The 42,365-nt window shown below is 62.9% G+C and carries 43 protein-coding genes (1 of these 43 cut by a window edge); 28 read left to right on the plus strand and 15 right to left on the minus strand.

The window, feature by feature from the left end:
- On the plus strand, positions 1 to 458 hold the end of the coding sequence (locus MUO32_RS25075; protein ID WP_257951095.1) for a methyl-accepting chemotaxis protein. 1,051 nt of this gene lie to the left of the window's left edge; 458 of the gene's 1,509 nt are visible here — the last part of the coding sequence; the start codon falls outside the window, past its left edge; it ends in the stop codon at positions 456 to 458.
- Here the strand turns inward: MUO32_RS25075 and MUO32_RS25080 are convergent.
- Complete coding sequence (locus tag MUO32_RS25080; RefSeq protein WP_257951096.1) at positions 455 to 1,486, minus strand: LacI family DNA-binding transcriptional regulator; 1,032 nt, start codon at positions 1,484 to 1,486, stop codon at positions 455 to 457. The two genes, MUO32_RS25075 and MUO32_RS25080, sit on opposite strands and share 4 nt — an antisense overlap.
- Positions 1,487 to 1,694: 208 nt before the next feature.
- Between MUO32_RS25080 and MUO32_RS25085 the strand changes: the two genes are divergently transcribed.
- From MUO32_RS25085 to MUO32_RS25105, 5 genes are all read left to right on the plus strand, one after another.
- The gene (locus MUO32_RS25085; RefSeq protein ID WP_257951097.1) at positions 1,695 to 3,221 is read left to right on the plus strand and encodes a sugar ABC transporter ATP-binding protein; all 1,527 of its coding nucleotides are present in this window, start codon (positions 1,695 to 1,697) and stop codon (positions 3,219 to 3,221) included.
- A 45-nt stretch (positions 3,222 to 3,266) separates the two neighbouring features.
- Entirely contained in the window at positions 3,267 to 4,277 is a 1,011-nt protein-coding gene (locus MUO32_RS25090) for an ABC transporter permease (protein WP_257951098.1), read from the plus strand.
- Between the two features lie 104 nt (positions 4,278 to 4,381).
- Positions 4,382 to 5,332 carry a substrate-binding domain-containing protein gene (locus tag MUO32_RS25095; protein ID WP_257951099.1) on the plus strand — a complete coding sequence of 317 codons (951 nt, stop codon included), beginning with the start codon at positions 4,382 to 4,384 and terminating at the stop codon, positions 5,330 to 5,332.
- A gap of 194 nt (positions 5,333 to 5,526) precedes the next feature.
- Positions 5,527 to 6,579 carry a sugar phosphate isomerase/epimerase gene (locus tag MUO32_RS25100; protein ID WP_257951100.1) on the plus strand — a complete coding sequence of 351 codons (1,053 nt, stop codon included), beginning with the start codon at positions 5,527 to 5,529 and terminating at the stop codon, positions 6,577 to 6,579.
- A gap of 13 nt (positions 6,580 to 6,592) precedes the next feature.
- Complete coding sequence (locus tag MUO32_RS25105) at positions 6,593 to 7,777, plus strand: Gfo/Idh/MocA family protein (protein WP_257951101.1); 1,185 nt, start codon at positions 6,593 to 6,595, stop codon at positions 7,775 to 7,777.
- Positions 7,778 to 7,822: 45 nt separating this feature from the next.
- On the opposite strand, the gene MUO32_RS25110 is transcribed toward MUO32_RS25105, so the two are convergent.
- Entirely contained in the window at positions 7,823 to 8,713 is an 891-nt protein-coding gene (locus MUO32_RS25110; protein ID WP_257951102.1) for an HD-GYP domain-containing protein, read from the minus strand.
- Between the two features lie 203 nt (positions 8,714 to 8,916).
- Between MUO32_RS25110 and MUO32_RS25115 the strand changes: the two genes are divergently transcribed.
- Positions 8,917 to 10,293 (plus strand): GH1 family beta-glucosidase, encoded by a 1,377-nt coding sequence (locus tag MUO32_RS25115; protein WP_257951103.1) that lies wholly within the window; start codon positions 8,917 to 8,919, stop codon positions 10,291 to 10,293.
- 92 nt (positions 10,294 to 10,385) lie between these two features.
- Positions 10,386 to 12,578, plus strand: a complete 2,193-nt coding sequence (locus MUO32_RS25120) for an EAL domain-containing protein (RefSeq protein WP_257951104.1) — start codon at positions 10,386 to 10,388, stop codon at positions 12,576 to 12,578.
- Here the strand turns inward: MUO32_RS25120 and MUO32_RS25125 are convergent, their stop codons facing one another.
- Both MUO32_RS25125 and MUO32_RS25130 read right to left on the minus strand, forming a co-directional pair.
- Entirely contained in the window at positions 12,579 to 13,526 is a 948-nt protein-coding gene (locus MUO32_RS25125; RefSeq protein WP_257951105.1) for a rhodanese-related sulfurtransferase, read from the minus strand.
- Positions 13,527 to 13,587: 61 nt separating this feature from the next.
- The gene (locus MUO32_RS25130; RefSeq protein ID WP_257951106.1) at positions 13,588 to 14,073 is read right to left on the minus strand and encodes a CYTH domain-containing protein; all 486 of its coding nucleotides are present in this window, start codon (positions 14,071 to 14,073) and stop codon (positions 13,588 to 13,590) included.
- Positions 14,074 to 14,229: 156 nt separating this feature from the next.
- Here MUO32_RS25130 and MUO32_RS25135 point away from each other — a divergent pair, with 156 nt between their 5' ends.
- The 4 genes from MUO32_RS25135 to MUO32_RS25150 all read left to right on the plus strand — a co-directional run bounded on the left by MUO32_RS25135 (position 14,230) and on the right by MUO32_RS25150 (position 16,697).
- Positions 14,230 to 14,868, plus strand: a complete 639-nt coding sequence (locus MUO32_RS25135) for a 2-dehydro-3-deoxy-phosphogluconate aldolase (protein WP_257951107.1) — start codon at positions 14,230 to 14,232, stop codon at positions 14,866 to 14,868.
- A 127-nt stretch (positions 14,869 to 14,995) separates the two neighbouring features.
- Positions 14,996 to 15,688, plus strand: coding sequence for a tellurite resistance TerB family protein (locus MUO32_RS25140; protein WP_257951108.1), 693 nt, complete (start codon positions 14,996 to 14,998; stop codon positions 15,686 to 15,688).
- 107 nt (positions 15,689 to 15,795) lie between these two features.
- Positions 15,796 to 16,488: a GNAT family N-acetyltransferase gene (locus tag MUO32_RS25145; RefSeq protein WP_257951109.1), complete on the plus strand. Its 693-nt coding sequence runs from the start codon at positions 15,796 to 15,798 to the stop codon at positions 16,486 to 16,488.
- Positions 16,485 to 16,697: a hypothetical protein gene (locus MUO32_RS25150; protein ID WP_257951110.1), complete on the plus strand. Its 213-nt coding sequence runs from the start codon at positions 16,485 to 16,487 to the stop codon at positions 16,695 to 16,697. The genes MUO32_RS25145 and MUO32_RS25150 overlap by 4 nt, the downstream gene beginning before the upstream one ends.
- Here MUO32_RS25150 and MUO32_RS25155 read toward each other — a convergent pair.
- The 3 genes from MUO32_RS25155 to MUO32_RS25165 form a co-directional block, all read right to left on the minus strand.
- Entirely contained in the window at positions 16,694 to 17,695 is a 1,002-nt protein-coding gene (locus MUO32_RS25155; RefSeq protein WP_257951111.1) for a nickel/cobalt transporter, read from the minus strand. The genes MUO32_RS25150 and MUO32_RS25155 overlap by 4 nt on opposite strands.
- Entirely contained in the window at positions 17,689 to 18,330 is a 642-nt protein-coding gene (locus tag MUO32_RS25160; RefSeq protein WP_257951112.1) for a DUF1007 family protein, read from the minus strand. Before MUO32_RS25160 ends, MUO32_RS25155 begins: the two co-directional genes overlap by 7 nt.
- Positions 18,331 to 18,453: 123 nt before the next feature.
- The gene (locus MUO32_RS25165) at positions 18,454 to 19,359 is read right to left on the minus strand and encodes a LysR family transcriptional regulator (RefSeq protein ID WP_257951113.1); all 906 of its coding nucleotides are present in this window, start codon (positions 19,357 to 19,359) and stop codon (positions 18,454 to 18,456) included.
- Positions 19,360 to 19,959: 600 nt separating this feature from the next.
- On the opposite strand from MUO32_RS25165, the gene odc2 reads away from it, so the two are divergent.
- The 3 genes from odc2 (at position 19,960) to MUO32_RS25180 (ending at position 22,651) form a co-directional block, all read left to right on the plus strand.
- Positions 19,960 to 21,093 carry an ornithine/lysine decarboxylase gene (gene odc2 / locus MUO32_RS25170; RefSeq protein WP_257951114.1) on the plus strand — a complete coding sequence of 378 codons (1,134 nt, stop codon included), beginning with the start codon at positions 19,960 to 19,962 and terminating at the stop codon, positions 21,091 to 21,093.
- A gap of 93 nt (positions 21,094 to 21,186) precedes the next feature.
- On the plus strand, positions 21,187 to 21,774 hold the full coding sequence (locus tag MUO32_RS25175) for a GNAT family N-acetyltransferase (RefSeq protein ID WP_257951115.1): 588 nt from the start codon (positions 21,187 to 21,189) through the stop codon (positions 21,772 to 21,774).
- Positions 21,775 to 21,964: 190 nt separating this feature from the next.
- Positions 21,965 to 22,651 (plus strand): OmpW family protein, encoded by a 687-nt coding sequence (locus tag MUO32_RS25180; protein ID WP_374708721.1) that lies wholly within the window; start codon positions 21,965 to 21,967, stop codon positions 22,649 to 22,651.
- Positions 22,652 to 22,685: 34 nt separating this feature from the next.
- On the opposite strand, the gene MUO32_RS25185 is transcribed toward MUO32_RS25180, so the two are convergent.
- On the minus strand, positions 22,686 to 23,318 hold the full coding sequence (locus tag MUO32_RS25185) for a LysE family translocator (RefSeq protein WP_257951116.1): 633 nt from the start codon (positions 23,316 to 23,318) through the stop codon (positions 22,686 to 22,688).
- Positions 23,319 to 23,553: 235 nt separating this feature from the next.
- Between MUO32_RS25185 and MUO32_RS25190 the strand changes: the two genes are divergently transcribed.
- Positions 23,554 to 24,000, plus strand: coding sequence for a glyoxalase superfamily protein (locus MUO32_RS25190; RefSeq protein ID WP_257951117.1), 447 nt, complete (start codon positions 23,554 to 23,556; stop codon positions 23,998 to 24,000).
- Between the two features lie 4 nt (positions 24,001 to 24,004).
- On the opposite strand, the gene MUO32_RS25195 is transcribed toward MUO32_RS25190, so the two are convergent.
- Positions 24,005 to 25,168, minus strand: coding sequence for a hypothetical protein (locus tag MUO32_RS25195; RefSeq protein ID WP_257951118.1), 1,164 nt, complete (start codon positions 25,166 to 25,168; stop codon positions 24,005 to 24,007).
- A 249-nt stretch (positions 25,169 to 25,417) separates the two neighbouring features.
- Between MUO32_RS25195 and MUO32_RS25200 the strand changes: the two genes are divergently transcribed.
- Positions 25,418 to 25,699: a hypothetical protein gene (locus MUO32_RS25200; RefSeq protein WP_257951119.1), complete on the plus strand. Its 282-nt coding sequence runs from the start codon at positions 25,418 to 25,420 to the stop codon at positions 25,697 to 25,699.
- A gap of 57 nt (positions 25,700 to 25,756) precedes the next feature.
- On the opposite strand, the gene MUO32_RS25205 is transcribed toward MUO32_RS25200, so the two are convergent.
- The 4 genes from MUO32_RS25205 to MUO32_RS25220 form a co-directional block, all read right to left on the minus strand.
- Positions 25,757 to 26,152 carry a VOC family protein gene (locus MUO32_RS25205; RefSeq protein WP_257951120.1) on the minus strand — a complete coding sequence of 132 codons (396 nt, stop codon included), beginning with the start codon at positions 26,150 to 26,152 and terminating at the stop codon, positions 25,757 to 25,759.
- Between the two features lie 25 nt (positions 26,153 to 26,177).
- Complete coding sequence (locus MUO32_RS25210; RefSeq protein WP_257951121.1) at positions 26,178 to 27,167, minus strand: WD40 repeat domain-containing protein; 990 nt, start codon at positions 27,165 to 27,167, stop codon at positions 26,178 to 26,180.
- 58 nt (positions 27,168 to 27,225) lie between these two features.
- A complete protein-coding gene (locus MUO32_RS25215) occupies positions 27,226 to 28,344 on the minus strand; it encodes a GTP-binding protein (protein ID WP_257951122.1) in 1,119 nt (372 codons plus the stop codon).
- Positions 28,345 to 28,435: 91 nt separating this feature from the next.
- A complete protein-coding gene (locus MUO32_RS25220; protein ID WP_257951123.1) occupies positions 28,436 to 29,251 on the minus strand; it encodes a creatininase family protein in 816 nt (271 codons plus the stop codon).
- 93 nt (positions 29,252 to 29,344) lie between these two features.
- Here MUO32_RS25220 and MUO32_RS25225 point away from each other — a divergent pair, with 93 nt between their 5' ends.
- The 4 genes from MUO32_RS25225 (at position 29,345) to MUO32_RS25240 (ending at position 32,440) form a co-directional block, all read left to right on the plus strand.
- Positions 29,345 to 29,881 (plus strand): MarR family winged helix-turn-helix transcriptional regulator, encoded by a 537-nt coding sequence (locus MUO32_RS25225; protein ID WP_257951124.1) that lies wholly within the window; start codon positions 29,345 to 29,347, stop codon positions 29,879 to 29,881.
- A 47-nt stretch (positions 29,882 to 29,928) separates the two neighbouring features.
- On the plus strand, positions 29,929 to 30,957 hold the full coding sequence (locus MUO32_RS25230) for a LacI family DNA-binding transcriptional regulator (RefSeq protein ID WP_257951125.1): 1,029 nt from the start codon (positions 29,929 to 29,931) through the stop codon (positions 30,955 to 30,957).
- Positions 30,958 to 30,983: 26 nt separating this feature from the next.
- Positions 30,984 to 31,952, plus strand: a complete 969-nt coding sequence (locus MUO32_RS25235; protein ID WP_257951126.1) for a 2-hydroxyacid dehydrogenase — start codon at positions 30,984 to 30,986, stop codon at positions 31,950 to 31,952.
- An 80-nt stretch (positions 31,953 to 32,032) separates the two neighbouring features.
- Positions 32,033 to 32,440, plus strand: coding sequence for a hypothetical protein (locus tag MUO32_RS25240; RefSeq protein ID WP_257951127.1), 408 nt, complete (start codon positions 32,033 to 32,035; stop codon positions 32,438 to 32,440).
- Here MUO32_RS25240 and MUO32_RS25245 read toward each other — a convergent pair.
- Positions 32,418 to 32,882 carry a helix-turn-helix domain-containing protein gene (locus MUO32_RS25245; RefSeq protein WP_257951128.1) on the minus strand — a complete coding sequence of 155 codons (465 nt, stop codon included), beginning with the start codon at positions 32,880 to 32,882 and terminating at the stop codon, positions 32,418 to 32,420. The two genes, MUO32_RS25240 and MUO32_RS25245, sit on opposite strands and share 23 nt — an antisense overlap.
- Positions 32,883 to 32,988: 106 nt before the next feature.
- Between MUO32_RS25245 and MUO32_RS25250 the strand changes: the two genes are divergently transcribed.
- Complete coding sequence (locus MUO32_RS25250) at positions 32,989 to 34,188, plus strand: MFS transporter (RefSeq protein WP_257951142.1); 1,200 nt, start codon at positions 32,989 to 32,991, stop codon at positions 34,186 to 34,188.
- Here the strand turns inward: MUO32_RS25250 and MUO32_RS25255 are convergent.
- Positions 34,175 to 34,984 carry a gamma-glutamyl-gamma-aminobutyrate hydrolase family protein gene (locus tag MUO32_RS25255; RefSeq protein ID WP_257951129.1) on the minus strand — a complete coding sequence of 270 codons (810 nt, stop codon included), beginning with the start codon at positions 34,982 to 34,984 and terminating at the stop codon, positions 34,175 to 34,177. The genes MUO32_RS25250 and MUO32_RS25255 overlap by 14 nt on opposite strands.
- Before the next feature lie 455 nt (positions 34,985 to 35,439).
- On the opposite strand from MUO32_RS25255, the gene MUO32_RS25260 reads away from it, so the two are divergent.
- From MUO32_RS25260 to MUO32_RS25285, 6 genes are all read left to right on the plus strand, one after another.
- Positions 35,440 to 37,749, plus strand: coding sequence for a putative bifunctional diguanylate cyclase/phosphodiesterase (locus MUO32_RS25260; protein WP_374708722.1), 2,310 nt, complete (start codon positions 35,440 to 35,442; stop codon positions 37,747 to 37,749).
- 184 nt (positions 37,750 to 37,933) lie between these two features.
- A complete protein-coding gene (locus MUO32_RS25265) occupies positions 37,934 to 38,707 on the plus strand; it encodes a hypothetical protein (RefSeq protein WP_257951130.1) in 774 nt (257 codons plus the stop codon).
- Positions 38,708 to 38,957: 250 nt separating this feature from the next.
- Positions 38,958 to 39,182 (plus strand): aa3-type cytochrome c oxidase subunit IV, encoded by a 225-nt coding sequence (locus MUO32_RS25270; protein WP_257951131.1) that lies wholly within the window; start codon positions 38,958 to 38,960, stop codon positions 39,180 to 39,182.
- Between the two features lie 89 nt (positions 39,183 to 39,271).
- Positions 39,272 to 40,426 carry a Re/Si-specific NAD(P)(+) transhydrogenase subunit alpha gene (locus MUO32_RS25275; RefSeq protein ID WP_257951132.1) on the plus strand — a complete coding sequence of 385 codons (1,155 nt, stop codon included), beginning with the start codon at positions 39,272 to 39,274 and terminating at the stop codon, positions 40,424 to 40,426.
- Positions 40,426 to 40,836, plus strand: coding sequence for an NAD(P) transhydrogenase subunit alpha (locus MUO32_RS25280; protein ID WP_257951133.1), 411 nt, complete (start codon positions 40,426 to 40,428; stop codon positions 40,834 to 40,836). Before MUO32_RS25275 ends, MUO32_RS25280 begins: the two co-directional genes overlap by 1 nt.
- A gap of 10 nt (positions 40,837 to 40,846) precedes the next feature.
- Positions 40,847 to 42,247: an NAD(P)(+) transhydrogenase (Re/Si-specific) subunit beta gene (locus MUO32_RS25285; RefSeq protein WP_257951134.1), complete on the plus strand. Its 1,401-nt coding sequence runs from the start codon at positions 40,847 to 40,849 to the stop codon at positions 42,245 to 42,247.
- The last annotated feature ends 118 nt before the right edge of the window (positions 42,248 to 42,365 follow it).

Here is a 42,365-nt window from a genome sequence, read left to right on the forward strand (position 1 = left end):
GCGTCGAGGCGGCGCGGGCCGGTGAGGCCGGCAAGGGCTTTGCGGTCGTGGCGCAGGAGGTTCGCGAACTGGCGCAGAAGTCCGCGGAAGCGGCGAAGGAGATCAAGACACTGATCGACAAATCCTTCGAGGACGTGCTGCTCGGTGTGTCGCTGGTCAACAAGACCGGCGAAGCGTTGCACCATATCGGCGAGCAGGTCGTGTTTATCAATGCGCATATCGATGCCATCACAAACTCCGCCCGCGAACAGTCGGCAGGTATTTCCGAGATCAACACGGCGGTCGGCAGCATGGACCAGATGACCCAGCAGAACGCTGCGATGGTGGAGGAAACCAATGCGGCGACGCATAATCTGATGCAGATCAGCACGACATTGAAGGGGCTGGTCGACCGGTTCACGGTCTCGGCGGCGCGCATTCAGCGCACGGAGAAACCAGCGCGGCGCCGCTACGGCTAACGGCGTACGAAGCGCCGCGCCGGCGCCGATACCGAATTGCGCACGATCAGGTCCGGCCGAAGCAGGATTTCCGTTTCGGCCGGCTCGTTGTTGGAAAGCAGTTCGAAGAGCAGCGCCATGGCGCTCCTGCCGATGGCGGTGCGCGGCTGGCGGATCGTCGTCAGCGAGGGCGTCATGAAGCTTGCCTGCGGCACATCGTCGAAGCCGGTCACGGAAAAATCGGTCGGGATATCGTAGCCGCGTGCGCCAAGCCCGATCATCACGCCGATAGCGGTCTGATCATTGACGCACATGAAGGCGGTCGGCAGCGTGTCGCGCATGAAGAGTTGTTCGAGCGCAAGGCGGCCGCTCTCGATCGTGCCGTCACCCTCCAGGATGATACGCTCACTGAGCGGCACGCCTGCCGCGTCCATTCCTGCGTCATAACCCTGCCGGCGGCGGCTATAGGCCAGACGGGTGCGCGAATCGCCGATGAAGGCGATCTTGCGGTGGCCTTCGGCGATCAGCAGGTCGACGGCCTTGCGCGCACCCTCGATGTCATCGACGCCGACATAGGGAATGCCGCCATTATAGACCGGCTCGAAGACGCCGACGCTGGGCGGTAGGCGCGCGGTCATGCTCTGGTGGCCGAAGGGCAGGATGCCGGTGAAAAGAATGAGCCCGGCGGCCTGGTTGGAGTTCAGGAACTTCAGATATTCCAGCCCGCGCTGCGGATCGTTCTGCGTATGGCCGATCAGGATGCCGTAGCCATGCGCGCGCGCCTCGTTTTCCAGGCCGACGAGGATGTTGGAAAAGTTCGGGTCACCGATATCGGGGGCCACCACGAGGATCATGTTCGACCGACCGAGGCGCAGGCTGCGCGCCATGGCATTGGTCGTATAGCCGGTGATGGCGATGGCCTGGTTGACCTTCAACCGCGTCGAATTCGCAACCTTCTCCGGTGTGTGGATCGCCCGCGATACGGTCGCGATCGAGACCTGCGCGATACGCGCGACATCCTCGATCGTGGCAGGGCTGGACATTGACAAACGGCTCTCACTCGGCGTTGCAATTCCAGCGTGAAGATATCCGGAACGGCGTGGATCAAACGAATTGCGGGGACACTACACAGACTGGACTGAGGGTCAAACGGCGCTTGATGAAAATTCCTGATATCCAATGATGTAAACCTTTACATACCCAGTGTAAAGGTTTACATCATGCTCAAGCGGTCGAGGAGCCGCAGGGAGGAAATCGATGAATCCGGACGCTGCCGACGGGGCTCCCGTCGTTCTTTCCGCGCGCCGTATCAGCAAGTCGTTCAGCGGCGTGCAGGTCCTGTTCAGCGTCAATTTCGAGCTTCGCGCCGGCGAGATCCATGCGCTCATGGGCGAGAATGGCGCCGGCAAATCGACGCTCGTCAAGATACTCTCGGGTTTCGAACAGCCGACCTCCGGCGAGATCCTGCTGGACGGGCAGCCGGTAAAGCTTCCACCAAACGGCCAGGCCGAGCATCTCGGCATCGTCATCATCCACCAGGAATTCAATCTCGCCGAACACCTGACCGTCACCGAGAGCCTTTTCCTCGGTCGCGAGGTCACGCGTTTAGGCGTGCTGGATCGCAAGTTCATGCGCGCCGAGACGCGCCGCGTGCTCGACCAGCTCGGCTCCCATGTCGACGAGAATGCATTCATCAGTTCGCTCTCCATCGCCGACAAGCAGATGGTCGAGATCGCCAAGGCGATCAGCCGCGATGCGCGCATCATCTTCATGGACGAGCCGACCGCCGTGCTCTCCCGCGAGGAGACCAATTATCTCTTCCGGCAGGTGCGCAAGCTGCGTGAAAAGGGTACCTCCTTCGTCTTCGTCTCGCACAAGCTGGACGAGGTCATGGAGCTGACCGATCGCGTGACGGTGCTGCGCGATGGTCAATGGGTGAAGACCGCCCCCACCAGCATTCTCGATGGCGAGGCCATTGCGCAGCTGATGGTCGGCCGCGAGCTTTCCAGCCTCTATCCCGGCAAGCAGGAGCCGAGCGTCGACGAGGAAGTAACCCTCGCCGTCTCGGGGCTGACGACGCATTATGTGCAGGACGCGAGCTTCGAGGTGCGCAAGGGCGAGATTCTCGGCTTTTCCGGCCTGATCGGTTCGGGTCGTACGGAACTGATGGAAGCGGTCGCGGGCCTGCGTGCGCGGCTTTCGGGTGAGGTGACGGTGCGTGGCGAAAGCGTGGCCGGAGGCGACGTGCATGCGGCCAACCGCGTCGGCATCGCCTACATGACCAAGGACCGCAAGCACAAGGGCCTGCTGCTCAACTCGCGCATGACGGCGAACCTGACGCTGCAATCGCTCGATCAGCATGGCAAATACGGTTATCTCAGCCCGAAGAGCGAGGCGGCAGCCCTTGAGCGCGCCCGCCGCCGCTTCGATATCCGCGTGCGCGACGGACGGGTCGTCGCCGGCCGCATGTCGGGCGGCAACCAGCAGAAACTGCTGCTCGCCAAGGTCATGGAGACCGAGCCCGACGTCATCATCATCGACGAGCCGACGCGCGGCATCGATGTCGGCACCAAGCAGCAGATTTACCATTTCATTTCCGCGCTCGCCCGCGACGGCAAGTCGATCATCGTCGTCTCCTCGGAGATGCCCGAGATCATCGGGCTCTGCACCCGCGTCGCCGTCATGCGCGAAGGGCGGATCGTCGGCATTCTCGAAGGCGAGGAAATCTCCGAACAGGAAATCATGCGCTATTCGGCAGGGTTGAAGAAAAGGACCGCCGCCTGAGGTTTTCCGGGCAGCGATAGAACAACATTTGGGTTGGGGACGAATATGACCGCAAGCGAAGATACGGTTGAAACGAAGACGCGCGGCCGAAGCTGGCGGGATGTCGATCTCAGGGCCGTCGCGCCCTTTGCGGCGCTGGCGCTGTTGCTGATCGTCGGTGCGCTGGTCAATCCGAATTTCATCGGCATCAACAACCTCGCGAACGTCGCGACGCGCAGCGCCTTCATCGCGATCATCGCGGTCGGCGCGACTTTCGTGATTTCATCCGGCGACCTCGACCTGTCGGTCGGCTCGATGGTCGCCTTCGTCGCCTCGATCATGATCATCTTCATGAATTCCGGGGCGATTGCGGATCCGGGCCTGATGCTGGCGGCCGCTATCGTCCTGACGATGGTCATCGGCGGAGCCTGCGGCCTCGCCAACGGCCTGATCACCACCGTCGGCAAGATCGAGCCCTTCATCGCCACGCTCGGCACCATGGGCATCTATCGCGGCCTCACCACCTGGTTGTCACAGGGTGGCGCGATCACGCTGCGCGAGCCGGAACTGCAGGCGCTCTATCGGCCTGCCTATTTCGGCTACATTCTCGGCGTGCCGGTGCCGATCGTCGTCATTCTGGTCGTGACCGCCATTGCGGCCTTCATCCTCTATCGCACGCGCTACGGCCGCCACGTCGTTGCCGTCGGCTCCAATGCGGACGTCGCGCGCTATTCCGGCATCCCGGTCAACCGCGTGCGCACCATCGCCTTCGTCATCCAGGGTCTCTGCGTCGCCATCGCCGTGCTGCTCTATGTGCCGCGCCTCGGCTCGACGTCGGCCACGACCGGCATCCTGTGGGAATTGCAGGCGATCACGGCCGTCGTCGTCGGCGGCACCGCGCTGAAAGGCGGGGCAGGGCGCGTCTGGGGCACGATCTGCGGCGCGTTCATTCTCGAACTGGTGGGCAACATCATGCTGCTCTCCAACTTCATCAGCGAATATCTGATCGGGGCCATCCAGGGCGCGATCATCATCATTGCGATGCTCGTCCAGCGTTCGCTGGTACGGAAATCGTGAGACCAGGCAGGGCCGGCACGCGCAAAGCGGCCGGGCCTGCGGGGACGTAGCCGGGTTCACAGGTCCCCGGTGAGGAACGAAGACCTGCTTTTGGGAGGAAACTCATGCGCAAGAAACTTTTGGGCCTGACCGTTGCGGCGATGGCGCTGATCGCCGGTGCCGTTCATGCGGAAGACAAGAAGGTGACGATCGGCGTCTCGATCCCGGCCGCCGACCACGGCTGGACGTCCGGCGTCGTCTACCACGCCGAGCGCGTCGCCAAGCTCCTCATGGAGCGCAATCCGGGCCTCAACGTCATCGTCAAGACCTCGCCGGATCCGGCAAGCCAGGCGAATGCCGTGCAGGATTTGGAAACGCAGGGCATCGACGCGCTCGTCATCCTGCCGACCGATCCGGATCCGCTGGTCAACGCGATCAAGGAAGTCAAGGGCAAGGGCACCTTCGTCGCGCTCGTCGACCGTGCGCCGAGCACCAACGACAATTCCGTGCGTGACCTCTACGTTGCCGGCAACAACTTCGCACTCGGCCAGACGGCCGGCGAATATATCAAGACCACGACGCCGGACGCTGAAGTCGTCGTTATCAGAGGCATGGCGATCCCGATCGACCAGCAGCGCCAGGACGGTTTCGACAAGGGTATCGAAGGCTCGAACGTCAAGGTTCTCGATCGCCAGTACGGCAACTGGAACCGCGACGATGCCTTCAAGGTCATGCAGGACTATCTGACCAAGTACCAGAAGATCGACGTCGTATGGTGCCAGGACGACGACATGGCTGTCGGCGTTCTCCAGGCCATCGAGCAGGCCGGCCGCAAGGACATCCAGTATGTCATCGCCGGCGCCGGCTCGAAGGACATGATCAAGAAGGTCATGGACGGCGACAAGATGATCCCGGTCGATGTGCTCTATCCGCCGGCAATGGTCGGAACCGCGCTCGAAATGACCGTTGCCAATTTCTACGGCCAGGTCCCGGTTCGCGGCGTCTACACGATCGACGCCACGCTGGTCACGAAGGACAACGCGAAGGACTTCTACTTCCCGGACTCCCCGTTCTGATCTGACAATACCAGAGCCGCCCGGGACATGATGGCCCGGGCGGTTTTTCTTTCCGCTTTTCTTGCGGCTTGTCCGCGATTCCGCATTGCCCGACCCGCCAAAGGCCGATAGCTTTCCACGCGCTGCGGTACGTACCGCAAAAATTTCTGAGACGGGTCGCGAGGATCGGCCCGGTCCATGGGAGGAAGCCGATTATGAAGACGATCAAGGGCCCGGCCCTGTTTCTTGCGCAGTTCGCCGGCGATGCCGCGCCGTTCAACTCCTGGGATTCCATTACCAAATGGGCCGCCGATATCGGCTACAAGGGTGTGCAGGTTCCGAGCTGGGACGCGCGCTTCATCGACCTGAAGAAGGCCGCCTCCTCCAAGACCTATTGCGATGAATTCGCCGGCAAGGCGCGCGAGAATGGCGTCGAGGTCACGGAGCTTTCCACCCACCTGCAGGGCCAGCTCGTAGCCGTGCATCCCGCCTATGACGAAGCCTTCGACGGCTTTGCGGCGCCGGAGGTGCGTGGCAATCCGAAGGCGCGGCAGGAATGGGCCGTCGACCAGGTGAAGATGGCGCTCACGGCCTCAAGGCACCTCGGCATCGACGCGATGGCCAGCTTCTCCGGCGCCCTTGCCTGGCCGTTCGTCTATCCGTGGCCGCAGCGCCCCGCCGGCCTCGTCGAGACCGCTTTCGACGAACTGGCGAAACGCTGGAAGCCGATCCTTGATCACGCGGAGGATTGCGGCGTCGACGTCTGCTACGAGATCCATCCGGGCGAGGATCTGCATGACGGTATCACCTACGAGATGTTCCTGGAGCGCACCGGCAACCATGCCCGCGCCTGCATGCTCTACGACCCCTCGCACTATGTGCTGCAGTGCCTCGATTATCTCGACAATATCGACATCTACAAGGACCGCATCCGCATGTTCCATGTGAAGGATGCCGAGTTCAATCCGACCGGCCGCCAGGGCGTCTACGGCGGCTATCAGGGCTGGGTCAACCGCGCCGGCCGCTTCCGGTCGCTGGGCGACGGCCAGGTCGATTTCGGCGCCGTCTTTTCCAAGATGGCCGCCAACGATTTTGCCGGCTGGGCCGTGGTCGAGTGGGAATGCGCGCTGAAGCATCCGGAAGATGGCGCCCGTGAAGGGGCGGAATTCGTCAAGGCCCATATCATCCGCGTGACGGAAAAAGCCTTCGACGATTTCGCCGATGCCGGAACCGATCAGGCCGCGAACCGGCGTATGCTGGGTCTTTAAGGAGGAACACGGAATGGCAATCGAAGGTAGCGCAAGCGAAACGCGGGAACGCCGCATCCGGCTCGGCATGGTCGGCGGCGGGTCGGGCGCCTTCATCGGCGCGGTGCATCGCATGGCGGCGCGGCTCGATGATCACTATGAACTGGTGGCCGGCGCGCTCTCGTCCTCCCCTGAAAAGGCCGAGCAGTCGGCGCGCGAGCTGGGGCTCGACCCCGCGCGCAGCTATGGCAGCTTCAAGGAGATGGCGATCCGCGAGGCGAAGCTGAAGAACGGCATCGAGGCGGTGGCGATCGTTACGCCCAACCACGTGCATTACGAGGCCGCCAAAGAGTTTCTGAAGCGCGGCATTCATGTCATCTGCGACAAGCCGCTGACATCGACGCTGCCGGATGCCCGCAAGCTGAAGAAGCTTGCGGAGGAAAGCGATGCGCTCTTCGTGCTGACGCACAATTACACCGGCTATCCGATGGTTCGGCAGGCTCGCGAGATGGTCGCCAACGGTGAACTCGGCACCATACGCCTCGTGCAGATGGAATATCCGCAGGACTGGCTGACCGAGGACATCGAGAGCAGCGGCCAGAAGCAGGCCGCCTGGCGTACGGATCCCGCCAAGTCGGGTGCGGGCGGTTCCACCGGCGATATCGGCACGCATGCCTACAATCTCGGCTGCTTCGTGTCGGGCCTGGAGCTGGAAGAGCTTTCGGCCGATCTCGACAGCTTCGTGCCCGGGCGCAAGCTGGATGACAACGCGCATGTCATGATGCGCTTCAAGGAAAGGGACGGTGCTCGCGCCAAAGGCCTGCTGTGGTGCAGCCAGGTGGCGCCCGGCCATGAAAACGGCCTGAAGGTGCGCGTCTATGGCACCAAGGGCGGTCTCGAATGGGTGCAGGCCGATCCGAACTATCTCTGGTACACGCCCTTCGGCGAGCCCAAGCGCCTCATCACCCGAAACGGTGCCGGTTCCGGCGCCGCCGCCGGCCGCATGAGCCGCATTCCCTCCGGTCATCCGGAAGGCTATCTCGAAGGTTTCGCCAATATCTACTCGGAAGCCGCCCGCGCCATCTACGCCAAGCGTAACGGCGCCAAGGCCGATCCGGCGATCGTCTACCCGACGATCGATGACGGGCTGAAGGGCATGCTCTTCGTCGACGCCTGCGTGCAGTCGTCGAAGAGGAACGGGGCCTGGATCAAGGTCTGAGGCCTTTTGAGCATCGGCCGTCGCTGATGTCGGCGGCCGATGTGATTACTCGAAAATGCTGCCGAGACGGAGCACCAGCTTCTTGTCGAAGAGGTGGCCGCGGTCGAACATCCAGTTGAGCGCGTCGCGCGTCGTCCAGGCGCGTTTGTAGGGGCGGGCGCTCGTCAGGGCCTCGAAGACGTCGCAAACGGTGGAAAGCCGAATTTCCTGACCCAGCTGCTCGGCCTTCAGGCCGAGCGGATAGCCGCTGCCGTCGAGCACTTCATGATGGAAGCGGACGATATCGAGCGTCAGCGGCGATATATCGCCAAGTTCCTTCAGCAGCCGGTAGCCAATTTCGGGGTGGCCTCGCATCCGGCTCTTCTCCGCCGCCTCCAGTTGGCCGGCCTTGTTGAGAATGGCGTTCGGGATCATCAGCTTGCCGACATCGTGCAGAAGGCCGGCAACGCCGAGTTCGCGCACCATGGCGTCGTCGTAGTCGAGCGTCCGCGCAAGACGCATCATCAGTGCGCTGACGGCGAGCGAATGCATATAGGTGCCCTCGTCCTTGGACTTCAGGCGCGTGACTTTCAGGAAGACTTCGGGTGCGGCGTCGATGTGATCGCGAATCTCGTCGGCGACAGGCCCGAGCGTCTCGATCTTGAGGTCGCCGGCACGCACGGCTGCAAAGCTGTCGCGCAGCGCGCTGGTGCCTTGCCTGACGGCCTCCTGCGTGCGTTTCTGGTCCTCCGCCGTGACGACGGCATCCGCATCGATATCGATGGTGCTGCGTTGCGGATTGACCAGGGCATAGGCGGCGGATGTCGCGAGAATAGCGCGCACGGTTTCATCGGACTGAACGAGAAAACGCCTGCCGGAGAATTCGGCATTCGAACATTCCAGCGATTCGACGAACATGCCCTTTTTGACGAGATGCTTCGGAATTCTCCGTACCACGTTGGTCTCCATCCCCGCGTATTGGTAGTTTGCAGGAACAAAACCTAACCTTTGTTTAAGCAAGTCCTGTTTTAGTCCGCCTCTTTCGAAAGGCTCTGAAAATGCCGGCGTGGTAGCGAGCCATTGATTTTTGGCTATTCTGCCCTTACTGCAACGTTGCAGTGCCGCTGCGACCCTGCGCTGCCGATATCGAGAGACGTATCATGATCGATTCCAAGACCCTTGCCGGCCGTTTTCCCGGTGATTTCGTGTTCGGTGTGGCAACCGCCGCCTTCCAGATCGAAGGGGCATCGAAACTGGATGGCCGCAAGCCATCGATCTGGGATGCGTTCTCCAACATGCCGGGCAGGGTCCATGGCCGCCACAACGGCGATGTCGCCTGTGATCACTACAACCGCCTGGAAGACGACCTCGATCTCATCCAGTCGCTCGGCGTCGAAGCCTACCGGTTCTCCATCGCCTGGCCGCGCATCATTCCCGAGGGAACGGGAGCGGTGAACGAAAAAGGCCTCGATTTCTACGACCGGCTGGTCGATGGCCTGAAGGCGCGCGGCATCAAGGCCTTCGCGACGCTCTACCACTGGGACCTGCCGCTGATGCTGGCGGGCGATGGCGGTTGGACGGCGCGCCAGACGGCCTATGCCTTCCAGCGCTATGCCAAGACGGTCATCGCCCGGATCGGCGACCGGCTGGATGCGGTGGCGACCTTCAACGAGCCCTGGTGCTCCGTCTGGCTGAGCCATCTCTACGGCATTCACGCGCCCGGCGAACGCAACATGGATGCGGCGCTGCATGCGCTGCATTTCACCAATCTCGCGCATGGTCTCGGTGTTGCCGCCATCCGCTCCGAACAGCCGAATCTCCCCGTCGGCCTCGTGCTGAACGCCCATTCCGTCTATGCCGGCAGCGACAGCGCGGCGGACCGGGATGCCGCTGCCCGTGCCAATGATTTCCACAACGGCGTCTTCTTCGGTCCGGTCTTCAAGGGCGCGTATCCGGAGCGTTTCCTCTCGGCCCTCGGTCACCGCATGCCGGAGATCGAACCGGGCGACATGGAGACGATCGCGCAGCCGCTCGACTGGTGGGGCCTCAATTATTACACGCCCATGCGCGTCGCGGACGATCCGTCCGGCGATGCGGATTTTCCGGCGACGGTACCGGCCCCGCCGGTCGTGGACGTCAAGACGGATATCGGCTGGGAGGTGTTTGCACCGGCACTCGGCGATCTCATCCGCAAGCTCAATGCGGACTATACGCTGCCCGATTGCTACATCACGGAGAATGGCGCCTGCTACAATATGGGCGTGGAAAACGGCGTGGTCGATGACCAGCCGCGCCTCGATTACATTTCCGACCATCTCGGCATCACGGCCGATCTTATCGGCGAAGGGTATCCGATGCGCGGCTACTTCGCCTGGAGCCTGATGGACAATTTCGAATGGGCGGAAGGCTACCGGATGCGCTTCGGTATCGTGCATGTCGACTACGACACGCAGGTGCGCACGGTGAAGAAGAGCGGCCTTTGGTATAGCGAACTCGCCGGCCATTTCCCGAAGGGAAACCACAAGCCGGCCGAATAGGCCGGCATACCAGGATCGCTCGTATTGGCATGAGAGCCGTAAAGGATTCATAACGCTTCTGCCGCATCATCCTTTCCTGGTCGGAGAACCTGATGCGGCGGCTTGCACACCATCTTTCCAGTATGCTCGGCGCCCGGCGGCTCGCAGTCGTTCTTGGCGTGCTCGGCTCGTTCGCGGTCGTCGTCAGTCTCGCGACCGTGCTTGTCATGATGGCATTGGGTTTCCTCGCCAACCGGGCAAACGAACTGGACGAGGAGCGCACGCGCCAGACCGTGTTCGGTGCGCTCTCCTCCATGCGCAGCTCCATCGTCACGACGGCGCGCGATTATTCGGTCTGGGACGATGCGGTTGCTGGCGTCTACGGTACGCCCGACATGCCCTGGCTCATCACCAATTTCGGTCTCGCCACCGAAGGCGGGCCTTTGTTCGACACCGTCTTCCTCGTCGACGAGAAGGGCGGCACGATGCTGGCCTATCGCAACGGCGCGCCCTTCGAGGCGGATGCGCAAAGCTTTGGCGGGGCGGCCTTCGAGACGATGCGCCGGGAGGTGGTGGAAGCGGGTCTCACATCCGGCAAGGAACTCGGCGCGTTCCTTCAGACGCCGAAAGGACCGGCGGTGGCCGCCGTTTCCGCTATCCGGCCGGTTTCCGATGCCGTCAAGGCGCCGGAGAACGGTTTGCGCACGCTTTTCATCCTGCGCCATCTGACGCCCGCCCGCATCTCGAAGATTTCGGACAATTTCCTCGTGTCCGGTCTTCTTCTGACAGATACGGCGCCTGCGAACGGCGATGCCGTTGCGCTCAACGATCCCGACGGCAGGGCGCTCGGCTATCTCTCCTGGACGCCGGAGGCGCCGGGCGACAAGAGCTACGATCAGGTGCGCCCGCTCGTGCTTCTGGCTCTTGCCGGCGTGGTCGTCTTCTTCGCACTGCTGGTCCTGACCGGCGCCATCTTCGCAGTTCGCCTCAAGGCCGATGAGAATACGGCGCGCATGCAGGCCCTGACGGATCGGTTGAGTGGCTTGCGCAACCGCACCGGCCTCTATCTCGGTCTCGACGAGCTGAACGCGCGCGCAGCGATCGAGGCGCGCGATGTCCTGATGCTCTATCTCGATCTCGACGGCTTCAAGGACGTCAACGATTTCTATGGCCACGCCGTCGGCGACCGGCTCATTCGAGGCGTCTCGGCCGGCCTGTCCCGTCTCGTGCCCGAAGATGCCATGCTCGCCCGTATCGGCGGCGACGAGTTCGCCATCGTGTTCCTTGCCGGCTCGGACGGTGCGGAAACCGAACGGCTGACACATGCGCTCCTCGACTTCTTCACCGAGCCTTTCGCCATCGGCGATCGCGTCGCCATCGTCGGTGCCAGCATCGGCATTGCCGTCTCGCATCACGGCGCGGTGGCCGGCGAAGAACTCTTGCGGCGCGCCGACGTCGCCATGTATCGCGCAAAACATGCCGGCCGAGGCCGGGCCATGCACTACGAAACCTTGATGGACGACGACCGCGATGCACGCCGGGAAATGGAAGAGGCGTTGCGGATGGCGGTGGCGCGCGGTGAGATCGATGTCGTCTACCAGCCGATCGTCCGGGCACGCGGGCGCGATATCTGCGGCGTCGAGGCATTGGCCCGCTGGACGCGCGGAACCCAGCCGGTGCCGCCCGACGTCTTCATCCCGCTCGCCGAGGCGACCGGCATCATCGATGCGCTCGGCCCGATGATCCTCAAGCGGGCGTGTGAAGCGGCGCGGCAATGGCCCGATCTCGGCGTCTCGATCAACGTCTCCCCGGCGCAGTTCCGCAATCCCTATTTTCCGGACCAGGCGCTGGCGATCATAGCGGAAGCGGGAATCGAGCCGGCGCGCATCACGCTTGAAATCACCGAGGGCTATTTCATCCAGAATCCCGGCCGGGCGAAACTCGTCATGGACCGGCTGAAGGCGGGTGGCGTGCGCATCGCACTCGACGATTTCGGCGCCGGCTTCTCGTCGATCGGCTATCTCATCCGTTTCGGCTTCGACCGCATGAAGATCGACCGTTCGCTGACCATGGCCGGGCAGCAGTCGATCAAGGGTGGGGCGATGCTGCAGGCGACGGTGGCGCTGGCGGCCTCTTTCGACATGCCCGTCACGGCCGAGGGCGTGGAAACGGCCGAGCAGGCCGCCTTCCTGCATCTGTGTGGCTGCGACCAGTTGCAGGGCTATTTCTATGGTCGGCCGATGAGCGAAAAGGCGATCTGCGACCTCATCGCCCCGCCGGCCGCCACGCAGAGCATCGCCGGCTGATTATTTGCCGAGGTGGCGCTCGCCGCGTTGCTTCGCCAGATCCATCTGCTTCTGCCGCTGGCGAAAGCGCAGGCGATCTTCTTCGCTGCGCGTCGCGTGGCAATGCGAGCAGGATACGCCGGCTTCGTAGAGGGGAGACGTCATCTCCTCCGCCGTCAGCGGGTGGCGGCAGGCGCGGCAAAGCTTGAGCCTGCCTTCCTCCAGGCCGTGCAGCACGGAGACGCGCTCGTCGAAGACGAAGCAGGCGCCCTCCCACAGGCTTTCCTCCGGCGGCACTTCCTCGAGATACTTAAGGATGCCGCCCTTGAGGTGGTAGACCTCCTCGAAACCTTCTTCCTTCATGAAGGCCGTCGCCTTTTCACAGCGGATACCGCCGGTGCAGTACATGGCAATCTTCGGCTTGTTGTGCAGGCCGGTATTGTTGCGCACCCAGTCCGGAAACTCGCGGAAGGTTTTCGTGTTCGGATCGATCGCGCCCTTGAATATGCCGATCGCGGTCTCGTAGTCGTTGCGCGTGTCGATGACGATCGTATCCGGATCCGAGATCAGCGCGTTCCAGTCGGCAGGCGCCACATAGGTGCCCACGGAGCGCGTGGGGTCGATATCCTCGACGCCCATGGTGACGATCTCTTTCTTCAGCCGCACCTTCATGCGCAGGAAGGGCATGTCGGCCGCATGGCTTTCCTTGTGCTCGAGGTCGGCAAATTCCGGCTGGCTGCGCAGGAAGGAAAGCACGCTGCGAATGCCGGCGGCGGGACCGGCGATCGTGCCGTTGATACCCTCATGGGCGAGCAGCAGCGTGCCGCGCACGCCGTTTTCCTCGCACAGTGCCTGCAACGGTGCGCGCAGCTCCGCAAAGCGCGGAACCGAGACGAAATGGTAGAGCGCGGCGACCAGGAAGCCGTCATTTGCTGCGGGTGAGGAAATCTCGTGTGCGATGTCTGTCATGGGGTCGCCACATACAGCTTTCGCGCTTTTCAGGCAATGCGGCGCGAAAGCGCGCCACCCGTTACGCCAGCTGGTGCAGGTGCGCGCCGTCGCTGGTGCCGAGCGCCATCGACTGGTTGGAATACTGGCTCTCGCCCGTTACTTCCCGGCCAACCCAGTTCGGCAGTTCCGGGTCGTCGTGGATCGAGGACAGCTCGACTTCCGCGATCACCAGTCCACGATGGGCGCCGCCATAGACGTCGACCTCCCAGACATAGCCGGCATGCGGCACCTTGTAGCGCACTTTCTCGATGATCGTGCCGACGGCGTGCCGCAGCATGTCGTCAGCCTCGTCGCGGCCGATCTCGACTTCATATTCGTCGCGAACGAGCGCGGTATGGCCGACTTTGATGGTGAGGCGGGCGCGCCCGTCGCCATAGATGCGAACGCGCAGCGACCGATCGTCCTGAGCCACGATATAGGCTTGCCTTATGGCGACGCCTTCGTTTGCGAAGGTGCGCCATCGCTGGCCCGACACCAGGAACTTCCGCTCGATCTCTTTAGCCATAGGCTCGCTTTCGCTGTCTCTGAGATGGGCTTGGGCGAGGGGCAGACTACACGATAAGTGTGTCATGACAAGTCCATGAATCAGGCATAAGGCTCGACAGGACGTCGCAGACGCGGTATTTGCGTCTCAATTCAATCGTTTTAAAAGGTCCGTGCCATGAGCGAGAAGAACGCCAAGCTCCTTTCCGTCCTGAAGCTGCAGCCAGTCGTGCCGGTGCTGGTCATCGACGACGTCAAGACGGCCGTGCCTTTGGCGCGGGCGCTGGTTGCCGGCGGCCTCAAGGCGATCGAAATCACGCTGCGCACGCCGGCAGCGCTCGAAGCGATCCGCGCGGTTGCCAACGAGGTCGAGGGTGCCGTCGCCGGTGCCGGCACGATCCTCAATGCCGCGCAGTTCGAAGCGGCTGTCGAGGCCGGCTCGCAGTTCATCGTCAGCCCCGGCACGACCCAGGAGCTGATCGACGCCGCCGCCGATTCCGAAATCCCGCTGCTGCCCGGCGCTGCCACGGCAAGCGAGGTCATGGGCCTTCGCGAGGAGGGGTACCAGGTGCTCAAGTTCTTCCCGGCCGAACAGGCCGGTGGCGCGGCTTACCTGAAGTCGCTGTCCTCGCCGCTCGCCGGCACGCTGTTTTGCCCGACGGGCGGGATTTCGCTTTCGAATGCCCACGACTACCTCTCGCTGCCGAACGTCGTCTGCGTCGGCGGCTCCTGGGTCGCGCCGAAGGACCTTGTCGCCAAGGGCGATTGGGCCGGCATCGAAAAGCTTGCCGCGGAAGCCGCTGCCCTCAGGGGCTGAACAAGGTTCAATGGATTTGCAAGCGGGCGGCCTTCGGTCGCCCGTTATGCGTTTGTAATTCAGAACGGGCATTCCTATCTTGCCTTGCAGTCGGCCCTAGCGGTGACACGAGAAACGGAGACGCCCCATGTTTGACGCCAAGAAGTTGCTTGACCAGTTCCTCGGTTCACAGGTGCCCGGCGCCGGGGGATCCGTGCGCGACCGCGCCGGCCAGGTCACCCAGCTTGCCAAGGACAATCCGCTAGCCTCTATCGCCATTGCCGGCGTGTTGCTGGGCACGGGCACCGGCCGCCAGGTGGCGGGATCGGCGCTGAAGCTCGGCAGCCTCGCTGCGATCGCCGGCCTCGGTTACCAGGCCTACAAGAATTACAAGGCGGGGCAGGATCCGGTCGAGACGACGCAGGCCGGTACGCCCGAGCTTCTGCCGCCGCCGACGGATTCCGGCTTCCATCCCGAAGCCGTCAGCACGGATTTCGCGCTCATCCTCGTGCGCGCCATGATCGCCGCCTCGCGCGCCGATGGCCATATCGACGATGCCGAGCGTGCCCGCATCATGGACAAGCTCAAGGTTTCCGGCCTCGGCGCCGATGCCGCCCAGTTCCTCGAAGACGAGCTGGCCAATCCGGTCGATCTTGACGCCATCGTTGCCGCGGCCTCGACCGAAGAACAGCGTGTCGAGCTCTACACCGCGTCCCGCCTTGCCATCGAGCCGAAGACGCGCACCGAGCGCGGCTATCTCGATCTGCTCGCCGGTCGCCTCGGTCTGGCCGATGCGCTGGTCGATCACATCGAGGCGACGGTTTCCGCCGCCACGGTCTGAACATTCGGGGAGCGGCCGAACGCCGCTCCTCCCTTTCGGCCGAGCTTTCCACATTGCGTCGCGCCCTGCGCTGTTCTATCCCTTCGGCAAGACCGAAGGAGAATTTGATGCGCGATCTCACGGATTGGAAAGGGTGCCCGCCGCCGGCACCCGTGACGCTCGAAGGCCGTTATGTGCGCCTCGAGCCCTATGATCGTGCAAAACACCTCGAAGCGCTCTGGGATGCCTTCGGCGGTATGCAGATCAATCCGCTGCTGCGCTATTTCACTCAAGCCGATTTCACCGGTATCGAAGGCTTCGACGCCTGGTCCGACGCGGTGGTCAAGTCCGGCTGGGTGCGCGAAGTGATCGTCGACAAGGCCAGCGGCAAGCCGGTCGGCATGGCGCATTACATGCGGCCGGACCCTGCCAACGGCGTCGTCGAAATCGGCGGTATCGCGCATGGCGGCGGCATGTCGCGCTCGCCGCTTTCCACCGAGGCGCAGTATCTGCTGGCCAAGCACATATTCGAAGACCTCGGTTACCGCCGCTACGAGTGGAAGTGCCATAACGGCAACGAACCGAGCAAGCGCACTGCTGCTCGACTCGGCTTCAGCTTCGAGGGTGTCTTCCGCCAGCACATGCTCTCCAAGGGCGAGAACCGCGATACGGCCTGGTTTTCCATTATCGACGGCGAATGGCCTGTCGTGGCCAAGGCCTTCGATGCGTGGCTGTCGCCGGATAATTTCGACGCCGACGGGCAGCAGAAGCGCAAGCTGGAAGACATCCGCGCGGAAATCGCCAAGGCGGACGCGGCATGAGCGAGGATGGCAAGGGAAAGTCGGCGGCGCTGGCGGCGCTCCTCATCCTGCTCGGTACGGGCGTGGTGTTCTATTTCCTGCCGCGCGTGATGATCGCGATCGGGGACTTTTCGCCGTGGCTTGCCGGCCTGTTCGGTGCGTTGATGGTGCTCGGCTTCTTCCTGCTGTTCTGGCTGCGTGCCCGCTACCAGCGCAACCGCGGCAACTAGGCCTGCAGCGAAGCCCCGAGCAGCAATAGCCCCAGGATCATCACCATCAAGGCGCCGCCGATCTCGATGGCGGTGCCGACGCGCGCCGCGGCCGTGCCGTTGCCGGCAAAGCGCACGGCCGCACCCTTGGCCGTGACGGCAAGCGTCGCCAGCGTCGAGACGGTGATGGCGGTGCCGATCGACATGGCGAGCACGGCAAGCACGCCGCCGAAATAGAGGCCGTTGAGGAGCGCGAAGCTCAGCACGATCAGTGCGCCGGAGCAGGGGCGAAGCCCGACGGCGACGATGGCCGACCAGGCCTCCCGAAGCGCAAATCGCTCACCCTTCAGCAGGGACGGATCCGGCGCGTGGGCGTGCCCGCAGGTCGAGCAGATTTCACCGGCGTGGTGATCATGGTGATGGTGGTCATGCGTACCGTGCACCTCGACCGCCTGCGCACCAAGTGCGGAGGCGCGGCGCTCGGCGGGCCGCAACTTCTTGAAGAGCAGCCAGGCCCCGAAAAGGGCGATGAGGGCGTAGCTGCCGGTTTCGAGCGCGCGGGTGGCGTCGGTCATCGACACTGCCGTGCCGCGCAGGAAGAGATAGGCCGCACCGACAAGCAGGATCGCCACGATGCCCTGCAAAATCGAGGAGAGGAAGGAGAGAAGCACGCCGCGCTTCAGCTCCACCTCGTTTGCCAGCATGTAGGAGGAAATCACCGCCTTGCCGTGACCAGGCCCGGCGGCGTGGAAGACGCCGTAGGCGAAGGAGAGGCCGACGAGCGTCGACGCCGCCCACGGATTCTCGCGCATATCCTTCAGCGCGCCGGTCATGAGGCGGTAAAAACCCTGCTGCTGCGCATTGATCCAGCCGAAGAGGCTGCCGAACGTGCCCGTCGTGTTGAAGCCCGGTTCCGCGGAACCGATGCCGAGCGGGGACGCGGCATGGGCAAGACCGGCAGCCGCGACGACGGCGGCGGTCAGCGTGAGGAGCGCAAGCGCGCGGCCGCGGGTCAGCATGTCATCTCCAGGCGGGTCGCGAAGAGTTTCGTCATGTCGGTGCCGGTCGGGTCGTTGAAGAAGGCCTCGGTCAGGCTGTCCTGGTTCTGCGCCAGCACCTCGTCGGCGTCGGGCCGCACGACCGCGCGCTTGCAGGCGGCGAACTTGTCACCGACGGCGACGAGATCGTCGTCCGACGCAAAGTCCATGGACGCATACATGGTGGGGTCGTAGACGCCGAAGGTGAGCGTGCCCTTGAGCGGCATCGCTTCGCCGGGCTTGACGGTGAAGAACATCAGGAGCTGGCCGTCCTTGTAGTCGACATTGATGACGTCGGGCTTGCCAACCTTCACCGCTTTGCCGTCCTCGGTGATCGACGTGTAGTAGCTGAACTCCTCCAGCGATTCGAGCACCGTCTTGCCGACTTCGGCCAGTTCGTCGGGGTCGAGCTGGGCGTTGCTGTTCTTGTCGAAATCCATGACAACGCTGGCGGAGAACATCTCGTCGAAGCGCCAGACATTGCGCAATTCGCTGACCGTGCCGTCCTCGCCGGCAACCACTTCCAGCCGTGCCTCCGCGAAAATATGCGGATGGGCGAGTGCTGCGACCGGGGCGAAAAGGACGGCGCCCGCGGCGAGAAGAGGGAGGAATCGCATGGTTTCAGGCCTCTCGCAGATGCGTGACGGGCGTCGGAATCGTCCGTTGAATGTAACCGAAATGGGTCGGAATTGGGACCTTTTGCCGAGGCGAAACCGCCCCGCAAGTTTGCTGGACCTGCCTCAGGCCTCGATGCCCGGATGGCGGCGGAACCAGTTGTGCAGGAAATCGACGAAGGTCCGCACCTTGGCGGGCAGGTAACGGCGGTGCGGATAGATCGCATAGATGCCGCGGTCGGTGGGAAGATAGTCCTCGAGGATAGAGACGATGCGTCCGGAATCGAGGCATGAACGGGCGATGAAAGCCGGCACCTGCGCAACGCCGAGACTGCTGGCCGCTGCCCGCACGGCGGCTGTCGGGCTGTTCACCTCGATATGGCCGCTGACCGGAACGGAAAAACCGCCGCCCTTCTCGTCGATGAAGCGCCAGTTGCTGTGCGACTTGCCGTTGGTATCGATGATGCAGGGCAGGCGCGCGAGATCGCTCGGGTGATTGATCGGGCCGACCCGATCGAGGAATTCCTGGCTGACACACATCTTCAGGTAAAAGTCGCCGATCTTGCGGGCGATGAGTGCCGAATCCTCAAGCCGCGTGATGCGCACGGCGACGTCGAACCCCTCCTCGACGAGGTCCACGAAACGGTCGTCGGAGACGATTTCCAGCGACAGTTCCGGATGTTCCTTGCCGAAGTCGATGAGCGACTGGCCGATATCGGCATCCACGAAGGTGCGCGGGGCTGAAACCTTCAGCTTGCCGCGCAGGTCCGTGTTCTTCTCACGCACGAGATCGGCGAGGTTGTCGATCTCTTTCAGGATGTCGGAAGCGGTGCGGTAATAGGTGTGGCCGGCTTCGGTCATCGAGAACTGGCGGGTGGTGCGGTTGAGCAGCAGCGCGCCGAGCTCGTCCTCCAACTCGCGCACATATTTGGAAAGCAGCGCCTTCGACCGCCCCGTCTTGCGTGAGGCGGCAGAAAAACCCTCGGCGTCGACGACGTCGATGAAGGCCCGGATTCGGGTCAATGTATCCATGTGTCCCCACTCGAATGTTGCGCAGCAAAGGCCTGTTTTCAGGGTTGCGGTGCCTGTCCGGCGTCTCAGTGGCCGGGCGTAGAAAAGGAATGCGACGAAAACCAGTTCCGCGAATGTCGTGGCTTGGAGAATATTTTCAATAGGACCCCGCAAAAAACCTCTTGATTACGACAGCGATTCTTCTTATCTCCCCCTTGCCCAAAGTCGCACGTGCCTGTGGGTGTCCGCCGACCCTCGATTTGGTGAGGAATTCGGTAAGGTACCTGGAATTAACCCCTCCAGTCGTTTCTCCGGCCAACCGGAAGAGCGAGGACATCTTGAAGCAACGACGGTGCGGGCCTTTCTGGTGTCTGCCGGCTTTCCAACAGCCGGGGTTACTGAAGAGGCACACCTTCATTGCCGGACGTGCGGTCGGGTTCTCCCGCCAATCCATGGCAGACAAAGCGAATTGAAGCCTAGGCAGGCTTCGGTTCACCGTTCGCGCATGATGCGCATGCTTGGTTCCGGGGTCTCCACCGGCTGGTTCCAGAGCGTGCTCGCATTCTGCCCTTTGTCCTCTGGGATTTTTCCCGGAGCAACCTGGATATGGGGAATACCGAGATGGCTTCTGCACGTATTATCGACTTTCTGAACACCCGACGTCCCGACGGTCCGTGCCTCGTGGTCGACCTCGATGTCGTGCGCGACAATTTCAAGGCGTTCCGCCACGCGCTGCCCGACAGCTCGATCTACTATGCCGTCAAGGCAAACCCGGCGCCGGAAGTCCTGCGCCTGCTCGCCTCGATGGGCTCCAACTTCGATTGCGCGTCCGTCGCCGAAATCGAAATGGCGCTCGATGCCGGTGCCACCCCGAGCCGTATCTCCTTCGGCAACACGATCAAGAAGGAACGCGACGTCGCCAAGGCGCATGCGCTCGGCGTTTCGCTCTTCGCCGTCGACAGCCATGAGGAAGTCGAGAAGATCGGCCGTGCCGCTCCGGGTGCTCGCGTGTTCTGCCGCGTCCTGACCGATGGCGAAGGTGCCGAATGGCCGCTGTCGCGCAAGTTCGGTTGCGTGCCGCAGATGGCCGTCGACGTGCTCGTCTACGCCCACCAGAACGGCCTCGTCTCCTACGGTGTGTCGTTCCATGTCGGCTCGCAGATGACGAAGCTCGACGCCTGGGATGCGGCCCTTGCCGATGCCAAGCGCGTCTTCGTGCAGCTTGCCAAGCAGGGCATCGAGCTCAAGATGGTCAACATGGGCGGCGGCTTCCCGACGAAGTACCTGCGCGACGTTCCGTCGGCTGAAGCCTATGGCAAGGCGATCTTCGGTGCGCTGAAGAAGCACTTCGGCAACCAGATCCCGGAAACCATCATCGAGCCGGGCCGCGGCATGGTCGGCAATGCGGGTGTGATCAAGGCGGAAGTCGTTCTCGTCTCGAAGAAGTCTGATAATGACAACCACCGCTGGGTCTTCCTCGACATCGGCAAGTTCGGCGGTCTCGCCGAAACCATGGACGAGGCGATCCGCTACCCGATCCGCACCGCGCGCGATCAGGACGAGATGGAGCCCTGCGTGCTTGCCGGCCCGACCTGCGATTCGGCCGACGTGATGTACGAGAAGAACATGTATCCGCTGCCGATCACCCTTTCGATCGGCGACGAGGTTCTGATCGAGGGCACCGGCGCCTACACGACGACCTACTCGGCCGTCGCCTTCAACGGCTTCGAGCCGCTCAAGGCCTACGTCATCTAAGCCTATTGGTGCTCCCGTTACGAACGGGAGCACCAAATTCACAATCAGTTTTGGATACCGTTTGAATCGGTTTTGAGCACGGGAGGCCCAGAGATGGCCACTGTTCTTGATTCTGTCCGCGCGTTCTTCGCGCATGCCGCCTTCACTATCGACCAGGAAAATGCCGGCGACGTCGTGGCGCGCGAGCGTCTGCTCGACCGCGTCATGGGTGAGGCGCGCTTCCGCAAGTCGTCCGAAAAGATCCGCCGTAGCCGTCTGCCGGCCGAAGGCCTTGCCCTCGTCGCGCGCGATCCGGATGGCCATGTCATTGGTACGGTCCGTCTTTGGAACGTCGAAGCCGGCGTCGATGCCGACGGCAATGCGGTATCCGCCCTTCTTCTCGGCCCGCTCGCCGTCGATTGCGAGCATGAAGGCAAGGGTATCGGTGGTGCGCTGATGCGGGCGGCCCTTACCGAGGCGCGGGATCGTGGTCACGGCGCGGTGCTGCTCGTCGGTGATCCCGAATACTATGAGCGCTTCGGCTTCTTCGCTGACAAGGCGCAGCATCTCGTCATGCCCGGCCCATTCGAGCGCCGCCGCTTCCTGGCGCTGGAGCTGAAGGATGGCTGGCTTTCCGGCGCGGCCGGCGTACTTGTCGCAAGCGGCCGTCGCCTGGCGCCGGACCTGCGCAAGGCCGCCTGAAACTCGGCATCGAGCCACCCTTCATTCTTGATGCTTGTCATTGTTTTAATTAGGCAATCGTCAATGTTTGCGCATATTTCGGGGAGGCCGGAACTTTGCCCGGCCTCTTTTTGATTCATCTCAAACGGTCCCTCGCCGTGCCGCTCCATAGTCGCCCCGCAAACACGAGTCGTGGCGATGGAGAGATGGCATGAAGAATAGTGGCGTGATGCTTGGCGCGTTTGTCTTGGGTCTGGCGACCTTTGGCAATTCGGCGCTCGCGGCGGATCTTGAAGAGCGTATGGCGCCACCGGAGGCGACGGTGGACTTCGCCGCGCAAAGCCCGTGGCAGGTTCGCGTGCGTGGTCTCGGCGTCATCACCAGCGACAAGGGGTTCGTTGACGGTATCGCCGGCTCCGGCCTGTCCTATTCGGATACGGTGGTGCCCGAGCTCGACATTTCCTATTTCTTCACCGACAACATCGCGGCCGAACTCATTCTGGGCACGACCTATGCGAATATCGCGGGGGACGGGTCGATCGCCGGTCTCGGCAAGGTGGGCAAGACCTGGCTTCTGCCGCCGACGGTGACGTTGCAATACCATTTCACCGACTTCGGCGCCTTCAAGCCTTATGTCGGCGCGGGCCTGAACTACACGCTGTTCTACAACCAGTCCGGCTCCGGCGCCTTCACCAATCTCGACGTGAAGAATACGTTCGGTGCTGCCCTGCAGGTCGGCTTCGACTACATGCTGGACAAACACTGGGGCGTGAACTTCGACGTGAAGAAACTCTTCCTCGAACCGGACTGGAAGGTCGATTTTAACGGCGCGCCGCTGACGGGCAAGGCGAAGCTCAATCCCTGGCTGGTGGGCGCCGGCGTCACCTATCGCTTCTGAGCGAACGCCAAGCCCGCTCCGCAAGGGGCGGGCTTCAGCTTGCGGCCCGGCGATAGAAGGCAAGCGAACCCGCAAGCGCCAGAAGAGCGCCGCCGCAGACCCGGTCGAGCCAGACGGCGCCCGACGTCTTCAGGACGCGCACCGCCTGCGTGCCGAGCGCGGCGTAACCGAACATCACGACGAAATCGATGGCCGCAAAGACCAGGGCGAGCAGCAGGTACTGTTTTGCCTGTGGGGCTGCGGGATCGATGAACTGGGGCAGGAAGGCCGAGAAAAAGAGATAGCCCTTTGGGTTGGTGACAGCGACAAGGAGGCTCTTGGCGAAGATCGTCCGCGCCGCGCCGACACTTGGACGGCCATCGTCGAGCGCCTTGCCGAGCGAGCCGGTGGAGCGCAGCATCTGCACGCCCAAAAAGGCGAGATAGGCGGCACCCAGCCATTTGACCACGGAGAACCAGAATTCGGAGGCGGCCAGAAGCGCGCCGAGCCCGAGTGCGACGGCGCCGATCAACACGAAATCCGAGAGCACGGCGCCGACCATTCCGGGAAGCGCGCGTCGGATGCCGTAGCGCGAACCATTGGTAAGCGCGAGAAGCACGGTGGGGCCTGGCGTGGCGATGCCGATGAAGGCGACGGCGGCGAAGGCGATGAGGGTGACAGATGTCATGACGGTTCCTCCCAGGCACTTGCTCCCATGCTTGCGGCGGCCATGCAAGGGTGGGATTTGACGAAAGGCCGGCGAGGGCCTATATGCGGGGCAGGGTGAGAGCCCCCGCCGTCCGCGAGCGCAAGCTTTGGTGAAGTCTCTCGTTTTAGAAATCGGTCTTCCAGCTTTTGGCATGCGAACCGGTGGCAATGCGGGCTCCCTCCGAAATGACACATGCAACGACTGGAGTCCCGACATGCGTCCGATATCGACGCCCCTACCATCCCTTGATGCCCTGAAAGACCAGGCGAAGCGTCTGCGAGCGCGTTTTGCCGCCGACGGCGAAGCGATTTCCCATTCGCGTGCGCTGGAGCTGATTGCAGCCCAATATGGCTATCGCGACTGGAACACGCTGCATGCAGCCGCCGGCAACCGGCCGCCGTTCAATCCGTGGATGCTCGGCTCGCGCGTGCGCGGCCACTATCTCGGCCAGCCCTTCGACGCGCAGGTGCTCGGCGTGCAGGCCCTGACGAGCCAGCCCGGCCGCTACCGCATGACCCTGCATTTCGACGAACCGGTGGACGTGGTGACCTTCGACAGCTTCTCCGCCTTCCGCCAGCGTGTGAACTGCACCGTCGACGAGACGGGGCGCACCGCGGACAAGACCTCGGACGGGCGGCCGCATCTGGAACTGGAGTGGTGAGCTTTCAGAACGAGCCCACCACCCTTGCCGCAAGGCCGTCGACTTCAAAGTCGGCGGCCTTGTCGCTTTCGCGGCGCAGGAGATGGCTGTATTCCAGCGCCAGCGCTGCACCCTTGGCGAGCGTGTAGCTCAGTGTCGCCGTCGCGGTTTTCGTGCGCGTGCGGTAGTCGTAATAGAGCCAGTCGCTATAGGCCTGCTCGTAGGCGAGCGTGAGCTTCAGCCTCTCTGTCAGCGCCTTTTCAAGCGAAAGGCCGATCGTGCGCACGTCCTCGCCGAGTGGATCGTCGATGTCGGCGAGCTGGATGTCGCGCCCGATCTTTGCCTTGAGCAGGGTGTCCTGCAACAGCTGCCAGCCGGCCTCGCCTTTCAGGAAAGGCCTAAGGCGCTGCACGCTTTTACCGAGATGCGGGCTTGCGACACCCACCACACCCGCCTCGGCGAGCAGTGTGAGTTTTCCAAAGACGCGACCATAGGCGAGCGAACCGCGCAGGGTTTCGGCGGGAAAACGGCCGAAGGCACGCTGCTCGCCTCTATCTATATGGTTTGTGCGGTATTGCAGCGTGGCGCCCGCCTCGCCGCCGAAGAGGGGGCGGATGTGGCCGGCCGTCAGGTCGTAGAGCCGGTTGCCGGCTTCGAGCTGCGTGGGCCGAAGGCCCGCCAGCGTGAAATGCGCCTTGCCGCGGTTCAGGCTGGAAAGCGAGGCCGTGAGGTGGCTTTTGCCGCCATGATGGGTGACGGTGACGCCGATGCTGCCCGCGGCCGCGATATCGGCCTTGCGGTAGCCGATCAGCAGACCCGGCAGGGTCAGAAAGATATCGCCGGAGCGGCGGTGCTCGATGCCGCCCTTGAGGGTCAGTTTGATGGCGTCGCCGATATCCCTGATATAGCCGAGTTCGATCCCGGCGGTGCGCTGGTCGGCGAAGTGGTATCGCGCGACGCGCTGCACGCTCGCCGCCAGTCCATAGGCGAGTTGCGAGTCCTCCAGCGCAAGCGATCCGCGCAACGCGACCTTGGCCTCGCCGAAAGTGGTGGATAGCGTGGTCGGATCCTTGAAAATATTCGAGCTCCAGCCGCCGCCGATGCTGTAATCGATGGTTGTGTCGGCAAGTGCGGAGTTGTGCTGGGCCAGCAGAAATGCGGTACAGACAAGGCCATGAAGAAAACGCATCGCAAACCGCTCTCGTCCTTTAATGGAACGAAATTCTACGGTTGCATGGTTAAAAATTCCCCCAATGGTTGATTTTCAATCATATTTTGCAAATACATATACTTATGATTGTGGCCGGTTAGGGTTGATTAAACCTGTCTCTGTTATGGTTAACTCTTTGCTATGACTGGCAAATCCGGTTGAGTAAATCATGTCTTATATTACCTTCGATTGTGCATCAATGAGGTGCGCAACCGAAGGAGAGAGATCATGAACAAGACCCGCATCATCGCAATCGCAGCCGTCATTGCTCTCGCCGGTGCCGGCCAGGCATCCGCCGGGGGCCTGCTCGGCCTCGGCATTCTCGGCAACAAGACCGGCAGCATCGTCATCGCTCCGAGTGTCGGCGTCGGCGATATCCTCACCGACAACGATGGCAATACCATCCTGAACGGTGTTCTCAACAACAACCTGAATGGCACTCTGTCGGGCGTGCTCAACGGCAACGCTCTCGGCATCCTCAACGGCGGCAGCAAGAAGCGCAATCACTGACCGCACCATCCCCGCCCTTGCGGTCGGTGGGCCCGGGAGAGCGCCGCTCTTCCGGGCTTATTCCAGGTTCAGCTGCCAGGAGATGCCGAAACGATCCTGAACCCAGGTGAAGAGGCGGCTGAAACCGTAGTTGTCGACCGGCATGAGGTCCTTGCCCTCGGCGCCGAGCGCCGCGTGCAGTTCACGCAAGCGGGTTTCCGATTCGCATTCGACGAAGAAGGAGAAGGACGGGGTGAAGGTGAAGGCATGTGCAGCAGGGCTGTCGATACACATTACCGATTGGCGGCCGAGGCTGAAGCGAGCCCGGAAGACCGAACCCTCCCTGCCGGCCTCGCCCGGCCCGTAGCGCTGGATCTCCGCGATACGGCTGTCCGGGAAAAGGCCGGTATAGAAGGTCATCGCCGCCTCGGCGCGACCTTCGAACATCAGGAATGGTGTGATCGATGAAACCATGTCTGCCTCCTCTTTCGAGGCGGCATTATCCGGCGATGTCGATCACGCCGCAATCGCCGGCTTCGCTGGCAAAGGCGATGAGCTTGCCGCTCTTGCTCCAGGCCATAGAGGTGACGGCGCCCTTGCCGGGGCGGCGCAGCAACACTTCGCGGCTGTCGGCAAAACGGGCGGCAAGCACCATGCCGTCGGAATAGCCGATGGCGACGACCTCCTCGGCCGGATGGCAGGCAACGGCCGTGACCATCACGTCGGCGCGGGTGCCGAGTTCCAGCGGCGGCTTGCCCATCGGACCGTCCTTGGCCGAGAAGGGCCAGACGATGGCGGCCGGCGCGCCCGACGAGGCGAGCCACTTGCCCTTGGTGGACCAGGACAGCGATTTCACCTTGGCCGGGTAGCCGGTCATGCGCATGTGGCGCGTGTCGGCACCGGGCTTGGTGTCGAGCTTCCAGCCATGCAGGGCGTTTTCCTGCATGCTGGTCACGACGAAGCGGCCGTCCGGCGAGAAGGTGACGCCGTTATGGGCGCCCTTCCATTCGAGATCGACCGGCTGGCCGGCCATCGCCACCCAATGCAGCGAGACGCCGTTGTAGCGCGCGATGGCGAGGCGCAAGCCTTTCGGCGCGAAGGCGATGCCCTCGACCGACCGGCTTTCCGCGAATTCCTTGATCGTTCCGTCGGCCAGCCGCACACGCGCTGTGCGTCCTTCCGCGAAGCCGACCGCGCCCTGCGGTCCGGGTGCGACGATGGATATCCACTTGCGGGGCACCTCGGCAACCAGCGTCACGCTGCCATCGGCGGCGATGCGCTGCACCTTGCCATCCTCGCCGCCAGATATCAGCGTGTCGCTCGCTTCGTCGCGTATGCAGGTCAGCAGGCCGTCATGCGCCTCGGTGACCTTCTGGCCATGGTCGAGGCGATGAACGGTGCCGGAGGCGGAGGCGAAGAACGGCACGTCGCCGAGAAAGGCGGCCGCGACGACGTGGCCGTCGAGATCAAGAGGAGCGACTGTCGGCATCAGTGATTGTCTTTCCCGCGCATGACGTTGCCCGAAGACCGCTGCACATTTTTCGGCGTCATGCTTTCTGCGCCTCGCAAGCCTTGAACGAGCGTTCGATCTTCTCGCGATCCAGATCGCGGCCGATGAAGACGAGGCGGCTTTCGCGCTTCTCGCCGTCCTTCCAGGCGCGCTGGTGGTCGCCTTCGACGATCATGTGCACGCCCTGCACGACATAACGCTCGTCGTCGCCGGCAAACGCGATGATGCCCTTCAGGCGCAGGATATTCGGGCCTTCCGTCTGGGTGATCTTCTGGATCCAGGGGAAGAAGCGGTCCGGGTTCATTTCGCCACCGCGCAGCGAGATCGACTGCACCGTCACATCGTGGATCGGCGAGACGCCGTGATCGTGATCATGGTGGTGATCGTGGTCGTGGTCGTGGTGATGGTCGTGATCATGGTGGTGGTGATCATGATCGTGGCCATGATGATGGTGGTCGTGGCCGCAATCGGGGCCGCAGACATGGTCTTCGTGATCGTGGTCGAGGAAATGCGGATCGTTTTCGAGCGCCCGTTCCAGGTTGAACGCACCCTGGTCCAGAACCTTGGTGAGGTCGATTTCCGAGCGGGTCGTGCGATGAATGCGGGCGGAGGGGTTGATCACGCGCACCGTCGCTTCAATTCTCGCCAGTTCTTCGGGGCTGACGAGGTCGGTCTTGTTGATCAGCACGACGTCGGCAAAGGCGATCTGGTCCTCGGCCTCGCGGCTGTCCTTCAGGCGTAGCGGCAGGTGCTTGGCATCGACGAGGGCAACGATGGCGTCAAGTTCGGTCTTCTGGCGCACGTCGTCGTCCATGAAGAAGGTCTGGGCGACCGGAACCGGATCGGCAAGACCCGTCGTCTCGACGATGATGGCGTCGAAGCGGCCGGGGCGGCGCATCAGGCCTTCTACCACGCGGATCAGGTCGCCGCGCACGGTGCAGCAGATGCAGCCATTGTTCATCTCGTAGATTTCTTCGTCCGACTCGACGATCAGGTCGTTGTCGATGCCGATCTCGCCGAACTCGTTGACGATGACGGCGTATTTCTTGCCGTGGTTGCCGGTGAGGATGCGGTTCAGCAATGTCGTCTTGCCGGCACCGAGATAGCCGGTGAGCACGGTGACGGGAATGGGTTTTTGGACAGCTGTTTCGGTCATGGGAACCTCGAGCAAGGACGGGGACGCCGGGAAGCGTCCGGTTGGGTCTGATATAGGAGATCGGATGGGCCAGCGCAAATACCGGATGTGGCTATAAAAGCGTGTCGGCGTCGAAGGCGGCGACATCCTCCAGCAGGCCGACGAGGCTATGCAGTGCGTGGGCGATGAGCTGCTCGCCCTTTTCGGCGGTCGCCGCGCTCGCGTCGCCCGCCACGCCCTTCGGATTGAGGTCGGACATTTTCCAGCCGAAGGCATGGGGGCCGTAGGCGCGCAGATGTGCGAAACGGGCGGCAAACTCGGCCTGGCGTGAGCCGAAACGCTCGGCCTTTGCCATGTCGACACGCTCCGGGTGGAGCGCGAGCATGACGGAGGTTTCGATGTCGCCGCCGTGGATATCGATCGCCTTGTCCTCAGGGGAGATCCAGCCGTCCGGCTGGCCGAACCGGGTCCAGGCGGTGGCGACGGCAAGCATGCCGAAGCGCACGCGCGCCTCCGTCGCCACGATGGTCATCAGGGGCGAATTGCCGCCATGGGCGTTGAGCAGCACGAGCTTGCGGATGCCGAAACGGTTAAGGTCTTCCGCGATCAGCAGCCAGCGTTCGATGGCCTCGCCATAAGCCAGCGAGCGGGTGCCTGGCACGTCGAGATGCTCAGGGGAATAGCCGATGGGTTCTGCGGGGAGGATTGTGACGGGCAGGTGCGCCGGCAGCACGGCGACCAGTCTCTCGGCAATGCCCGCGGCGATCAGCGTGTCAGTATCGAGCGGCAGGTGCGGCCCGTGACCCTCGTGGGCGCCGAGCGGCAGCACCGCGATCCAGTCCGCGCGGTCTTCCGGCGTCAGCATCGGGTCGTTTTCCGTCCATCGCCGCTTGGGCTGCGCTTGGGAATGCGCCCCGGAATGCGCCATGTCGATCCTCCCTTGCCGCAAGCCTTCATCCTCTGTCATACAGAGCCGGGCCCGTGATGCAAGGGCGGCAACGGGCGGTGCAGGAGGCGATGGATGGGCAAGAAGCACAAGGACGGCAAGGACGGAAAGAAGGGCAAGAAGAAGAAATCGCACGAGGATGTTTCCGGTGCGGGTCTTGCCGCCGCCGTTGTCAATGCCGCCCGGTCCATGCGCACCGTGCTCTCGCGCAACCTACTCGCCACCGGCCTCTATGCCGGCCAGGATGGCGTGCTTCTCGCACTTTCGGAGGAGGGCGGACTGACGGCGGGCACTCTCGCCAGCCGCCTCGGCGTCAAGGCGCCGACCATGACGCGCACCATCGGACGGCTGGAGGCGCAGGGTTTCGTCGAACGCCGGCCCGACGAGACGGACGGGCGGCTGACGGTCGTGCATCTGACCGACGCGGGCAGGGCCTCCATCGAGCATATTTCAGAAGCCGGCCGACTCAGCGAACGGCAGGCGGCCGAGGGGCTGAGCGAGAAGGACGTGCGCCACCTCCTCAAGCTGCTTCGCGTCATGGACGAGAATCTCCATGCTTCGGCGCCCGAAGCGCCTGATAATGGCGCAAAACCTGTTGCCGACGACATTTAAACTGTTTAAATAAACTGTTTTAAACGGTCGTTGCTGCGGGAGGGTTCGTGGCGCAGAAAATCAAGCTTTCCACCATCGCGGAGACGCTCGGTGTCTCCACGGCGACGGTATCGCTTGCGCTGAGGGACAGTCCTCTTGTCGCAGCCGCGACGCGGGATCGGATCAAGGAACAGGCGCGGGCGCTCGGCTATATCTACAATCGCCGGGCCGCCAGCCTGCGCACCTCCCGCTCGGGCATCATCGGCGTCGTCGTGCACGACATCATGAACCCGTTCTATGCGGAAATCCTGAAGTCCATCGAGAGCGAACTCGACCGTGACCGGCAGACCTTCATCCTGTCCAACCACTACGACTCCGTCGAAAAACAGCGCAACTTCATCGAGACGCTGCTGCAGCTCGGCGGCGACGGCGTCATCATGTCGCCCGCCATCGGCACGCCACCGGAGGATATCCAGCTTGCCGAGGACAACGGCATGCCGGCGATCCTGATCGCGCGTTCCATCGACGGGCTGGACGTGCCGATCTTCCGCGGCGACGACAGCTACGGCATTTCACTCGCGACCAACCACCTGATCGGCCTGGGGCATCGCACCATCGCCATGGTGGGCGGTACGGACCAGACATCGACGGGCCGAGACCGTTATCAGGGTTATGTCAACGCGCTGCGCAAGGCCAATATCGAGGTCGATCCAAGCCTGCGCATTCCCGGCCCGCGCACCAAGCAGGGCGGTTTCGAGGCGGCGGTGCATTTCCTGTCGCTGCCGCAGAAGCCGACGGCCGCCGTCTGCTGGAACGATCTCGTCGCCATCGGCCTGATGAACGGCATCGCCCGCGCCGGCCTCGTGCCGGGCCGCGACGTGTCCGTCACCGGCTATGACGACCTCGAGGAGGCGGCGATTGCGACACCGGCGCTCACCACGGTCTGGAACGGCCAGTCGGAAGTGGGCCGTAACGCGGCCCGCGCGCTGCTCGACAAGCTCTCGGGCAGTCACGAGCCTGACGGCATTCATCTCATCAAGCCGGAAATGCGCATCCGGCAATCCACCGGACCGCTGAAGCCGCATCCCGAAGGCTGAGGTCATCAAGACCAGCGAGGTTTCCCATGTCGGCCAAAACACGCATTCTCGTGCCCGGGTTCATCCGTGAGCGGGTGCTGGAGCGGCTGAAGGAGCAGTTCGATGTCGTGCGGATCGAGCGGGCCGATCCGGCGCTGATCGCCCGCTCGGAGGCGGCGGGCATTTCCGGCGCTGCCGTGTCCGGGCGCTTCGATGCGGCGCTGATCGAACACCTTCCGGCCCTGGAAATCATCGCGAGCTTTGGCGTCGGCTATGATGGTGTCGACGTCTCCGCCGCCGCCGCGCACGGGATCGCCGTCACCAACACGCCCGATGTCCTGAACGACGAGGTGGCCGATACCGCCATCGGCCTGCTGCTCAACACGGTGCGCCGCTTGCCCCAGGCCGAGGCGTGGCTGAGGGAAGGGCGCTGGGTCCGCGAGGGCGCTTTCCCGCTGACGCCGCTCAGCCTGCGCGGACGCAAGGCGGGCATCTATGGTCTCGGCCGCATCGGCCTTGCGATTGCCGAGCGGCTGAAGGGTTTTGGCATCGAGATCGCCTATCACACACGCCGGCCGCGTACCGACGTGCCCTATGCCTATCATCCCTCGCTGACCGAACTGGCCGAGGCAGTCGATACGCTGATCGCCATCGTGCCGAAGACAACGGAGACCCATCGCACCATCGATGCGGCCGTGTTGCGTGCGCTTGGACCCAACGGCGTGCTGATCAATGTCGGGCGTGGCTGGACGGTCGACGAGGAGGCGCTTGCTGTGGCTTTGAAGGATGGTGTCATCGCCGCTGCCGGCCTCGATGTCTTCTACGACGAGCCGCATGTGCCGCAGGCGCTGCTCGATCTGCCGAATGTCTCGCTTTTGCCGCATGTCGCCTCGGCATCCGTCGCGACGCGCGATGCGATGGCCGATCTCGTGGCGGACAATCTTCACGCCTGGTTCGATACGGGCGTCGCGCTGACGCCGGTGCCGGAGACACCCTTTACGCGAAAAACCGGGTAGAGGCTGGAAAGCCTTCGTTAACCCTTCGGCAAGCTTGCCGGCGCATGATCCTTCCGACGAACCGTTTGAAGGAGAGAGCCATGAAGACGCTGATGATGGTCGCCGTAGCCGGTGTGGCCTCGTTCGGCCTCTGGAGCGTGGCCAGCCACGAGGCGCCCGAGGTCGATCCGGTCGTGTCGAACTCGATCTCCCCACGTGCCGCCAACCACGCCTACACGATCTCGAACGTCGTGGCGAACACGGCCTGTCTCGCAGAGCGCGGCTCGCGTATTTCTGGCCGCAGCGAGCGGTTCACGGCGAGCGCGGATTGCGATGCGGTCTGGCCGGGTCTTTCGACGGCGCGGACGTGGATCAACAACGGAGACGGCACGGTGGTGGTCGCCGACGCGCGGGGCGAGCCGATCCTGACCGTCGTCGATGGCGACGGGCTCGCCTACGAGACGGTGGAACCCGCTGACGCCATGGTCACGATGATTTCGGCGGACTAGCCTTGGCGGCGTCGATGCGTGTGGCGGCCCAGTCGAGCCGGCGCCCATCGGCGGCATGCAGTTCAAGCGGTGAGACCTGTGTGCCCGTTGCGGTATCCACCAGCACCGAGCGTCGCTCGTCCTCGCGATAGAGGTGGTCTTCCCCCCATTGGCGCAGGGCGACGATCACGAGAAAGAGGCCACGCCCCTTCTCCGTCAGCGCATATTCCTGGTAGGCGCTGCCGTCCGAGGCCGGCACGAGTTCGAGAACACCAGCCTCCACGAGATCGCGCAGGCGTGTGCTCAACATGCCCCTGGCGATGCCCAGGTTCTGCTGGAAGGCGCCAAAGCGCCTGATCCCGTCGAACGCATCGCGCACGATCAGCAAAGACCACCAGTCACCTATCGCATCAAGAGTGCGCGCGACGGGGCACTCCGCCTCCCGAAAACTCTTGCGTTTCATGGTCCGCACTCCCGCAGCAAAACTGGTCTTAAAATAGAACTGGAAGCCGGCCGCCGCAAGTGGTCTCATCATGAGACTTGATAGATGAGGATCGACCATGGATACGATGCGCGCCGGCGCCCGCCAACAGACCTGTGCCAAACCGGAGTTTCCACGCTGGACCTTGCTGATCTTTGCCATGACTGCCGGAGCCAGTGTCGCGAACATCTACTATGCGCAGCCACTTCTCGGCACGATTGCGGCGACCTTCGGCATTTCGCCCGGAGCCGTTGGCCTTGTCGTGACTCTGACCCAGATCGGTTATGCGGCGGGCCTGGTCCTGATCGTTCCGCTCGGCGACCTCGTCGATCGCCGCAGGCTCTTGACTATCCAGACGCTGCTTTCCGCGCTGGCTCTGCTCGCCGTCGGCTGTGCGCCCAATGTGATCGCTTTGTTCGGCGGAATGATCGTGGTGGGGTTGCTCGCGGTGGTGGTTCAGGTGCTGGTCGCCATGAGCGCGGCCTTGGTCCGACCCGAGGCGCGAGGCCAAGCCGTCGGGCTGGTCACGAGCGGTGTCGTCGTCGGCATTCTCGCGGCGCGCTTCGTCGCGGGAGTGTTGGCGGATATAGGCGGATGGCGGATGGTCTATCTCGCCTCGGCAGGCGTCATGCTGCTGCTGAGCCTGCTTCTCATGCGCGTCCTGCCGCGCGATGTGCCTGTTGCGCGTTCTGAGCGCTATGCGGCAGTGTTGAAATCGATCCCGCGGCTTTTCCTGCAAGACCCGGTATTGCGTTTGCGCGCAGTGTTTGCCTTCCTGATCTTCGCGAGCTTCAGCACGCTGTGGACGGCGATGGTGCTGCCGCTTAGCGCGTCACCCTTTTCGCTCTCCCACACGCAGATCGGTTTCTTCGGGATTGCAGGCCTGGCCGGTGCATTGGCGGCGGGCAATGCCGGGCGTCTGGCCGACAAAGGGTTTGCTGAGCGCGTGACCGGGTTTTCGCTCGCACTGCTCTTGCTGTCATGGCTGACGATCGGTTTTCTTCCCCGGTCGCTCGTTGTCTTTGCGATTGGTGTCGTGCTGCTCGATTTCGCCGTCCAGGCGGTACATGTCACCAACCAGAGCGTGATCTTCGCCCGCCGCCCGGAGGCACGCAGCCGCCTGGTCGGCGGCTACATGGTGTTTTATTCGGCTGGAAGTGCGCTGGGCGCCATCACGTCCACGGTTAGCTACGCCCGTTTCGGCTGGGCGGGAGTCTGTGCCGCCGGCGCGGCTTTCAGTCTTGCCGCGCTGACTCTGTGGTCCCTGGCTGCGCTCAAGCGGACTTGACCGAACCGAAAGCCAGCACATCGGCTTGCGCCGGGCGGTCATGTCCCTGCTTGGAAGCCGCATAGTCGCGAACGGCTTCACCAAAGGCGGCGAAGAGGCTGTTCGACGGTTGGTCCGAACCGACCCAATATTCCGGATGCCACTGCACGCCGACGGCAAAGGCCTTCGCGCCGATCACCGAGACGGCCTCGATCGTGCCGTCGTCGGCGATGGCTTCCACGGCAAGGCGCGGCGCCTTGTCGGAGATTGCCTGGCGGTGCAGCGAGTTCACCTGCACTTCGCCCGCGCCGACGATGCCGGCAAGGCAGCTGCCTTCCTTGACCATCACTTTCTGGCGAATGCCATAGGCGACGTCGAGGACCGGCGTGTCGGGCTTGCGGTGGTCCCACGCGCCCGGCTGATCCTGGATCTCGTTGGCGAGCGTGCCGCCGAGCACCACGTTGAGCTCCTGGATGCCGCGGCAGATGGCGAGCAGCGGAATGCCGCGCTCGAGCGCCCGCTGGATGAGCGGCAGGCTGGTCGCGTCGCGCGCCCGGTCATAGGGACCTTCCGCGTCGGTGGCTTCCTTGCCGTAGAGCGAGGGATGCACATTGGTGCGCGAGCCGCTCACGAGGAGCCCGTCCACCCGGTCGAGAATACCGTCGAAATCGTTGTCGGCTTCGAGTGCCGGCACGAGGAAGACGGTGACGTCGGCGCCCTTCACGGCAGCGCGGACATACTGGTTCGGGGTGGCCTGCCAGACGTTGCCTTCGATTTCCCTGATATCGGCGGGAATGGCGACGACGGGTTTCGACATGATGGGCTCCAAAAAAGAAATACCAATTGAGGATTTGCTATCAAATCCTGTCTCAGTCAATTCCCCCTTTCAGGCGAAATGACGACGAAAACACCGAAAGAGGCGGTATGGAGTCTAGGCCTGCTCTCCGGAACTGACAAGATTTTATGATTTGCATTGCGCAGGCTGTTAACCACGCAATTGCAAACAGCGATTGCAGGCTGCGGAATTCTTTGTGGCAAGCTCACGCAATACTGTGTCGTCGTGGAGTCAGGAAGTTGCGCGCGGGGCCTATGATAAGTTGAGTCTGTGACCAGGAAGCGCCTCTTTCTGCAATATTGGGTTGAATGGCTCTTCCTTCGGTTGAGCAAGCGTGCAATAATGCCTCCGGCTACCCTTGTTATTGGGTAATTTCCCGAAATCATTCATTAAATGTTGGCCGGTAACCCTCACTCGTCATAGGGAGTGCCGAGTCCATGAAGGATAAGGGTCAAAACACACTGCCAGCTGATGTGTATCTTTCGTTCGTCAGCTCGTTGTACGGGAACCGCCAGACCCTTTTCGTGGGCATGATTTCGCATGTCATCACGTTCTCCTTCGTTTACGCCAAGACCGCCGACCCCTTTTTCCTGATCTGGAGCGGGCTCGTCGTGTTCATCTGGTCGCTGCGTGCCATCGGCATGCGCCATTTCGACCGGGTGGACCAGACAACGCTCGACATGGACGGCATCCGCTACTGGGAGAACTGGTACAATCTCGGCGCCGTCGGCACGACGCTGGCGCTCGGCACCTCGTGCGGCTACAGCCTGCTCTTCAGCAGGGACAGTTTCGCCGAGCTTGCCACCATCGCGGTGACGCTCGCCACCATGGTCTCCGTCGTCGGCCGCAACTGCGGTTCGAAGCGGGCGGTCGACTACATGACCTTTTCCGCCTGCTTCCCCATGGTCGTCGGCTTCCTGGGCCTGCAGGATTTCTACCACGCGGTGCTGGCGGTCCTCATCCTACCCTTCGTGATGACGACCCGCATGATGGCGAACGGCGTGCGCGAGTTCCTCTACAAGAATGTTCTGGCGACGCGCGAGGTCTCGATCATCGCCGACCGTTTCGACACGGCGCTCAACAACATGCCGCACGGTCTGTTCATGCTGGATGCCGACCACCGGATTCTTGTCGCGAACCGTCGGGCCTGCGAGCTTCTCCATCTCGGCAACCAGGAGCGGCTGAAGGATTGCCACCTCGATGTCGTGCTGCGCTTCGGCGTGCGAAACACCTTCGTCAATGTCGAGCAGAGCAAGACGATCCTGCGCCGGCTTGACGAACTCCTGAAGGGCGAGCGATCCCGCGCGCTCATCCAGGTGACGGACGGGCTCTATCTGGAATTCACCGCATCGCCCCGTGAAAACGGCGGCGCCGTCCTCATTTTCGAAGACGTGACGGCGCGTGTGCGGGCGGAAAACAAGATCCTGCACATGGTGCGCTACGATAGCCTTACCGGCCTGCCGAACCGCACCTATTTTGCCGATCTCGTGCACGAGGCGCTGGCCGAGCGCAAGAAGCCCGGCACGGTCGGCTTCATGGTGCTCGACGTCGACGACTTCAAACATGTCAACGACATGAAGGGCCACGTCACCGGCGACCGGCTGCTCTGTGCCATCACCGAGCGACTGCGCCGGCTTGCCAGCGACAAGATGATCGCCGGGCATTTGATGGGCGACGAATTCATCGTGTTCTTCCCGAACGAGACGAACCGCCGCGATCTCGAAGCGCGCATGCGCCGCTTCCACGAGCAGCTGCGCGGCAACTACGAATTCGACGGCATGACCTTCCTCGTTTCCTTCAGCGCCGGCTGCTTGACCGTGCCGAGCGGCGATTTCCGGCTGGAGGAAATGCAGATCCGCGCCGATCTCGCCCTTTTCGAGACGAAGTCGCGCGCCAAGGGCAGCGTCACGGTCTTCGAGCATGAGATGGATGAGCGGTATACGGATCGCCAGAAGCTCAAGGACGACCTGCGGGATGCGCTTGCCGGCAACACGCTGTCGGTGGCCTACCAGCCGATGTTCGTGCCGGACGGATCGAGCATCGAATGCTGCGAGGCGCTGTCGCGCTGGACGCATCCGGAGCGCGGCCCCGTGCCGCCGACCGTCTTCATCCAGATCGCCGAGGAGATGGGCATCGTCTCCGACATCACGCGCTTCATGGTCATGCGGGCCTGCGCCGATTGTGCGACCTGGCCGGCGCATATGGGCGTCTCGGTCAATCTCTCCGTACAGGATTTGCGCGGCACCGGCATCATCGACCTCGTCGCCGAGGCGCTGGAGGCCGCAAAACTTGCGCCGCACCGGCTGCATCTCGAAGTCACCGAAAGCTGCCTCATGGAGGAGCCGGTCAAGGTCCAGGCGATCCTGCAGGAACTGCGCGCCCGCGGCATCACCATCGCCATCGACGATTTCGGCACCGGCTATTCGAGCCTCAGCTATCTCGACCAGCTGCCGCTCGATGTCATCAAGATCGATCGGTCCTTCGTGCGCAACATCGGCGAGGACCCGCGCCGTTTCAAATTGCTACGCGGCACGGTGAACCTTTCGCGCGAGCTGGGCCTGCGCATTGTCGTGGAAGGTGTGGAGACGCGCGAGCAGCTCGCACTTATCAACAAGTACCAATGTGCCGATCTCGTGCAGGGCTACGTCTTTGCCGCGCCCATGTCGCCGGATGCCCTGCGCGACCTCTACGAGAACCTCGCCCGCAAACCCGGTGATTCCCGTCGCCGCGGTCGCCGCGTCGCCTGAAACCCTTTTCCCGACATTTCATCGGATCGTATGAATTCGATACGCTATATCAGCTTCTTCAAATTTAGCGTTAACCATTTATTAAGGTTAATGAATGGTATTTTACACAAATTGTCTTATATCGGAGATTGTTAAGCATAGCAGCGCGGTGGCTGCGGCTTTTTCAATCGGGGATACGGGGACAATGGCCAGCGTGGAGACGGAGACCAATCGCTTTTCGGACAAGCTTCTGGGGCTGCTCGACAGGATCGAATATCGCCGGGTTGAGACGGGCGAGGACATGGAAGACGTCGCCCGCATCCGCTACAAGGCCTACAAGGCCGGCGCGGTCATGCATCTCGACGAGCAGGCGGTGCTGATCGACGATTCCGATTTCGACAGCCAGGCCTACGTCTTCGGCATCTACTATGAAGAGCGGCTGATCTCGACCGTGCGCCTGCATCATGTGACGCCGGACCACCGCGTCACTTCGTCGGGCAAGGTTTTCCCGGACGAGATCAATGCCTTCCTCGATGCCGGCCTGTCGCTGATCGATCCCGTGCGCCTTGCCGCCGATCCGGAAGTCTGGCGGGAAATGCCGGCGATCCCGTATCTGACGCTGCGCATCGCCACGATGGCGACGGACTATTTCCAGGCGGATCGCTGCCTGCAGATGGTCAAGCCTGCCCATTCGGCCTTTTACAAGCGTGTCTTCGATGCCGACTTCGTCGCCTCGCCGAAGAGCAACCATGGCAAGTTCATCATCGACCTGATGCTGCTGGCGACCAACGTCAAGGAGACACTGCCATCGCTCTACCAGCGCTTCCCGTTTTTCAAGTCCGAGCCCTATGAGCGCCGCATGATGTTCGCCCGCGGCGAGGACCTGCCGTTCAGCCCGCTGACGGTGCGCCCGACCGCGCGCCGCGCCCATTTCGGCAATGGCCGGATCCAGCTTTCCGGGAATGCCTTCGCCGGTTGATACACGCGTCCTGGTGTCGCAGACGAGCCGGTTTCGCACGAAACCGGCTCGTTCTGTTTCGGAAACGATACAGGTGCAAAACCACACCCGTCCTTGCCGTTGCGCTTTGCCTGTCCATTGTGTATGGCCTGAAAGACACGCGCTTTCGCGCTTGAGGGAAAAGCCGGGCCGTCCTGGGTCCGGGGAAGTTTAAGCGCTCATCGGGTGGAGAGTTCCGGCTGGCGGGTGCAGGTGCTTAGGAGAAGGTACTATGGCTGAACATCATTCCGGACCGGTCGAAATGGGCGCTCCGATGGATTATCCCGAGCACGAGAAGACCTACAACCTCTTCGTAGCCGGCGCCAAATACGGCACGCTGTTCTGCGTCTCCCTGATGGTTGCCATGGCCGCCGGTTTCTTCACCGGCGCCGGTTTCTTCAGCGCGCTGCTGCTGCTCATCATTCTCAACGTTCTGGGCTTCATCGTCCTTCGTTGATCTGAACATCTGCATTTTGTTTGCAGTTTGCCGCGGCGCCATCCGGCGCCGTGATTCAACACGGCCAGTCTCGGGGGGAGGACCACGGTTTGAGTCAGTGTGTTTTTATAGCACGGGAAAGTGATGCAGCGGAGGGCCGCGTCGCGGGTTCCGCTGAAACAGTCAAGAAAATGAAGAGCCTGGGGCTCGACGTGCTCGTCGAGACCGGCGCGGGACTTCGGTCCCGAATCCTGGACGCCGACTATGAGGCTGCCGGGGCGCGCATCGTGGGAGCGGGTGAGGCGAGTACCGCCGACGTCGTCCTGAAGGTGCGCCGGCCAACCTCGGCCGAGATCGCCGGCTACAAACGCGGCGCCATCGTCATCGCCACGATGGATCCCTATGGCAACGAGACCGCCATCGCCGAGATGGCCAATGCCGGCCTCGCGACCTTCGCCATGGAATTGATGCCGCGCATCACGCGCGCCCAGTCGATGGACATCCTGTCTTCGCAGGCGAACCTTGCCGGCTACCAGGCCGTCATCGACGCGGCTCATGAATTCGACCGCGCCATGCCGATGATGATGACCGCCGCCGGCACCGTTCCGGCCGCGAAAGTCTTTGTCATGGGGGCCGGCGTTGCCGGCCTTCAGGCGATCGCAACGGCCCGTCGTCTCGGCGCCGCCGTTTCGGCGACGGACGTGCGCCCGGCTGCCAAGGAGCAGGTCGCTTCGCTCGGCGCGAAATTCATCGCCGTCGAGGATGACGAGTTCAAGGCCGCCGAAACCGCTGGCGGCTATGCGAAAGAGATGTCCAAGGACTATCAGGCGAAGCAGGCGGCACTCGTCGCCGAGCATATCGCCAAGCAGGACATCGTCATCACGACTGCGCTCATTCCGGGCCGTCCGGCGCCGCGTCTGGTGACGCGCCAGATGCTGTCGGCCATGCGCACCGGCTCCGTGGTCGTCGATCTTGCTGTCGAACGCGGCGGCAATATCGAGGGATCGGAGGCCGGCAAGGTCGCCGAGGTCGATGGCGTGAAAGTTATCGGTTACCTCAATGTGCCCGGCCGCATCGCGGCGTCCGCCTCCGCGCTCTACGCCAAGAACCTCCTCACTTTCCTCGAGACCATGGTCGACAAGGAAACGAAATCGGTTTCGGTCAATGTCGAGGATGAACTCGTCAAGGCAACGATGCTGACCAACGGCGGCGCCGTTGTGCATCCGAACTTCGGCGGCAGCGTTCAGCAAGGGGAGGGCAAGTGATGGCGAACGAACTTCTCGACAAGGCGATCATCGAGCTCGAGCGCGCCGTGGAAGCCGTGCGCACGGCCTCCGAATATGTGCCGGATGCGGCGGCTGCCGCAGCCCACGGCGTTTCCGGTGGTGCGATCGATCCCTTCGTCTTCCGTCTGGCGATCTTCGTGCTGTCGATCTTCGTCGGCTACTATGTCGTCTGGTCGGTGACGCCGGCGCTGCACACGCCGCTGATGGCTGTGACCAACGCGATTTCCTCGGTCATCGTCGTCGGCGCACTCTTGGCCGTCGGCATCTCGCTCTCGGGTATCGCGACCGGCTTCGGTTTCGTCGCGCTCATCCTCGCCTCCGTCAACATCTTTGGCGGCTTCCTCGTCACCCAGCGCATGCTGGCGATGTACAAGAAAAAAGAGAAGTGAGGGCGGCCCGATGAACGCAAACTTCGCAGCCTTCCTCTACCTCGTTTCCGGGGTGCTCTTCATCATGGCCCTGCGCGGCCTGTCGCATCCGACGACCAGCCGCCGCGGCAACATGCTCGGCATGGTCGGCATGGGCATCGCCATCGGCACGACGCTGCTTCTGGCAACGCCGTCCTTCGGCGGCCTCGTGCTCATCGTGCTTGGCCTTGCCATCGGCGGCGGTGCAGGCGCCTATATCGCCCGCTCCATCCCGATGACCTCGATGCCGCAGCTCGTCGCCGGCTTCCACTCGCTCGTCGGCCTTGCCGCCGTGCTGGTTGCCGCCGCCGCACTCTATTCGCCGGTCTCCTTCGGCCTCGGCCAGGTCGGCGAAATCCATGGCCAGGCGCTCGTCGAAATGGCGCTCGGTGCGGCGATCGGCGCGATCACCTTCACCGGCTCGATCATCGCCTTCCTGAAGCTCGACGGTCGCATGTCGGGCAAGCCGATCATGCTGCCATACCGGCACGTCATCAACATCGTGCTGCTCGCGGCGGTCATCTTCTTCATCGTCGGCCTGACGCTGTCGGAAAGCCATTTCGATTTCTGGCTGATCGTCATCCTGGCGCTGGCGCTCGGCGTGCTGCTGATCGTACCGATCGGCGGCGCGGATATGCCCGTCGTCGTGTCGATGCTCAACTCCTATTCGGGTTGGGCGGCGGCCGGCATCGGCTTCACGCTCGGCAATCTCGCGCTGATCATCACCGGCGCACTGGTTGGCTCGTCGGGTGCGATCCTGTCCTACATCATGTGCAAGGGCATGAACCGCTCGTTCATCTCCGTCATTCTCGGCGGCTTCGGTGGCGATAGCGGGGCGGCAGCGAGCGACGATGGCGTGCAGCGCACGGTCAAGCAGGGCTCGGCCGACGACGCCGCCTTCCTGATGGCGAACGCGTCCAAGGTCATCATCGTGCCCGGTTACGGCATGGCGGTCGCGCAGGCGCAGCACGCCGTGCGGGAACTCGCCGATGCTCTGAAGAAGAACGGTGTCGAGGTGAAGTACGCGATCCATCCGGTCGCCGGCCGCATGCCGGGCCACATGAACGTGCTGCTTGCCGAAGCGAACGTGCCCTATGACGAAGTGTTCGAGCTTGAGGACATCAACTCGGAATTCGCCCAGGCCGACGTCGCTTATGTCATCGGCGCCAACGATGTGACCAACCCGGCCGCGCGTGACGATAAGTCTTCGCCGATCTACGGCATGCCGATCCTCGACGTCGACAAGGCCAAGACCTGCCTTTTCGTCAAGCGCTCGCTCGGCTCGGGCTATGCCGGCATCGACAACACGCTGTTCTACAAGGACGGCACGATGATGTTGCTCGGCGATGCCAAGAAAATGACGGACGATATCGTCAAGGCCATGAACCACTGAAGCATTTCCGGCCGAAGCGGCATCGCTTCGGCCGGAAATGCGGTCAAAAAACGAGAGCATTTCCGGTGAACCAGAGTTCATCGAAAACGCTTCAAAAGGTTCCGGCGTGTTCCGGAAA

The organism is Shinella sp. CPCC 101442 (assembly GCF_024704725.1).
In the GTDB taxonomy this organism is placed as follows: Bacteria; Pseudomonadota; Alphaproteobacteria; order Rhizobiales; family Rhizobiaceae; genus Shinella.

Coding starts and splice junctions, on each gene's coding strand:
- MUO32_RS25085 (WP_257951097.1), top strand. CDS start 1,695: ATGAATCCGGACGCTGCCGACGGGGCTCCCGTCGTTCTTTCCGCGCGC.
- MUO32_RS25090 (WP_257951098.1), top strand. CDS start 3,267: ATGACCGCAAGCGAAGATACGGTTGAAACGAAGACGCGCGGCCGAAGC.
- MUO32_RS25095 (WP_257951099.1), top strand. CDS start 4,382: ATGCGCAAGAAACTTTTGGGCCTGACCGTTGCGGCGATGGCGCTGATC.
- MUO32_RS25100 (WP_257951100.1), top strand. CDS start 5,527: ATGAAGACGATCAAGGGCCCGGCCCTGTTTCTTGCGCAGTTCGCCGGC.
- MUO32_RS25105 (WP_257951101.1), top strand. CDS start 6,593: ATGGCAATCGAAGGTAGCGCAAGCGAAACGCGGGAACGCCGCATCCGG.
- MUO32_RS25115 (WP_257951103.1), top strand. CDS start 8,917: ATGATCGATTCCAAGACCCTTGCCGGCCGTTTTCCCGGTGATTTCGTG.
- MUO32_RS25120 (WP_257951104.1), top strand. CDS start 10,386: ATGCGGCGGCTTGCACACCATCTTTCCAGTATGCTCGGCGCCCGGCGG.
- MUO32_RS25125 (WP_257951105.1), bottom strand. CDS start 13,526: ATGACAGACATCGCACACGAGATTTCCTCACCCGCAGCAAATGACGGC.
- MUO32_RS25130 (WP_257951106.1), bottom strand. CDS start 14,073: ATGGCTAAAGAGATCGAGCGGAAGTTCCTGGTGTCGGGCCAGCGATGG.
- MUO32_RS25135 (WP_257951107.1), top strand. CDS start 14,230: ATGAGCGAGAAGAACGCCAAGCTCCTTTCCGTCCTGAAGCTGCAGCCA.
- MUO32_RS25140 (WP_257951108.1), top strand. CDS start 14,996: ATGTTTGACGCCAAGAAGTTGCTTGACCAGTTCCTCGGTTCACAGGTG.
- MUO32_RS25145 (WP_257951109.1), top strand. CDS start 15,796: ATGCGCGATCTCACGGATTGGAAAGGGTGCCCGCCGCCGGCACCCGTG.
- MUO32_RS25150 (WP_257951110.1), top strand. CDS start 16,485: ATGAGCGAGGATGGCAAGGGAAAGTCGGCGGCGCTGGCGGCGCTCCTC.
- MUO32_RS25155 (WP_257951111.1), bottom strand. CDS start 17,695: ATGCTGACCCGCGGCCGCGCGCTTGCGCTCCTCACGCTGACCGCCGCC.
- MUO32_RS25160 (WP_257951112.1), bottom strand. CDS start 18,330: ATGCGATTCCTCCCTCTTCTCGCCGCGGGCGCCGTCCTTTTCGCCCCG.
- MUO32_RS25165 (WP_257951113.1), bottom strand. CDS start 19,359: ATGGATACATTGACCCGAATCCGGGCCTTCATCGACGTCGTCGACGCC.
- odc2 (WP_257951114.1), top strand. CDS start 19,960: ATGGCTTCTGCACGTATTATCGACTTTCTGAACACCCGACGTCCCGAC.
- MUO32_RS25175 (WP_257951115.1), top strand. CDS start 21,187: ATGGCCACTGTTCTTGATTCTGTCCGCGCGTTCTTCGCGCATGCCGCC.
- MUO32_RS25180 (WP_374708721.1), top strand. CDS start 21,965: ATGAAGAATAGTGGCGTGATGCTTGGCGCGTTTGTCTTGGGTCTGGCG.
- MUO32_RS25185 (WP_257951116.1), bottom strand. CDS start 23,318: ATGACATCTGTCACCCTCATCGCCTTCGCCGCCGTCGCCTTCATCGGC.
- MUO32_RS25190 (WP_257951117.1), top strand. CDS start 23,554: ATGCGTCCGATATCGACGCCCCTACCATCCCTTGATGCCCTGAAAGAC.
- MUO32_RS25195 (WP_257951118.1), bottom strand. CDS start 25,168: ATGCGTTTTCTTCATGGCCTTGTCTGTACCGCATTTCTGCTGGCCCAG.
- MUO32_RS25200 (WP_257951119.1), top strand. CDS start 25,418: ATGAACAAGACCCGCATCATCGCAATCGCAGCCGTCATTGCTCTCGCC.
- MUO32_RS25205 (WP_257951120.1), bottom strand. CDS start 26,152: ATGGTTTCATCGATCACACCATTCCTGATGTTCGAAGGTCGCGCCGAG.
- MUO32_RS25210 (WP_257951121.1), bottom strand. CDS start 27,167: ATGCCGACAGTCGCTCCTCTTGATCTCGACGGCCACGTCGTCGCGGCC.
- MUO32_RS25215 (WP_257951122.1), bottom strand. CDS start 28,344: ATGACCGAAACAGCTGTCCAAAAACCCATTCCCGTCACCGTGCTCACC.
- MUO32_RS25220 (WP_257951123.1), bottom strand. CDS start 29,251: ATGGCGCATTCCGGGGCGCATTCCCAAGCGCAGCCCAAGCGGCGATGG.
- MUO32_RS25225 (WP_257951124.1), top strand. CDS start 29,345: ATGGGCAAGAAGCACAAGGACGGCAAGGACGGAAAGAAGGGCAAGAAG.
- MUO32_RS25235 (WP_257951126.1), top strand. CDS start 30,984: ATGTCGGCCAAAACACGCATTCTCGTGCCCGGGTTCATCCGTGAGCGG.
- MUO32_RS25240 (WP_257951127.1), top strand. CDS start 32,033: ATGAAGACGCTGATGATGGTCGCCGTAGCCGGTGTGGCCTCGTTCGGC.
- MUO32_RS25245 (WP_257951128.1), bottom strand. CDS start 32,882: ATGAAACGCAAGAGTTTTCGGGAGGCGGAGTGCCCCGTCGCGCGCACT.
- MUO32_RS25250 (WP_257951142.1), top strand. CDS start 32,989: ATGCGCGCCGGCGCCCGCCAACAGACCTGTGCCAAACCGGAGTTTCCA.
- MUO32_RS25255 (WP_257951129.1), bottom strand. CDS start 34,984: ATGTCGAAACCCGTCGTCGCCATTCCCGCCGATATCAGGGAAATCGAA.
- MUO32_RS25260 (WP_374708722.1), top strand. CDS start 35,440: ATGAAGGATAAGGGTCAAAACACACTGCCAGCTGATGTGTATCTTTCG.
- MUO32_RS25265 (WP_257951130.1), top strand. CDS start 37,934: ATGGCCAGCGTGGAGACGGAGACCAATCGCTTTTCGGACAAGCTTCTG.
- MUO32_RS25270 (WP_257951131.1), top strand. CDS start 38,958: ATGGCTGAACATCATTCCGGACCGGTCGAAATGGGCGCTCCGATGGAT.
- MUO32_RS25280 (WP_257951133.1), top strand. CDS start 40,426: ATGGCGAACGAACTTCTCGACAAGGCGATCATCGAGCTCGAGCGCGCC.
- MUO32_RS25285 (WP_257951134.1), top strand. CDS start 40,847: ATGAACGCAAACTTCGCAGCCTTCCTCTACCTCGTTTCCGGGGTGCTC.